Origin of the sequence: Vibrio sp. SCSIO 43153 (genome assembly GCF_023716625.1) — a bacterium.
Classification (GTDB): domain Bacteria; phylum Pseudomonadota; class Gammaproteobacteria; order Enterobacterales; family Vibrionaceae; genus Vibrio; species Vibrio rotiferianus.
Genome location: NZ_CP071856.1, coordinates 980414 through 1038084 on the forward strand (window position 1 = coordinate 980414; position 57671 = coordinate 1038084).

Sequence of the window (57671 nt, forward strand, 5' to 3'; positions counted from 1 at the left end):
TGCCGGTGTCGAGTCACAAGGTATAAACGTCGTTTCCTACCGTATCTTGGGAACCGACATCATTACAGGTCGATACCAAAACTCTGATCTTTTTCAGTCTATTGCACAATGTGATGCCATTATATTCGGTTCACCAACCTACATGGGCAGCGTAGCTGCGCAGTTTAAAGCATTTGCTGATGCTAGCAGTGAATACTGGGGTGAGCAGGGATGGTCGGGCAAAGTAGCCGCAGGGTTCACGTCTGGAGGAGCATTGAATGGCGACCAATCAACGACATTGCAGTATCTTCTTACATTGGCAAGCCAACATGGCATGATTTGGGTAGGATTAGACTCAGCTCATGGTTTTGCTGACAAAGGAATTAATCGCCTCGGAACACAGCTTGGTGTGGTATCTAAGGCAGAAGATGGGCAACTTCATGAAGTAGATGCTGCAACCGCGCGCTATCTAGGACACCGCGTGGCTCACCTGGTTAAACGACTAGCTCATCCAGAATAGCGAGTCTAGAGCAGCGTTGGCCGATCCAGTATCGCTACAGGTTCGGCAAAAAAACCATGACTCATGTAATTAAATATTTGGTAATAGCGGCCTGAACCTCTGCGACTTGTCGCTCGAACAGTTCGAGACATTGTTCGTTGTGGCACTTAGCAACTGGCACCCAGTGCAAACCAGTACCATCATTTAGAGCAAACTCAATCCTGAGCTCGTACTTAGCACCGAAGTAAACTCCGAAGCCAATACCCATTAACACTGATGCTAGCGCTATCCAATAATACCAATTGGGATAGTTCGTATCCCACGCTAACCAAAGTAATGAGGAAGCGATAGACATCCAACACAATGTCTTAAAAAGCTTTTCTCTTATGCTCAGACATTTAATTTCAATATCGTGGACTCGTGATAGAGGATAGACGTCATTCTTCACATAAAACTGATCCCGCTCTATACGAAAGTCATCCACTTTGTACATGCTCGCCAACCTCTCATAAATCACGCAAATTGATTCGGTCTTATGACGATACTAAAGCGCAAATAGCTGCGCACCTCCAATTCTATGTTTTATAAGAGAAATGAGAGCCTGATTTAATATTCATGGTAGAAAAAATCTACTGAACAACTGATTTTTAACACTTTTCTAATGGTCTTAGTTTGGTTTCATTACTTTAAAAAACAGTTCAATAAGCGTTGGTAAGTATCTAACACCAATACGGCTGCCTTTAGAGAGCATCAAACAAGCGATGAAAACTATGCGCGGCACCAACCAGACCTTTAATTCCCATTAAGAAGTCGGTTTGCTGTTGCATGCGAATAACAGAAAAGTCACAGGGGACACAAAATTCATGTCCCCAATAAGAATTAGAACTTGTAGCCAACTAGAAGACTAGAAGACTAGAAGACTAGAAGTTGTTGCATCGATACCTGCAAAATCTACAACTGAAATTTGAGCATCCAACGTAATTCCATTTTGGAACACGTAACCACCTTGCACAGCGAAACCTGTCGAAGAATCTGAGTCACTGACTGATGTGTATGCGTTGTACACGGTCGCTTCCGTATCAGTAGCAGCTAAACCACCCAAAATACGCCAACCGCTCATGCTTTCATAGCCAACCATAAGGTTTGCTTGCGAAGCCTCTACATGCGCGCCTAGATAACCGATTGATGCACTGTCTTCAACGATAGTTGGAACATAAGAACCAGCGTTCACAAGGCCATTGTTACCACAACAGATTGTTATTGAATAAAACTACCAAATCATCTGTTGTTTTTGAAAAACTCAATAAATGCTCGTGTCCGTTTCGGTAGATGTTCACGTTTAGGGTATAGCAGATATAGCGGAAGTATCGCGTTTGTGTACCAATCGGGGAGTAAATTGACAAGTTGCGCTCGCTCTTGGGGACTCAGTTTTTCCAGTGCAAACTCATCCAGCATCGCAACACCGCAACCAGCTACTGTCGCATCAAGCATCGACTGGACAAGATTAAAACACAACACGCTGGATAACGTGACCTTGATGTCTTGTTGAGTTTGCTGGTGATGAAAGTGCCATGTATCCAAATTCAATTCAGCATTGCGATAGGTAATGTGTTCTAAAAGATGCAAATCTTCTGGCGTGTTTGGCGATGGTTTTGTCGCCAAATACGCTTTGCTCGCGAATGGTTTACAGTGTAAAGAGCGCAGGTGATGTCCGACATACCTTTCAGGGGGAGAATCGGTAAAAAAGAACGCAAGATCAAATCCAGACTCAATCAAATCGAGCGGTGTTTCAGTGAAAATCACCTCAAACGTTACGTCGGGGAATCGCTGACGAAATGCGATTAATGAAGGGTTTAGTAACTCGGCACCAAATGAGGCAGAAGCAGCAATACGTAAATGCCCAGCAACCTTATCGCTTTCCATCACTTGTTCATTAATCTGTTCCACGTTTTCCATTAAGCCTTTGACTTGGTGATAGAAACGCTGCCCATCGTAAGTAAGGTTAAATTGTCGCGTGGTACGTTGGATAAGCTGAACAGAGAGTATTGCCTCCAACTGTCTGAGTTGACGACTAACATGTGCATTGGAACAGCGCAGCTTTTTAGCAGCACCAGCAATACTTTTCTCTTCACACAATGCAATGTAAGTCGGCACGTAACTGAGCCAGTTTATTTCCATATGGTAATTATGAATCTCTAAAATCAATCTACTGGAAATAATAGAAAGGCTCTACACTTCGCACAACTTAAATTTTTGCATGGAGAATACAGATGAACGCTTTTGAAACTTGGTTAACTGGCCAAGTCATAAAAGATCACGTAACGAATCCAAATATCGAAGTTGGGGATTACAGCTACTATTCGGGGTTTTATCACGGGAAAACCTTCGAAGATCAGGCTGTTCGTTATTTGATGGGCGACAGCGTGACGCAACAAGAGTGGCAAAACGGCGCATATGGAGAAGTCGATAAACTGATCATTGGCAAATTTTGTTCAATTGCCTCTGGCGCGACTTTTATGATGGCGGGTAATCAGGGGCATCGTATTGATTGGATTTCCACGTTTCCCTTTTCCCCAGAAGAGTTTGGCGATGGGGCACAAAGCGGCTTTGAGCGTGCCGGCGATACCGTTATTGGCAACGATGTCTGGATTGGCACAGAGGCAATGATAATGCCAGGAGTAACTGTCGGTGATGGTGCGGTCATTGGTGCACGAGCTGTCATCACAAAAGATGTGGCACCTTATTCGATTGTGGTTGCAAACAACCATGTCGTCCGAAAAAGGTTTGATGAGGGTGCAATGGGATCACTACTCGAAATAAAATGGTGGGACTGGCCTTTAGAGAACATCAAACAAGCGATGAAAATTATGTGCAGCGGTGATATAGAAAAGCTCGCTAACTACTACGCTGAGCATATACAGTCACGTTAGAGAAGTCGGCAGCTAAACCCAAGTAGCTTTCAGATGCAGTATTCAGAGTGTAGCCACTGGCTCAAGTTCAAGTAAAACAACACTGTGCTGTAGCGAGCTCTTACCAAGTTATTTGAAACCGTAATCGGAGTAATGACACGCTTCCAAAGGGTTCCCTTTGCAAATAATAAGGGCCTTGGTTTGCTTGCTTTTCTGCCGATTTTTTATTTAAGCCCGCGAGACGTTTAAATCGCACCTGGGTATACGATATAAAATAGCCCAGTTCTGAACTGGGCTAAGTGTTTTTTACTCTAATCCTAAAGCTGAATGAGCGACGACAATTTATACTGCGACGTCTTCCTCTTCTAGGTTGGCTGCAACTTTGATCTCATACTGATTGAAGCTAAAAACGCAGCCTCCATGTGTGCGCTTCGTGATCACTTGCTCATCACCAAACTGAACCGTTACGCGCGTAAAAACTCGCTCAGTGGCTTCTACAACATTTTCTTCTAGCAGAACTTCGAAATCAGTTTCTAACGTATTGAGTTTAGATTTGACGTCTTCAAGATGCTTATTATTGCGTTCTTTTAGATCATCAATTTGAGCTTGCTCCTCATCCGTTCGTTCCGCTTTTGGGCGCTTCTTAAATTCAAGTTCTTTACGAATAACTTCCATCGTACCTTCTTGAGCGAGTTTGTATTCCTCTTTTAACGCGCTGATTTTTTCTTTGTATGCCGTGTAGCGAGCAAAGGCTTCCACTTTTGTAGCCGTATCCCCTTCTACACCAAGCTGCAAACATTTTACCTTGTCGCCTACTTTTGCAACCCCACCACTTAAGGTTCCATTGCGCCCAGAAGCATCAAAGACGGTGAGATTATGGCCGCATTTAATATCATTATTCATGCTGTGTACGGCAAGCTCAATATCTTGGCCAGATTGAAGTTCACTAAACTGAGCGTAGTTAGCCTTGATCGACCCCTTGCTTTTGACATGGCAACTCTTGGGTTCACCATCGGGCACGGTATGACCAATAATGCCTTTACCTACTTCAATGTCACCTTGTGCTTGCACATCTGCCGACTCGATAAACCCACCGACGGTGACAGAGCCTGTCGCTTTTACGATCATACCAGACTCAATATCACCAGAAATAAACACATTTCCTTTAAACTTCACGTGCCCAGTATTAACGCCAACGCCATTAAGACACAATGCATTGTCTACCTCGATGGTTTTTTCTTTGATCATTGGCATGCCGGAGACCGTTGCCAGCAACAAGTTAGGATCATGTTTTGCTATTTCAGTGCCTTTACCTGGCTTGATTGGGCTATCCTTACCTGCCTGTGGGGGGATGATTTTCCCTTGAACAGTAAATCCTGGCGTCCCTTTCGTTGCAGGAGTCCGACGCATAACCTCATCACCCGCATCAACCGTAATGGTTTCACCCAGATTTTTTAAATCAATCTTATCGCTGTCTGAATTAGCTTGCTTGGGCTTGAGTACACGCTTAGAGATATCTTTAACTAACGGCGTAAATATGGCGTCTTTGCCTTTTATGGGCTGCTTACCAACCGCAACAGGTTGGACAAAAGTTTCCCCTGGCTTGAGTTGCGTGCTGACTACCATGACTTTCTTTAGCGCCAATTTATTGATGCCTTTAGATACCTTAGCATTTGCCAACGCTTGCACTATCTCGGGACCACGCAAGCCGCGACCTCCATGTGCGCCTACAACACACATGCTCGCTAGCATGTCATTGTTGCTAAGTTCAACCGAGACTTCAGCATTACGTAATTCAGCAATGATGATGCCATCATAAGCTTCAGCTTTTCTCTCCCTAGCACAATTAATAAAGCGCACAACTTCGGCTTCATCGACAAACAACTTGCTTGCATCCATCTCAGCAAGTTGCTCAGGCAATTCCTTTTGATTTAGCTCACCACCCAGATCTACATCCCCGGGAATGTGAGCAATAATCTTCTTTTGGTCTTCAGACCATTTAAGACAGAGCTTCCACATATCAGCCACACCAGCTAAACATTTACTGCTTCAGTCTATCTAAAATCGTTTTTGGAACAAAACTCTCAACATCAAGAATCGGGCTCACATCACTAAAGGAGTGAACACTGATTTGTAAGCGTGTATTAAGGCCAGCAAACTATTATGAACTGCGTTTTACACTGTAAATCTCTTTACGATTTTTCCAATACCTTTGCATCGTTGCTCTTTTACATTATCTCTTATTGAGCTTAACAGTGTTCCCGTTGCGAAAACTTTTGGTTTTAAGTTTACTTAAACTGGCTGTAATAAGTTGATAGGAGGTTCTTTCGGTTATAGCTCAAATGCTGACTTTCATTGCCGAGTCTAACCAAAGAGTGGAGAAAATCAGTCTGCATAGCAGTTCAGTTCATCAAGGTTTATCGTAGCGGTGACATTCCAATCTGGTGCTTGGACCTCATAGCCGGAAGATACATGTAATGATCAATTGTGGAAAGTTTTAATCTATTTTGAGTTGGGGTATGAAGATGACTTGTTTTTAAGTTCAGAGCTGAGCGTAATGCACTTCGCCTATGTATTTAAAAGATGATAGCCATAGGCGCCTAAGCTTCTAATTCGGCATCGAACGAGTCTACAGCCCACTCCCCTTCCCTTTGAACATTACTTGCAAAGCGACTTACGAGCGAAGTCTAATAGCATAGACTTGCGTACCGTTTTGACCGTTCGATTAGTCCTTTCGGTCGTTTACACTGTAAATTTGGCTCTGTATAAACGGCGAATTTTTGGGGCCATCGCGATAGTAGGAACCCTAAGTAGTTTGTTTGGATTTACAGTGTAAAATCAACGTGGCTAGTCGTCAGCGGTGGAGTACTCAAATACCGTTTACAGTGTAAATTTTGCCAGCAAAACTTGTAGCTCAGAACGAAGTGTCGACTCTACTTGTTTTCGTCCCAATAGCCCGTATTGTCTTGCACACTGACTCCAGTCTTGATTTAACAGCAGCTTACTGATCATCAAATCAGACGCTTCACCGAGGCCATTTTGCCAAAGCCATTGTTGAAGCCATACAGAGACAGATTCAAAACTATTTCCTCCGCAAGCATAATGCTCGATCAGAGATAGCTTTGTTTGATTCAATGGAGATACTTCCATTGGCAGAAAAAACAAACTACGGATTAAAGAAGGTTCTAATCGAGGATAAATTGAAGAAGCGCTCAACGAAATAAGTTCTTCGAATAGAGCCTTGGCCTCCTCAATCCAGCCTTGATAAGGTTGGGGACTGCACTGACGAATCATCAAAAGTGAATAGCAACCACTTGCAGCATCACGCATAGTTCCGAGGCGAATGGCGTCAAAACCAGAACGTTGCCAGAACCGAATCAACTCAGACGTCGCTCCAAAGCTGGTGGAAAGATAAGAGATATGAGATGGAGCATCCTCTTCCAGTTTTGCCAGCATCTGCTGGCCAATACCTTGTCCTTGAAACTCGGGATGAACAGCAATTCTCATCACACGAAGGGTAGAAAGCGCCCCAACTTCTGGATACCCGAGTTGATTAATAATGCTAACTGGAGCCAAATGCCCTTTGGGACGGCGTCTACCAAGTTGAATCTCTTTAACTATGTTCTCATCAAGATTGCCCTCTTCCACTGTCATCATCACACCGACCACATCACTGTCATGTAGAGCAACGTAAATTTGGCTACATTCATCTTGCAATAGATGCAGTAAATCGCTAGGAGAAGTTTGATAGTGCGCATTAACCAATAGCGCGAAGCATGTATTCAACACGGAAGGATTAGAAATCAATTCTGACTTACGGAGATTGACCAATGTAATCTCGCCAATCTCAGCCACATTAATCGGTTCAAGCTCAGCGTTCAAAAGAAACGCCTCATATAACCATGTCTCTAGTTTGTCATTGGCGCTCCAACGGATAGGCTGTTGAAGATGGTGACTCTTCATTCCCGGTCTTTGTTCTTTCAACCATTCAACAAACTTAAGCGTAAACCCTCGACCACACCCTTCATAGCCATGTATCGTGCTCGAAAAGACCAAACGATGATAATGTTCCGTGATTTGCTTGAGCATTGGCACAGGGATCGCTGCGGCTTCATCGACCAGCAGTAAATCACAATCTGGTAAAGAAGAAAGTAACTCGTCGGGGGCAATAAATTGGATGTACCCTTGCCCTGCTTCCAAGCGGTCTTTCTTAACTCGTTGTGCGGTTGAAAGCAATCGCAAAGCATGCTGATAAACAGATTCAACTGCTTTAATGTTTGGCGCAGTAACCAAAATACGCATTGGCTTTCGTTCAAGTAATTCCGCGCAAGCAATACCTAAAGCGCTGGTTTTACCTCGACCACGGTCAGCAGTCAGCACCAATGGACGCTTGCGATGTCCAGTTACAACTTTCTCAACCAAAGCTACCGCTTCTATTTGTTGCTCGAACTGGTTTTCCTTCGCACCAGATTGCACACTCGATAACTTCGGCAACGGAAGGCTCTGGTCTATCACAGTTAGTTTTTGCCAATGCATTTGCATCCACAAATCAGCTTCGCTTGGATGCTCTGGTTTATTGGCGATAACAAGCAGCAATCCACCGCCAACCAAAGCACCAAGAGCAGCGGTAAAACTGTTGGCATCAACTCCGCTTCTCGCATCAAACAATAAAACATCGCACTCACGACCAAGCAGCATATTGCCTTGTTTGCCAGAGACACAAAAAGCCCCTTCAAGAGAGCAATCACCGACACAGAACCAGGTCTGATTCGATTGATGTTTGTAAAAGTCAGCAATTAGCGCATCTTGCCATTCGGGTTCACCATAGATAACCACGCCACGACGTTGAAACGTATCATGAGATTGAGTTTGAAGTTGAGAAAGGAATTCAGATTGAGCGAGCATTAGGTATATCCGAGCATTAAACTGACGCCATGTTATCACATCTCGATGCATGGAGACTTTGCCCAATTACAGACATAAAAAAACCGCCCGAAGGCGGTTTCAAAGAAGAAGAGATTTACTTCATTTTGCTCTCAACGAAAGCTAGAATCTCGTCCATCAAGCTGTCGTCAACTTTCTTCAAGTTAAGAGCAAGGTTGTTACCTTTGCGGCTGTAGCTTGCACGACCTTTAACAAGGTCGACTTTTTCAGCTTTCTTAGTCGGCTTCGCAGGTGCTAATTCTACAATCCAACTTTCAATGCTTTCTGTCACGTCTTTAGTTAAGCGAGCCACGCCTTGAGCCGTGCTTCGCTGCCACAAGTAGCCTTCGGACGTGCGGCACTTTTCCAATAGATTTTGCTGCTGTTCACCCGTCAATGACGAAAATTGCTTATGCAGTTTCACGATAGTTGGTCGACCTAAGTCACCTACATTTGGGTAAGCTTGCAATAGTTCTAGAGGCAGAGCAGCCGCTTTTAATGCACCGCTCACTAAGGCTTCACTACACTGGAACATTTTAGCTAGCGCTTTCTGGTCTTCTGCTTCACCGCTTTCGAGCTTCGCCTGCATCTCTTTACCTTTTTCGTAGAGAGACAGAGGTTTGTGCGCGTTCGCTACATCAGAAAGGAACTTAGCATGATCGGTGTTGATACCATCAGCAACGTAAACCAAGAAGTCTTGTTCAGCCAAGATACAAGACATACGTCGACGGCTACCATCAAGAACTTCAATCTTTCCTTCTTGAGTACGACGACCAACCGCGGGATACTGCTGGCCACGCTCTTTCAATGTGACCAAAACATCCGACAACGCATGTTCGTTTAAGAAGGACTGCTCACGTGCGTTATCTGCAAATACCGTGGTATCTGCTGCAACTTTATCTGCTGGGATACGAACCAATTCAAACTGAACTGTGTTCTCACCCGCAACAGCAAGTTCGATCGTTTGTGCTTTATCTTTTGCCGCCGTTTGCGCCTCTTGAGGTGTCGCAACACGACGCTTATTGGTTTTACCAAATAATTTCGCGTTTAATTCAGACGTTTTCAATGCCATTTATTCATTACCCCTGATTTAATGACGGCCAGTTAGAGTGCAGTACGCGCTCTAGTTCTAATGCACTCTTATGAACCGCATCTTGTGCCGTTGCGAGTGTTTTCTTACCACCTTCGAAGTCGCCTACGGTCAAGTCAAACACAGTGCTGTAGGTGTCAGCACAGGTTTCGAATGCTCGACTACGAGGAATGGTTGCCATCATAACTTGGTCACCCAAAAGATAGTTCATTTCAGTTAGAACAGAAACTTGCTTCTTATTGTCGTCTTCAAACATGGTTGGCATCAGGCGGACAAACTCGAGACCATTCCAATCTTCAGGGAACATCTCGTAAACCGTAGGTAGGTGTTGGAAGAAGTTTACTGTTGAAGCCCAATCAAGACGCTTAGCTGCACAAGGAATCAATAGCGCGTTTGAAGCAAACATTGCATTCCAAACCAGCGGGTCAACGTGTGGACCTGTATCAATCATAATCACGTCGAAATCATTCGCGATTTTATCAATCAATTGCTCTTTCAAAAGACGAACGATGTCTAGTGATGGGTCTTCAGACAGAGTCTGCCACGCTTCAGCGTTGAACATTGCATCTTCTGGGAACGCAGAAATTGACTTCAAGTTCGGGTATTGCGTCGGCAACAGCACGTTCTTATGTAGGAATTCACGATCGATTTCAACACCGTCAGGCACGTTGCCAAGCATGATATCAACCGCTGAGTAGATGTTGTCGTGCTCAGCCACACTGATTTGTGGGTTCAAGAACAGACGCAGAGAGCCTTGAGGGTCAAGGTCAATCAAACAAATACGGTAGCGTTTATCTAGGTTTAGTGCCAGACATGCCGCTAAGTGAACCGCTGTCATCGATTTACCCGTACCACCCTTTTGGTTTTGTACGTTGATGATCCAGGGTTTATTCTCAGAATTCTTTTTGCGTTCGTGGAATTTTGGCACTTCTGCCGCATCCATTAGCATGTGTGCTTCTTCAAGCGTAATTGAATAATGGTTGGCATTATTCTTTGTAAATTGATGACCTTCCGCTTCCATCTTACCGATAGCATCATCCAGCTTACGGCGAGTCAAACCTGAGCGGGTTTCCATCATTGCCTTAGACATTGGTGGGAAGTAGTTGTCACTACGCTCTTCCAAAACAATCTCAATACGGTCAGCTTGAACTTGTTGTGTAAGTTCTGCTAGCTCTTGGAGATTTTCAATTGTTGTTTCTCTTTTCATGCCAAATTCCGTTGGAAGGATATCTGCATTTTATTGTACAGCACTGCAATCCAAAAACAACAAAAAGGTGCACAGGCATTTTGAACAATCATCACACATAAAACACTAACAAACGACTGTTTTATGATTTCATCATAAAAATATAACAAGAATTAATCGAATATTAGCGAATAAAGCGATTGATACTTGTATGGTTTTAAAGTGTTACGACGTCACTTATTTACAATGTAAATATAACGTTTTACCGGAACGATTATAAAAAGGTACTAAATTACGGATAGTGCGAGATGAATCTAGTATTTGATGATGATTCAGCGTTTTTATATAAAAACACAAAAAGAACCGCCTTGATCATGCGTCCAGTACGTTTAAGTATGTAAAGGGCAATATTAAACGGAAGTATGATCAAGGGCTCTTCATGATCATACTTCCAGTAAGAACAGAAAATCCGAAAGCATGATCAAGGAACTTATGTGTCCTTGCGCGCGACATATCAATTTTTCATTGCGATCAAATTACCGGAAAAATGATCAAGTGCGTTTTAACCTCGGAAGCATGACTTTTCACGGTCAATTTACGGCAGAATGCAGATAGACTGGGGGATGGCAACAAAATAAAGACGTAAAACGCGGAACGATGAAATCAAGCATCATACAAAATATAGCAAAGACCATCATGATCATGCTTTCGACGAACCCTTACCAAACCTTTTCAGGTGACAACATTCAAATGAAAAAGCCAAGTTTTCACCAATTGAACATTTCATGGTCAATATTGAGAACAGAACGATGAAATGCCTCTCTCTTGATCATCGATCCGGAGACAAAATGAGTCCACACAAGCGATCGTTGCTATAGAGTTCTCTTGGACTGACTCGATCTTCTGTGGATAAGTTGTAGAAAGATGATGATCATCGTTTCACGACCTTTTTGATCATCTTTTCAGAAATTTAATGATCATGCTTACGGCGCTTTGTGATCATGCTTTCTGGCTTTTGTTGATCATCGTTTCGGAATAATCATGATCATTGTTCCGAATCGCCGCTTTTAAATATCCATTTAAAACATGAACTTACGCCGTCAAAAATCTCCAGATCATTAGATCATATAATCAATTAAGATCAGATTAATCAAAAAGATCAGTTATTTAAAAAACAAAGATTTTTTCTTTATTTATGATCTGTTTTTCTTTATTCTTCGGAACCATAGCAAAACTACGGCTAGTGTGATCTGGATCTAAAATGATGGCTGATGAAAAAATTCTGATTAAAGCGCCAAGAAGCCATAAGGATGGGCACCTTTTTGAGGTACACGAATCTTCTGCAGATTGGGTAGAACAATACCAACACTTCAAAGGGGTGACTAAGAGCATCTTAGAGTTGCTTAATCTGATCTCCTTACGAGGGTTCAGCAGCAAAGACGGTTTGGTCTCCACAACAGAAATTGTGGCTGCAACCGACGGTCAACTAACCAGAGCCGCATTACAACAACGCTTACGTGCTGCTGTAGGTATTGGTTTGTTTACTCAAACACCAGTGCGCTTTGAAGAAGGCCTTGCTGGTAAAACCATGTTGCACAAGTTCGTTAACCCTAACCAGCTAATCTCAGCCTTAGGAGCCACCAGCTTAGTCACAGAAAAAGTTCGTCAGAGCGAAAAGCAAAAGCGTTCTAAGGCCTTGGCACAAACCCAAGTGAACAAGCGCTTGTTGAATGAACATGGTCTGAATACCCCACCGATGATGAAGGACGAAGCGGATCAATTTGTCGTTTCACCAACTAACTGGGCAGGGATCATCGACCAAGCTTTAGCGCCACCGCGCACTCGTAAGAGCTACCAGAAATCGATGGTGTCGATCTCTGGCACCAAAGCTGTGATTGAAACACGATCGTCGAAAAACATCATGACAGTGGACGACCTGATGACGCTGTTTGCTCTGTTTACACTGACCGTGCAATACCATGATCATCACAAAGATCAGTACCACATGGATGCGGCGCATGTGCCGAATAAAACCCCGTTGTACATCACTGATATCCTATCTTTACGTGGCAAGAAAGACAGCGGCCCCGCTCGGGATTCAATCCGCGACAGTATTGATCGTATTGAATTTACAGATTTTCAATTGCATGAACTGACTGGTCGCTGGCTAAGTGAGAACATGCCAGAAGGCTTTAAGAGTGATCGTTTTCGCTTCATTGCCCGAACCATTACCGCATCAGAAGAAGCGCCTGTTGAAGGTGCCGACGGCGAAATTCGAATTAAGCCAAACTTGTACATCCTAGTCTGGGAACCTTCGTTCTACGAAGAACTGCTGACGCGTGATTATTTCTTCTTGTTCCCGCCAGAAATTCTGAAACAGCACACCTTGGTGTTCCAGCTGTATTCGTTCTTCCGTAGCCGCATGGTGCGCAAACACACCGATTGCATGTTGCTAAGTGAGTTGAACCAAAAACTGGCACGCAACATCGAATGGCGTCGTTTCTCAATGGATCTGATCCGTGAGTTGAAGCGCCTGTCTGACGGCAAAGGGACGGAAGATCTTTTCGTCGTAAATCTTTGGGGATACCACTTAACGATCGAAACGATGATCCAAAGTGGAAAAGTCACGGATTACCAAATCGATATAAAATGCGATGTGGAAGAGGTGTTACGCTACTCTCGCGCCCGGACCACCAACGCAGGAAAGCGCAACATGGCGCCTACGCTGCCAAACCCACTTCGTAATGAGATGGTTACGAGGCAGCAGCTAGACGAGCTCTCAGGCATCATAGACGGCGAATTTGAGCCTATTCAACGTAAAGCGCCTTCTCCACGTGGCAATTTGGGCCGTCGAGTGAAACAGAAAAAGCACCTGGTCGAGATCAACGCGGACGAGATAACCATTACTCTATCCAAATATACCTCTCCAGAGGCCCTAGAACGCAGTATAACGGCTTTATCGGCGATGACAGGGCATTCCTATGCCTCAATCAAAGAAGAGTGTTCTGAGTTCATTGACAAGCTTGATTATCTGCGAGTAGGGGAGGCACCTCTGCCATACGAGACATTGAGTAAGACCGTTGAGCTGTATAATGGTCAAAATGATATCAAGCATCTTACTATTGAACGCTTGATAGCCGGTTTGGCGGTTCGTCGAAAAGTATGTAGGCAGGTGTTTGAAGGCCATGTGGATGATATGGTAATTAGAGCGCTTGATGAAATGGCAATCTAATTACCTGCATTAAAGTGTTATTTGAGCAATAAGTATGACTGATTGATTCTAAATGTAACAATGATTTTCGCTGATAGAATCCAGACTTAACTCTTACAAGGGGCTGACATTGCAGTGCAATTCAGTGACTAATATCTATCTCGAATAGACAACCTTTTGTCCTTTCTGATGATTAATAGATTGGCTCATATTGTTACATTCATTCTGAATAGACTTCGCGAGTTTCCTTTTGGGGACTCGCTTTTTTTTTGCCTCAGCTTTGTTAAAGTGCATGAATATGCAAGTGATTTTTTATTGTTCGCAATATTGCTTAATCTTGATGTTTCACTGCAATAATTGACTAAATGTCTGGAATGTATTTGGCTAAAATAGATTTTTACCGTGAATATTGATGCAAACTTAAGCTTTATTATTCATGTGGTACTTGGTTTCTTGCAAAATGATGACTTTTCTATGACAAAATTGTCATTATGCTGCGTTAAATTTTGTGATGTGAGTCACGCGCTAACGTGCTCACGTTAACATGTTATTTTGGACCTTTTTGGACCATATTGTCATATTCAATAAGAATTGACTTAGCGAGTCTCTTGCGCAAGAGACTCGCTTTTTTTCATTTAAACTTCAGCTCAATTTACCTCTTAGTTAGCCATCTTTCTTTTCATTTCATTCCAACCAAGATAGCTCATCACCTTAATATGTGCACTGATTAGCGTGTCCGAGTTTACCTTCCAGAGGGCTTGCTCTTGTTCATTTTGCTGATTGCAAAACTCTAGCGACAGTACGGTGACATGCTGTAGCCGCTTTAAGCACCAATCTTTAATCACAACATCAGTCATTGCATCACAAGCCGTATGCTCTAACTTTGCACTAATGTACTGCAACGTTTGAAATGCTTTATATGGGTCCTGATGCCTGGCATGTTGAAACACTCTAAGTCCACCATCTAACCAACAGGCGATGGCTTTACTCTGTTCATCAGTTAGCTCTGGGCCAAACACAGCAACAGGCGCTTGGTATAAGATCGCTTCTAAGTTTTCTACTTGATCATGCTTCCGATTTTCATACCAATCTGAAATCTGATCTTGCCAGGTCATCAAATCCATTAGGCTGCCTCAGTCCATTGTTTTACAAAGTGATTTGGTCCGATTTGATCATAGTCTTCGACCACAACGCTGCTGCGACTGCGGATCTCATCGGCATCTATGGAATAGTTTGGTTCACTTTCCACTAGGTTGCCAAATGGCAGATCAGGATCCGGTACCGCAGAGATCAATAACTTAGTGTATGGGTGCTGTGGATTCTTTAAGATCGCTTGGGTATCTCCCCATTCGACGATCTGCCCTTTGTACATCACAGCCGTTTCTTCAGCGATGTAATGCGCGGTTGCAAGGTCGTGAGTGATGTATAGGAACCCGATCCCCAGTTCTTGCTTCATACGTTGCATCAGATTGAGTACGCCTAAACGAATCGATACATCCAGCATCGACGTCGGTTCATCAGCGAGGATAAGTTGTGAGCCTACCGCTAGAGCGCGCGCCAGATTAACGCGTTGACGCTGGCCACCGCTGAGTTCGTGAGGGAACTTGTTCAGCGTTTCCTCTGGCAACTCTACCAAATCCAACAGCTCTAGCAGTTTGGCTGGGATTTCTTTGTCACTTTTCACTTGCTTATGAATCTTCAGTGGGCGAGTTAAGTGATGGCGAATAGTATGGGTTGGGTTTAAAGAGCCAAACGGGTCTTGGAACACCATTTGAACCTTACTGCGGTAATCCTGAATCTCACCACGAGCAGTAATGTCGTTGATGTTTTTGCCATTGAAAAGGATCTCACCATCGCTGGCTGGATAGACCTTGGTAATTAATCGCGCGCAGGTGCTCTTGCCGCAACCTGATTCGCCCACCAGCGCGAGGGTTTTGCCTGCATAAAGATCAAAGCTAACGCCCTGAAGCGCACGGAAGGTTTCTTCTTTGGCGAAGCCACCACCGACTTTGAATTCCTTGATCACGTTTTTCATTTGGATGATCGGTTTACTCATGCTGGTGCTCCTTCCGTATGTGGCTGTTTATGTACATCGTGAATATTCGGGAACGAAGCCCAAAGCTTTTGGGTATATTCGTGTTGAGGATGATTGCGGATTTCGTATGAGCTATTCACTTCAACAATCTTGCCGTGGCGCATAATGGCAATGCGGTCGCACAATTGGCTCATGAGCGCTAAATCGTGGGTAATAAAGAGCACTGAGAAACCAAACTCGTCACGTAACTGATAGATTTGCTGCAAAATCTCGCGTTGTACCACTACATCGAGGGCGGTGGTAGGCTCATCCATGATGATCAGCCTTGGGTTGAGGGATAAGGCTATTGCGATCACCAATCGCTGACGCATACCACCAGAGAACTGATGTGGATACTCGCCCAAGCGGTTTCGGGGGATATTGACGAGATCGAGAAGCTTCTCTGCACGGTCTTTGGCTTGCTCGTTGGTTAATCCTTTGTGGTGGCGTAATACGTCGGCAAATTGTTCCTGAACCGTGAGTACCGGATTCAGCGAGTTCATGGCACTTTGGAACACCATCGCAATCTCGCTCCAGCGTAGCGTATTTAGATCATTATCAGGTAGGCGAAGGATGTCTTTGCCTTCAAATAGAATTTGCCCACCAGAGATAAACGCGGGCGGCTTGTGCAGACGGTTGATAGAGAAAGCAATGGTACTTTTACCACAGCCTGATTCACCTGCCAGACCAAATATTTCGCCTTTACCAATATCAAAGCTCACCGATTTCACAGCATTGAAGTCGCCGTTGTCGGTGATGTAATCCACACATAACTCTCTGATCTGAATGACAGGATCAGAGTGATATGCCTGATTCAGGTTTAGTTCACTCATCATTACACCTTACCAATACAAAAAGATAATCATTATCATTATCAGGTGTGTAAGATTTACGAAAGGCAAAACCGTCCAATCAGTGAAGTGACTCGAAAGTTGAGTGTAATAAAAAGAATTTTTTCCGTTATGGAAGTGTGAATTTACGAGGGAAAAATGAGAGCTGGATCAGCTCACTTTTCGTAGGGGGAATTCTTCAAATTTAATCGCTAAAAACGCGCTTTGCAAAAACTAAATGATGAATCTATTAACGAGTTAGTGAAAGGTCGAAAGGGGTCACATTTCCCCACAGTTTTTCTTACCTCAGCGGTAGGGGTTTGCTATAGATTAGCCATCGAAAACATGGTGTGTTCGGAGGAAATATGTCCATTAATTCTATCGACCATGAAGAGATGAGCAACATTGCTCACAAGTGGGAGCTCCCAGAAGAAGAATCCGTTGTGAGACCTGAGAAAACTGTGAAGTCTGCCGAAGCAAGACGTCGTATTGAAGCACTTCGTGAAATCCGTGAAAGCGGCTTAAGCGTCGAAGAAGCAAGGGAACTTGGCTTAATTCACTGATTCTCCACTGCGGAATAAAACCTTAGGGTAGTCATAAGGCTGCCCTTTTCATTTTCTGATTTACACCAAATTGTTTGACTTTCTTATCCTGCGTTACTAAACATTATATCAATAGCGATATGCTTTTTGTTGACTATTGAATAGCAACGTCAGGAGTACGATTATGGTTGATCAGATCCTTTTTTATGAACCCGATGAATCTCACGGTTTCCTCTCCAATTTTTGCCAAGTCCCGATCAGAGTCTCTACTCAATTTTGGCCTACCAGCGAACATTATTATCAAGCTCAAAAGTTTAGCGATCCCGAACTAAAAAATAAGATTCTCATTGCTAAAAGCCCCGATGAAGCCTTTGCTTTAAGCCGCAAACATCAGCACTTAGTGCGCGAAGATTGGGATGAAGACAAGCTCTCTGTGATGGCGTTTATCGTACGTGAGAAGTTTCTGCAAAACCCTCAGCTTGCTAAAAAGTTGATGCAGACAGGGAATGCATGTCTAACAGAACATTCGCACAAGGATGCCTTCTGGGGCGACGGTGGTGATGGTTCCGGTCAGAATCATTTAGGTGAGATCTTAATGAACGTACGTGCAGAACTTAAACACCGAGAACCTTATAACTTGGTTCGCTTTGTCGATAGAGCCAAACTGCCCACTCAATGGGGGACATTTGTCATGCATGGCTTTATCGAGAACGCGACGGGAAAAGAGCATCTTGCGTTGGTGTATGGTGAGCCTTCTAAAAGAGAAGCGCCACTGATTCGCTTGCACTCAGAGTGTTTAACCGGTGATGCGCTGTTCAGTACGCGTTGTGATTGTGGATTCCAGCTTAATCGTGCGTTGCAAAACATCGTCGAAGAAGGCAGCGGTGTGTTGCTCTATCTTCGTCAAGAGGGCAGGGGGATTGGTTTAATCAACAAGATTCGTGCGTATCATCTTCAAGATGAAGGAGCTGACACCGTTGAAGCCAATGAGCGTCTTGGCTTTGCTGCCGATATGCGTGATTACGCGTTTTGTAAGGGTATGCTGGAACATCTTGGAATCGATGAAGTGCGTTTGATGACTAACAATCCACGTAAGCTTGCAGCGCTTAAGAAGGTGGACATTAACGTGGTTGAGCGAGTGCCACTACAAGAAGGTAATAACCCCAATAACCAGCACTACTTACAAACCAAAGCCAACAAGCTCGGCCACATGTTCGACCCTAAGTTTGTGGAACAAGATTAGTTGCTGAAACTAGATAAAAATCAAACAGCCAGCTTTTTGAAGCTGGCTGCTTTTTTTTATGACTGATTAAGTGTGAACGACTAGATGTATTTTTTGATGATATCGTCGATTTGTCCCGAACTTTTTAGTTCTGCTAGGCGCTTATTGATGAAGCTCTGCACTTTTGGATTCATCTCCGGAGAGAAAGCCAAATAGATGGAGTAATCTGGAATGACAGAGCTGAAAGATTGGATCTGGAAGTCTCCCATTGGCAGTTCTAAACGTTTGATGTTGTACACCACACGCGATTCCATTTCGACAAACGCGGTATCACCAGGGGTTCGTTGCAGAACGCGATATGCGGCGTCGTAGTCTTTGACGCGCATTTCATTGACGGTACCGTTTTCAAAGAAAGGGCTCAAGTTTGGGTAATCAAAGCCAAGCAGCAGCACAATTGAACGACCTTGCATGTTCTGCATATCGCTGAATTTAAAGGGGACTTTGCTGCTAGAAACCAGTACGTGTTTTACAGTGTAAATAGGTTGTTCAGAGAGGTTTTCCGATTGCACCTTGCCCCAATTCGGGCTGCCATAAGTGACCCAATTCTCCTCTCCGCCCGCTTCAAGTACTGAAATCATGCGCTTAAATGGGTAAGTGTGGTATTTCACCTCATAATCGGATTCGGCAAAGATTGCACTTACGATGTCAGTCACAATTCCGGAATGTTGTTCACCTTGTTGTTCTATTTGGAATGGTCGAGCTTGCTCAGAGATAACGTAGTAGTTCACTTCGCTCGCCATGGTGTGTGCGCTTAAGGCCATAAAACTAAAGCCTAATGTACGTAAGAGTCCTTTCATTCTAACCTCGATTATTGTCGTGACCTGACTATATTTATAGTAGCGCAAGTTTAAGGGATCGATTTCATATGGATACAATAGAGCGAGTTCAACCCAGATTTAGCATCGGGAATCAATTGATGTTGGCGATTTTTGCGTTGAGTTTAATCTTTACCGTGATCAGCTCTTCCATCAGTTTGTATCGTGATTTCAGCGATGATCTTGTTCGCTTGGATAAAGAACTAGAACAGGTGAAAACCAGCTACCTTTCCAGTTTTTCTGCCAGCCTGTGGGTTGAAGACCGAGAACTGTTACGTGCACAGGCTGAGGGAGCCATGCGTTTGCCGTCGGTTGATTACTTAAGAATCGCAACGCCGGATGAAGTGATCTTCGAACTAGGCAGCGCATTGACGGAAGATCGGATCGAGCGTCAATGGCCATTGCAATATGACACAGGGGTAAAAACGTATGATCTTGCTCAAGTGACAGTGCAATCGGATCTCAGCCCTATCTACCAAGGGTTATGGCAAACCTTCTTTTTTCTCGTGATCGCGGAAGCGATCAAGATCTTTTTACTCATCCTAGGTGTATTATGGGTTACGTTTCGCTTGATGGTGAAACCATTGCAGTTGCTTTCTGGTGCGGTGAGTGATTTCAGCGGTGGCCATGTACCAAGTAAGGTGCAGCTTCCTAAGCGTTGGTTTTTCGACGAAGTAGGTTTGTTAGAACGCAAATACAACCGTAGTGTTGAGCGTGTTAGTGAGCACCAAGTAGAAATCGAAGCTGCGCGCGACAAAGCCGAAATCGCAAACCGTAAGAAGAGCGAATTCCTTGCCACTATGAGTCATGAGATTCGTACACCAATGAATGGAATTATCGGTGTTGCCTCTTTACTCAGCGATACCAAGCTTGACGAACAACAAAAAGACTTGGTCTCCATTATCAACAATTCGTCAAACTCGCTGATGGTAATCATCGACGACATACTCGACTTTTCCAAAATTGAAGCGGGCAAGGTTGAACTGGAAAGCACGGCCTACAGTCTATTCGATTTGTTGCAGGAGGTTGGACGCCTTCATACTGTCAAAGCCCAACAGAAGGGGCTACAACTGGTTTGCGATATTGATCCTAAGTTACCGCTAGAAGTCGAAGGGGATGTTGGCAGACTTAAACAAGTGTTGAGCAACCTGCTCAGTAACGCGGTAAAGTTCACTGAGCGCGGGCACGTTAAGTTGATGGTGTCACAAGTGAGCCGAGAAGAGGGGGTTGCGAGCGTGAGTTTTCGAGTGGTGGACTCTGGTATAGGCATCGCCAAAGAAAACCAACAAGCGGTATTTGAGAAGTTCCAACAAGCCGATGGCAGTACAACGCGTAAATACGGAGGCACAGGTCTTGGTTTAGCGATTTGTAGCAGTTTAGTTGAAGTCATGGGGGGGAATATTCGCCTGACCAGTGAACCCGGTCTAGGAAGCTGTTTTGAATTCACCATTCCACTCAATATCGTCAGTGACAAGCTGATCGCCTCCAATACGATTAATGTCCTTGAGTTTCCAAATGGTGACACCAATACCTCTGAAAATACAGAGCTAAAGCCTGACAGTGGAAAACCATGGGTACTGGTGGTTGAAGATACTGAGGTCAATCAGAAAGTAGTGCGTATTATGTTGGAGAAGCTCGGTATGCAAGTTCGAGTTGCTGAACACGGTGAGGAAGCACTTAAACTGTGCCAAGAGCATCAATTCGATCTGATTCTGATGGACTGCCAAATGCCAGTGATGGATGGTTTTGTTGCTACAGAGAATATTCGCAAGATGGGTGTTTGGGGTAAGCAAGTACCGATTGTTGCTTTGAGTGCGAACGTTATCAAAGAAGATCAGCGACGATGTTTTGCTATTGGGATGAATGAATTTGTTGCTAAACCGGTGACAAAAGAACGCTTGAAGCAAATTTTTGAGCAATACCTGCCGGAATCATTGCAAACGCGATCCAACCCCAAACATGCAACTTGAAATTGATCAAGTAAAGTGTGTTTCACTTCTTAAATGCTAAATCTGTGTGTTATAGTGCGCGGCTAGTATTTAAGTACCTTGAGGCTGTACATGTCGTTTAATCTATCCCTATTGCCGCCTGACGAGAAAAACAAAATCGAACTTGATAAGCAAGCGTCGTTTTTAGTTTGGAAGCTTAAAGAGGCGAAATCTGGTCCTGAGGCAATAGAAGAACAGCTGTCTAAGATTAACGATGCTGATGAGAAAGTGTTTTTTCAACAGGCAGTCGATAAGTACAAACGAGTGATGGGTGTCGCGTAGAGCGGAACGTGGCTATGGTGCAAATCACAGCGGCGAATGAGGTATTCTCCCCATTTCTTTGCAGGGTGAAAAGGTAAAATTCTTCACTCTTTGCTAAAATCCTTCGCATTAAATTTGAATTTAGAGAGACATCCCGATGGGAAGAAGTTTTGAAGTGCGCAAAGCCTCTATGGCGAAAACTGCAGGCGCAAAAATTAAAGTTTATTCCAAATACGGTAAAGAAATTTACATGTGCGCGAAAAACGGTGGTGGTGATCCAGACATGAACTTGTCTCTGAAGCACCTGATCGCAAAAGCGAAAAAAGACCAAGTTCCTGCACACGTTATCGATAAAGCGATCGACAAAGCGAACGGCGGCGGTGGTGAAGACTACACACCAGCACGTTACGAAGGTTTTGGCCCTGGCGGCACAAGCGTGATCGTAGACTGTCTAACAGACAACGGTAACCGTACATTCCAAGACGTTCGCCAATGCTTTGTTAAGGTGGGTGCGAAAATTGGTGTTGAAGGTTCTGTTTCTCACATGTTCGATCACCAAGCGGTATTCCAATTCAAAGGCGAAGATGATGAAATCATCCTAGAAACGCTAATGATGGAAGACGTGGACGTTACTGACGTTGAGCTAGAAGATGGTGTTATCACTGTGTTCGCACCTCACACTGAGTTCTTCAAAACAAAAACTGCGCTTAACGGTGCATTCCCAGATCTAACGATCGACGTTGAAGAAATCACATTCGTTCCTCAGACTCACACGCCAGTTGCGGGTGAAGATGCAGAGAAATTCCAGAAGTTCCTAGATCTTCTAGACGACTGTGACGACGTTCAACAGGTATACCACAACGGCGAACTATAATTCGGTTTTCCAGTTGTAAAAAAGGCTTCCCGAGGGAAGCCTTTTTTGATCGTATAGTTTGCCTGTTTTATTGTGACTAGCGTTTAGGTGTTTCGATACTTGGAATAACACAGTGACATGATCACGCCAAAACAGATACCTTGGGTTAGCATCGCCGTACCACCGTAGCTAAAGAACGGCAATGGGCTCCCCATAACCGGCAATAAGCCACTTACCATGCCTGTGTTGATGAAGGCGTAAAGGAAGAAGCTCATCGCCAATGCACCGCTCACTAAACGACTGAAAAAGTGCTCAGATTGGCACGCCAGCAGCATTACACGTGCGGTAATGAACAAGTACAATCCCAACAACACCACACAGCCAATAAAGCCCCATTCTTCTGCATAGGTCGAAAAGATAAAGTCGGTATGGCTTTCTGGAATAAAGCCTAGCGTGCCTTGAGTCGCATTCATCCACCCTTTGCCCTTCATGCCGCCAGACCCAATCGCAATCAATGATTGAATGATTTGGTAGCCTGAACCCAGAGGGTCCGACTCAGGATCTAGGAACTGGGTGACACGGCTTTTTTGATAAGACTCCATGACAAAGAACCAGAGTATTGGAGCTAGTGTAAGGACGCTCACTAAAAATCCACCAATTATCTTCCAGCTCATGCCTGCAAAGAACAGTACAAACAACGCGTAAATCACGGTGAAGATAGCGCCGTCCAAGTCAGGTTGTAAGGCAATTAAGCCCGCAGGAACAAAGGTGATCAGCAAACAGAAAGCAATTTTTCGAATGTCTGGTCGCCCACCTTCTAGATGCAGCATCCACGCAATCATAATGGGAATGGAGAGCTTGATCAGCTCAGAGGGTTGAAAGCGGAAGAGGCCGATATCGAGCCAACGCTGCGAGCCATTGGTGCTATCGCCAAACAGGGCAACGGCAGCCAAGAGCGAAACCGCAACCAGATACAAATAAGGCGCTGAACGTTGATAACTGGACGCAGGAATCGACGACATGACCAAAATACACACCAGCGTCAAACCGCATCGAGCGAGGTGCTTAAATAGCATAGCTTCATTAAATCCACTGGCACTCCAGAGAGTGAGTGAACTCAATAGCATGATCGGAATGATCGCCATCAAAAGTGGCAAATCAATCCTAGGGAAGAAACGCTTGTTCATCTTCTACAACCTAAAAACGCCCCAACGCGGGGCGAAAACAACCAGAACTCTGCGAGCTCAAACTATTCCGATGCTAAGAATCCAATTTGGAAATAACAGACACCACGCAAAGGTGTGCAAGAGAGGAGTGTGCGACGCCGCCTGTTATGGGTAAGCTGACTTGGAAAGTCGTGGGAAGGATAAATACACCAGGCTGAGGCTTTGCGCCACACTTTTTATAAGGTTGAAATGGAAATTGGTACAGACAGCGCAATGAAATGAGCAGATTCGCCTTAAGTATTGAGCATTTAAGGCGATGGCATGATTAGGCTTGGGCTTAATTATATGGTCCGCCCCACTCTCAAGCCCTTAAGCTTAGAGTAGGCTCTCAGAATGAGGTGAACCATATGTCTTCTATTCATATTTTAGGTATCGACCTAGGCAAGCACTGTTTCCACGCTATCGCTCATAACCGTTCAGGTGCAGAAGTATTACGTCGTAAGTTTAGTCGAAACCAACTCCAACGTTTCCTTTGTAAAATCGAACCAACAACCATTGCTTTCGAAGCTTGTGGCGGTGCTCATTGGCTTGCTCGCAAGAGTGGTGAATACGGTCATTAAGTTCGACTTATTCCTCCCCAGTACGTTAAGCCTTATGTCAAAGGCAACAAAAATGATTTCATAGATGCATCAGCAATCGCAGAAGCCGCTGGTCGACCAACAATGAGGTTTATCGCGGTAAAAAGTGAAGAAGCCCAAGTTATCGCAGCGATTCATCGTGTCAGAGATGGTTATATCAAGGAGAGAACGGCCGCCATGTCTCGAATTGGGGCTATCTTGCTTGAGTTCGGCCTAAGTTTTCCAAAGGGGCATGCAAAGATGAAGGCTCTCTTCCAATGGCTAGCAGAGCAAAAAGCGTCTTTACCAGAAAGCTTACTCGTTGAATTAGTGTCTATCCACGAGCATTACAAATACCTTAATGAACGAGTCAAAGTTCAAGACAGTAAGCTTCAAGCCGTTGTTAACAATAACGAAAGTGCACAATTGCTGAAAACTATCCCTGGCGTTGGCGACCTCACATCGACGTTGTGTGTTGCCGATGTAAGTTCCCCAAGTAACTTCACCAATGGTCGGGAAATGGCTGCATGGTTAGGGCTTGTGCCGAGACAGTTCTCTACGGGAGGAAAGACCAAGCTACTTGGCATGAGTAAACGAGGCAATAAACATCTCAGAACTCTGTTTATCCATGGAGCAAGAGCAGTTCTCTCAAGGCTAGAAACGACAGGGAAAGTGTTTGGAGAGTGGCTCATCAAGCTCCGGGCGACGAAGCCATTTAATGTTGTGGTCGTAGCACTTGCCAACAAGCTAGCAAGAATAGCTTGGGCGGTGTTATACCACCGCCAAGCTTTTAAGGCTGTATAGCTATAACCAAGTTTGCAACGCCAATGAACGTGATGACAAAAACGGTCAATCGACCAGATTAAGAACCTGACACAAAAAATAGCGTTAAACGCTTTGGGCTTTTTAAGGATAATCTGGCGCAGATATCATCGTGGAGCTGGGAAGCTAGTGCTCCCAACAAGGACTCCGAATACATTAGCGCAAACCAACTCCGTTATGACTTAATTGTAGTTGCAATAACGGGGCGGACCATACATTTTTTGGTTTGTGCGTGAAATGGTACAACGCCCACAGCACAAACAAAGTCACGGTGAGCTCCCAAGCTCGGAGGAAGGTGCTCTCCAAGCCCAGTTCATTGCTGGTCATGTAGAGTTGAATCGGCAACATGGTCGCCAATAACGCATCGGCATGGACATCTTTGGCTGGGCCTTTCGCTTTTGCCATTGATGCGGTAATCATAAAGGCAAGCAGACCCAATACGATGGTGTAGTAACCGAACGTGGACTGATGCCCAGCCATCAACAAGGTGAACACTACAGCTAATGCACAGCCGCCCACCTGAGTTTGAAAACGGCGGTCAACCACGTCGATAAAGCTTTTGTGTGTGGTTTGTGTTGCGGCGGCAATCACAGGCACCAAACAAAACGTTGCTGAGATGATGTCGACAATCATCAAGAACGCCACACCAAGACCAATCAACGCGAGTGAAATCGCTCGGTTCTCAAACGTAACAGGCTCTTCTTCAAATACTGGAGGCTTGCCGCCACGTTCAACAGGGAATAGAGCTACCATGGTTTTCGCGACGACCATGGTAATCAGCATCGACAGCAAGATTTCATGGATGCGCATTGGCATGTCCATGGTGGTATGCTGAGCAAACACCACAATCAGAATCCAGTTGAAGGTTGGCATTAGCATCTGACCTTTCTTCGGCGGCGTGGTAGCTCTGCGGCGCATAAAGTCGAAGAAGAACAAGCTAATGGTCCACACCACAAACGGATGCTGCGAAAACACTTCAGTTACCACTAATGCTGCACTTGCTGCTAATAACGTAGGTAGCAAGGTGCGAAGCAGACCAAGCCAAGAATAGTCTTTGTTCTTGGTCATGATGATGGTTGGGTACAGCGCCAGATAAACTGGAGAATCAAGGTTCAGCAGTTTGCCCAGCACCATACAAATTGTCACAGTAAGGGCGACACGCAGTGCTTCATTACGCTCAGAGCGATTTTGAAACAGGCTTTCGAAGGTCCGCATGGTTCACCTCTTAGTAGATGTAGCGGAACATCGCCACCAAGTGAATCCAAGCCGAGCCAATGACATCCATGATTGGATTGCCGCTTTCAACGATCACACTTGCTCGTGAACCAGAAATCATCGACGGATCCAGCTCGTTGACCGTAATGCGGGTACGTACTTTCTGTTGCTCACGGATCCAACGAGTATCATTGGTCACGCTAGAAAGCTGCCCATTAGCATTGTTGGTATCGTAAATCGCACGCTCTTGGCTGCTGACTTCACCACTAAATACTTTGCCCGGTAGCGCATCGAAGGACACCAACACTTCGCGACCATTAGTTAGCTTATCAATGCCTTTTTCGTTGAAGTCTGCACTGATCCACGCATGAGCTTCGTCCACCAGCATCAATGACGCTGTGCCTTGTGTGATGTAGCTGCCTGATTGCAGTTGCAAGTTAGTTACCACGCCTTCAGTTTGCGCCACGATTTGGGTATGGCTTAAATCCAGCTCTGCGCTGGCAAGCTTAGCTTCTGCCAACTCGATAGCTGCCGTACGGTCTTGAGTAGAAAGCTCTGCTTCAATACGTTTCACTTCTGCGTTCGCTGCTTCAACCGCGCTGCTGGCGACTTGTGTATTGGTGATCGCGTCATCAAGTTCTTGCTCTGTTGCCAGCCCTTTGTTGCGCAGTTTTTGGTTACGCGTCAGTTTTTGCTTCGCGTTGTGGTATTCGAACTCGCGTTGGCTTTGGGTTTGTTTCGCTGCTGCCAATTGTTGCCATTTCGCGGAATCTGATTCACGTGCTTGGCGCAGTTCGGCTTTGGCTTGTGCCACTTTCAATTGGTAGCTGCTGGCATCGATAGCAAACAGTGGCTGACCTTTTTCAACCAATTCACCGTTATTCACCATCACATCCGTAATCACACCAGATACCTCCGGCGCAATGGTTGCGACATTACGATGCAGTGTCGCTTGGGTGGTGAAAGGGGAAAGATTGTCTGAGGTGACTAAAAAAGCGGAGAACAAAGCAGCCGCTGAAAAAACAGTGTATATCGCGTATTTATAAATATTTTCTTTCACGTCTGTACCTAGTATTCATTCGTTATTACGCGCCGCGTTCACGGCATATTCGGGTCTCTTTTCTACGTGGGCTAGGTTATACTCATCTAAAATTGGAAAAAATAACCAATGGAAGAAGTATGAATTCCATATTTGGAAACGTTGATGATCTGTACCTGTTTTGCTCAGTGGTTGAGCAAGGCTCTTTGCTCGCGGCAGCGAAAAAGCTCGAACTGCCGGTCTCTACCATGTCTCGTCGTTTATCGGCGCTGGAAGCGCGTCTAGGATTGAGATTGCTAGAGAAGAAAGGACGTGAGTTGGTGGCAACCGAGACAGGCTTACAGGCGTTTGATCAGCTCAGCAGTGCGATGGCGCAGATTGAATCTGGCATTTTGCAGCTCAACCAACAAAGTCAACAAGTCGAAGGGCGAATTCGATTGGTGATGCCAAGCCGCTTTTACAATGACTTGGTTGATAAGGTGGTTGAGGATTACATCAAAACCTACCCAAAAGTGACCATTGATCTTCTGCTTAGCCAAGTGAATTCGATTCCAGAAACCGATCGTGATCTAGTGGTGACGTTCGATTTGGATGGTTTGGACGACATGATCGCGCGCCCGTTGTTTAAAGTAGAGCACGCTTTCTTTGTTAGCCCAGAGTACTTAGCGCAAGCAGGTGGCAGCATTGAAAGCTTAGAGGATTTAGCCAAGCAAGACTGGGTAGCCAGCACACACACCACACAAGTGCCTATCTATCAGAAAGACAAGCTGGTGGACATGCTCAACTGCAAGCCGCGCTTAGTGGTCAATGACATAACAGCGGTGATCAAAGCGGTGGAAAACGGTTTGGGAATGGCGTCAATCCCATTACGCCACGTTAAGCCTGAATTGAATCTCGTGCGCGTCGCACCATCCTATAGCCGCGGGGATCGCGAAGCCTATTTGGTTTATCGTCAGCGTAACTATCAGCCTAAAGCGCTGACCTTAATGGTCGAAGCGATTTTGCAGGCTTCAGAGGAGCGAAACCATTCATCCTCTCTCAATACCATTCACTCCGCATAACTGCCATTGGTCGCATGCAAAAGCAGCGTGCGATCTTCTCCCTTAATCTGAAACCATCAAATCACGTTCAACTAAGGACAGTACATGATGGTTTCTCAATCTCGCTCAATTAAAGCTCTTAAACTGGCAAGTACGTTTATCGCCGCATTTGCACTTAGCATCAATTTGGCTCTGGCTAATCCAAGCGAGCGCACACTCAGTCAATTCAACCAAGCGGCGCAGGGTGACTCTGGCTTAGTTGATACCGTTTACGGCGAATTATCCAAACAACTCGAAGAGCAGGGCGCAACGCCGGTGACCTTGGTTTACTTAGGCAGTGCGGAGACGTTGCAAGGTCGTGAGGCGTTTATGCCTTGGAACAAGATGAAGTTCACCGAGCGCGGTCTTGCCACAATCCAAAAAGGCTTGGACTTAATGGCGAATCAGCCATTACCACTGCAAGAACAACAACGCTTACAAGGCTTGCCGGAATACCAATTAGCCACCGCTATGGCAGCCACTACGTTTACCTCTTTACCTGACATGTTCAATCACTTTGAGCGTGGCTACGAGCTGTACCTTTCATTGCTCGATGAGCCGAGTTTTAGCCAACAACCTTTCGCGGCAACGTCGTGGATTTATCGCTACGCCATTGAAGCGGCACTGCGTGCTGAAGATGTTCAACAAGCCAAAACATGGTTAGCGCAAATGGAGCAGTTGGGTGGCAGCAATTTAGAAACGCAAACCGCGAAAGCGCTGCTAGCGAAATATTAGGGAGGCGTCATGATCGTTTTTAATCAACTTAGTCGCGATTACGCCCTTGGCAGCCAAACCGTACGTGCATTGCGAGACGTGTCTGGTGAAGTGTTTGCCGGCGAAATGGTGGCTCTGTGTGGGCCGTCTGGCTCAGGCAAAAGCACCTTACTTAACGTGCTTGGCATGCTGGATACTCAATACCAAGGTCAGGTGACATTTGCAGGCTGCCCATACCCAACCGGACAAATGCAAGCTGCGAAAATGCGCCGTGAAAAGCTGGGTTTTGTGTTCCAAAAATTCAATCTTGTGCCTGTGATGACGGCGTTGGAGAACGTTGCGTATCCGTTACACCTTAACGGCTTTTCAAAAGCGGAACAAACCGAGCTCGCCACACAAATGCTAGAACACGTTGGCTTAGGCGAGTTTATTCATCATATGCCCGATAACTTGTCGGGCGGTCAGCAGCAGCGTGTGGCAATTGCTCGTGCGTTAGTACACAAACCGGCATTGGTGATTGCTGATGAGCCAACCGCAAGCCTTGATAGCCAAACTGCCAACAAGGTCATCGACATTATGAAAGGGCTCGGACACGAGCTTGGTACCACTTTTATTGTCGCCACTCACGACCCTCGCATGGCATCCCGCTGCGATCGAACCATTGAATTGGTGGATGGCAAAATTATCCAAACGCACGCAAGTGTGGAGGAGGTTTCATGGGCAAGCTAATTCCAGTTTCCGTTCGCCTTGCTTGGTTGAACCTGCAACGTAATCGCCGTCGCAGTTTGTTGTCGATGCTGATCATTGCCATTGCCGTGTTTGCGTTAACCAGTGCGGGCGGTTTTGGTCTATACACCTACGACAGTTTGAAAGAATCGACAGCACGTGACACGGGGCATCTGACGTTAACCACGCCGGGTTATTTCGCTAAAGAAGAAGAGATGCCACTGAGTAACGGTTTAACTCACGCCGACGACATCACCAAGCAACTGATTGGGTTGAATGAAGTGCGAGGCGTGCAGCCCCGAGTTGAGTTCAGCGGTTTGATTTCCAACGGCAACAAATCCTCGATCTTTATCGGCATTGGTGTTAACGAACGCGAATTCGATATGAAAGGACCGTTTTTAGATGTGCGTGAAGGACAGACGCTGTCCAACATTCATGCATCGCGTTATGACCCTGCAGAGCCAGAAGTGATGCTTGGCGTTGATTTAGCGAACAATCTAAGCGTGCACGTTGGCGATTGGATTACCTTACTGGCGACTACAACCGATGGTGCGTTGAACGCGTATGACTTCAAAGTGCGTGGCATCTACTCAACAGGCGTGCCTGAGCTTGATAAACGCCAGCTGTACGTGCACATCAACAGCGCGCAATCGCTGCTCGGTTCAGACAAAGTCAGCGCGCTATCTGTCTTCCTATTCGATACCAGTTTAACGAGCCAAGTCGAGCAACAAGTTGCTTCGGTTCTGAGTAAGCAAAAGCAGAACTTTGGTGATCAAGATATTGAAATTACGCCTTGGCAAGAACGTGCGTTCTTCTATCTCAAAGTGAAAGATTTGTACGACCGTATCTTCGGCATTATGGGCGCAGTAATGGCGCTGGTGGTCTTTGTCGCCCTGTTCAACACCATGACCATGTCGGTAACAGAACGCACTCGTGAAATTGGCACCTTGTCAGCACTTGGTAGCTACCCTCGCGAAATCATTGCTGGGTTCTTGCGCGAAGCAGGGTTACTAGCGGTGATTGGCAGCTTAATCGGCGCTTTGTTTACTGCATTAGTTACCATTTTCCTGATGGTCGTGGATGTGCAAATGCCGCCACCACCAGGACGCACAGAAGGTTACCCATTGACGATTTACTTCTCTTGGGAGCTGGTGGCTGTCGCAGGATTTGCAGTATTGATGATTTGTTTGATTGCGGCGTTTTTCTCGGCGCGCAAAGGAGTGAACAAGCCAATTACGGAGGCACTGATTTATGTTTAATTTCAAATCACTATTACCAATTGCACTGCTGACGGTAAGCGGCATCGCAAGCATGAATGCCAGTGCGAATGAAACTGCGCTAGATGCACTGCAAGTTGCGCAATTGATTGAAAAAGCGGACAGTTACCGCTTGCACGATGATTCCTCCAAAGTGGTGTCACTGGTGCGCTTATATCAAGACCAAGAGTTAGATAAAACTCGCCTCTATCACGTGTACACGCGCCCAAATCGTGAATCACTGGTGGTGTTCAAATCTGCGGTTGAAGCCGGGCAAAAGATGCTGATGATGGGCGACAACTACTGGCTGCAAATGCCAAAGAGTCGCCGTCCGATTCGTATTACGCCGATGCAAAAGCTGCTTGGTGAAGCGTCTATCGGCGACATCTCAACCCTGACGTGGAGCCAAGATTATCAAGGTGAATGGAAAGCGACAGAAACTGTTTCGGTGAATGGAGAAAGTGTTGCGGCTTATCACCTTGCCTTAACCGCGAAAACCAAAGGGGCGAGTTATCAGAAGATCGACTTGTGGTTGTCTGAGCAAGATGCGTTTCCAATCAAAGCTGATCTTTATTTGCGCTCTGGCAAACTCGCCAAGCAAGCGCAATACGGACGTGCAACCGACAACGGCGAAGACTACGTCAGTGAGATGACCTTGCTTGATAGCATTCAGCCGAGCAAAAAAACCGTTATCGAGTACCAAGAAATCGTGCCTTGGCAACTGGACAATAAGTTCTACAACCCAAGCTATTTGCCTAAAGCCAACACGACTCAGCTTTAGTTTCAACTCCGTAAACAGAGCGATTAAAACGAGCAAGGAAGTCACATGAAACCGCACCAGCTTAACCTTAACAAAAGCACCAGTCTGTTGATTGCTGCGTCATTGTGTGTGGGCGCTGCAGCCCCAGTTTTTGCCAATGATGAACTGAGTTTTGAGTGGGATTGGGCTGTCAGTTACGAAACTACCAAGCAGCGTGATAGCGCATTTATGCAGGCGCAGGGCAGTTCTCGTGATTCACTTAATGCACTGTTGGATGTGCAGGTGAATTATCAGAACTTCAGTGGTTTGTTCGCTCTGTATAGCCAAGGTTTGTACCTCAATCAACAAGGAAAGAGTGATTGGTGGAGTGAAGCTGATAACCAATTGCTGATTAGAGAGCTGGCTTGGCTAGGGGAGTGGCAAGTCGGTGATACCACTCTTGATGTGAGTTTGGGTAAGTTACGCGTGGATTGGGGCGTGGGTTATGGCTACCGACCTTTGGATCTGTTTAAGCCTTATCGACAAAACCCGGTTGGCTTAGTCGCAGAAGAGGGGGCGGGTGTGTTTTCACTCTCACACTACGATATGGCAGGCGAGTGGACGGTGATTGCAACGGATTCAAGCTGGGGGCAACAAGACCAGAGTGCTCTTGATCAAGCCGCAGAGCAGCAAGGTGTTGGTATTCGTCGATACGCGCTGGTGGGGGACACCGAGTATCAACTTATTGGTTATTACGATGATGTGCGCCGAGGTTTGCTTGGCGCCAGTGCCATTGCGGTGTGGGATGAATCCATCGCCATGCACGGTTCCATGCTGTGGCAAAAGCAAAGTGTCGGCTATCAGTTTCAGCAGGCTGATCTTTACCAACCCGTTTCGGTTGAGGAGCAGGGAAGCGCATTCCAAGCCTTAATTGGATTGAACTGGGCAAACCAAGCCGGACACAATGTGATTACTGAATATTGGTACGACAGCCGAGCATGGTCGAAAAGCGAATGGCAAAAAGCAATAGAACGTGGTGAATTACTCTCTCAACCCCTTAATTCCCAAACGTCTCTACTTGCGACAAGCTACGCCCAAGGGTTTCAGCATGCCAATATCGTTCAGCATAACGTAATGCTGCACTGGAGTTGGGATGTAGAAGCATGGGCTGCATGGAACGGCAAAGCAAATATGGGCTGGCTAAGTGATGTAACCCCCACGTTGGATGTGATGTTGTCGCCGCAAGATGGTGGTGTGATTGTCACGCAGTGGCTCAACTACCAATGGATTGATACTGGCGATCAAAGTGTAGAAGTGGAAGTTGCCGCACGCTTTTTAACCGGAGACGACCAATCTGCTTACGCACAAATCAATGATAAGCATATGATTGTATTTAACATCAAAGGGAAATTCTAAATGTGTTCAGCAAAATCAGTGGTGAAAAGTGGATGGCCGCGTAGCTTATTAGTGACCACGGCATTTTGTCTCTTTATCGCAGCAATGACGCTCTCGGTTTGGGGCGGTCCATTCTACATTCATGTGGTGGTTAGCTTTGGATTTGGCTATTCGGCTATTTTCTTCTCATGGTTGATTGACCGTTTGTTTCCAACCATTCCACGTATGATAGAAGTGGTGTGTTCGCTTGTTGCTTGTTTATTGTTTGGGGTGATTAATGCGCAATTTTGGCTCGGAGAGTATTTTGGTATCTCCGATATGATCCCTGTTGGTTTAATGGGATTACTGTTTAGCGGTATGTGTTATTTCTATTTTTACTCGCGTGAGAAAGAGGCGGTTGCTCAGCGAGAGTTGGAAGCCATCAAACGCGAGAAAGCAGAGCAAGATCGTGCGCTGTTGCTGAGTCAGCTTAAGCAGATGCAAAGCCAGATTGAACCGCATTTTTTATTCAATACCTTGGCAAATATCAGTGCGCTCATGTCGCAAGATGTCGATAAAGCCAAGCTGATGCTAGAACAGTTAACCGCGCTGCTGCGTGCAACGCTTAAAAGCTCACGTGAAGAACACACCACCATAGACAATGAAACGGCGTTACTTGAGGCTTACTTGGGCATTCAGCAAACCCGTTTGGGTGATCGACTCAGTTACAAGATTGAGGTGGAAGAGGGGTTAGGCAGAACCGAATTACCGCCGATGATGCTACAACCCTTAATAGAGAACGCTATCATCCATGGTATTGAGCCAAAGCGTGAAGGTGGCGAAGTGAGTTTGCTCATTAAGCGCGAACAGCAGAACTTGAAGATTGAAATCAGAGACACAGGTGTTGGCTTGAATCACGTTAGTGGGCACATGGGTTCAGGCGTGGGTTTAAGTAATCTCAAGCAGCGAGTTGAAGCTTTGTTCGCAGGGCAAGGAGAGGTTTCTATCAGTGAGTCTGCTCAGGGTGGCGTTTGTGTTCGCCTGAGTTGGCCAATGGAATCGTAATCAAGGAAGAAAGGAATGAATACAGGGTTTACTGCCATTATTGCTGATGATGAACCACTATTGAGGCGTCATCTTGATAAAAGCCTAGCTGAAGTGTGGCCAGAGCTAGAGGTAATTGCCAAAGTCGCAGATGGTGAACAAGCGTTGCAAGCCATTGAACACAGCCAACCTGACATTGCGTTTCTCGATATTCGTATGCCAGTGTTGGATGGCATGACATTAGCGCAAAAACTCAATCAACTCGCCAACCCACCTTTGATTGTATTTGTCACTGCGTACGATGATTACGCCATCAAAGCCTTTGAACAAAATGCCGCCGATTATTTGCTCAAGCCTATCTCGGATGATCGCCTCCTGACGACGTGTGAAAGAGTGAAAGCACGCCTTGCTAAGCGAGAGCAAGAAAGCAGTAATGCGCAGATGAGCAGCCTATTAGAGCAGTTGCAGCAATTATCCGCGCCACAAACGCCGCAATATCTTCAGTGGATCAAAGCGACGCAAGGGGAAGATATTCATCTGATCGCCACGTCTGATGTGTTGTATTTCAAAGCGGAAGAAAAATACGTTTCTGTGTATGCCCAACAAGGACAAGGCAAAGTGCAAGAGTATTTGATTCGTACATCGTTGAAAGAGTTGATAGGGCAGCTTAATCCAGAACAGTTCTGGCAAGTGCACCGTTCAAGCGTGGTGCAAGTATGCAAAATTAACAAAGTAAACAAAGACTTTGCTGGCAGAATGTTTGTGCATGTTGGGGAAAACAAGCTCCCCGTGAGCCGTGCATCTCAAAGTTTGTTCAAAGGGATGTAATCGCTAGAACTGCTCACTCTTTACACTGTAAACTCACAGCTCTTAACCCACATTATCAAGGAAGATAAATGAGCTATCGCGTAACCCTGCTAAATGCGACGGGAGAGTTGTCTCCACTCGCTGAGTATTTGCATCAGAAACTTGATGATCTGAGCTCACAACTTTCTAGTTACTTTGATCTCAGTAACATCGACCTGACCGTTAGCCCGTTTGATCGCAATGATGTACCGCAGACGGGGATTGGTGGCTATTGCTTAAGCGCCTATCGTGTAGAGATTCTGCTTGATACTCAACGTGCAGATATTAAAAACGTTATTGAGAAAGAACTGGCTGCGGTGCTAGCGCATGAGTTGCATCACCTGTTCCGTATGCGATCGGGAGAGAATGGCGTTGCGCTTGGTGATGTGCTGATTATGGAAGGGTTAGCTTGTCATTTCGAACGTAAGGTGAATGGAGGCATCACTCCGAGCTTGTTTGAGCAAATCAAAGATCAAGATTGGCGTCCTTTTTATGCTGAGATGAAAGACAAGCTGACCAGCTTAGATTACAACTTCGACGCTTACTTTCTTGGCAGTGATGAAAGCCGCTGGCCGAAATACATGGGGTATTGGGTTGGGTACAACCTTGTCGCTGAATATCTGGTGGACTTTCAAGGCTCTGAGCTTGATTTAGTCGGAGCAAAAGCCGAGCTTTTCTATCAATAACTCCGGCACAAGCCAGTCATAAAAACAAAAAGCGCCTAAGTCACCAGACATTAGGCGCTTTTTTCGTTTTATAGTGATGACCTCTCCGAAGAGGCGAACGTGCTTATTCGCTGATCGTCACTTTCTCAATAATGATTGGATCGCATGGTACATCATCGTGACCAAGCTTAGAGGTCGTTTTCACTTTCGCGATGCGATTTACGACATCCATACCCGCAGTCACTTTACCAAACACCGCGTAACCCCAGCCTAGGTTGGTGGTTGCGGTGTGGTCTAGGAAATCATTGTCTTCCAAGTTAATGAAGAACTGTGTCGTTGCAGAGTGCGGTGCATCGGTACGCGCCATTGCTATAGTGCCAACAAGGTTCTTTAGACCACGGTTTGCTTCGTTCGCGATCGGGGCGCGTGTTGGCTTTTCTGCCATGTCGTCGGTGTGACCGCCACCTTGGATCATAAAGCCATCGATAACGCGGTGGAAAATGGTGCCGTCGTAGAAGCCATCTTCACAGTATTTTTTGAAGTTCTTTGAGCTAACTGGTGCTCGTTCTAGGTTCAATTCAATTTCGATGTCACCGAAATTGGTGGTCATGATAATCATCTTGTTTTGCCCTTATAGGTGCTAAGTTGGCGGCATTATAGCTAAGTAGTATTATGATAGCAGAAATAAAAACAGCGACTTTTTGGCGTCGCTGTTTGCATGTTGAGTGTTTGAGGAAAGCTCTAGACTGTAAAGCGACCGACCAAGTCGTACAGTTCGTTGGCTTTGTGGTTAAGGTTGCCACTGCCTGCACGGTTTTGGTTGGCAAGGTGCGCCGATTGGCTGCTTTGTTGAGAGATCACTTCAATACGTTGTGAAATCTCTTGGCCAACTTGGCTCTGCTCTTCAGTTGCCGTAGCTATCAGCGTGTTCATGTCCATGATATTAGCGATGGACGCTTGGATTTCTTGTAATGCAGAGGAGGCAGCACGAGCTTCTTCAACGGTTGCTTCACCACGTGCTTGGCTGGACTCCATTGCTTTCACTGCAGCATCTGACCCTGACTTCAACTGTTCAATCATCTGATGAATCTCACCAGTGCTGTCTTGAGTGCGGCTCGCTAACTGACGAACTTCATCAGCTACGACGGCGAAACCGCGTCCTTGCTCACCCGCACGCGCTGCTTCGATTGCAGCATTCAACGCCAGTAGATTGGTTTGTTCGGCAATGACTTGGATAACTTCTAGAGAGGACGATATGTTTTGTACATCGCTCTCTAAACGAGAAATCACTGAGCCTGCTTCAGATACTTCTACAGCCAATGCTTCAACAGAGTTCGCTGCGGAGTCTACGATGTGCTTCGCTTGTTGTGCATTCTCATCGGCATCTTTTGCTGATTGCGCAGCTTGGTTAGCGTTGCTGGAAATCTCGTGCGCCGTTGCTGTCATCTCGGTCATTGCCGCAGCGACTTGCTCGGTTTCTTCTCGCTGACCAGAGGCAAGTTCGTCAACTTGAGAAGCTCGCTGAGACATATTGTTGGTTTCAGAAACGACTTCTTCACCAACATGGCTCACACTCTTAATAATACCCTGTAGGCTTTCTACAAACTTATTGAAGTTGTTACCGAGCTGTTTGAACTCTGGCACATTTGATTCTTCCATACGCGCAGTCAAGTCTGCATCGCCTTGTGCGAAAGAGTGAATTGAAGCATCAAACTGCTCAATAGGCTTCATGATACTGCGGTTAACAAACACAGCGAAGACCGCAACGATGGCGGCAATCGAGACACAGAACAGAGCGATAGCAGTCAGTGTTGTGTTGAGAGCTTGGTGCGCGGCTTCTTCCATGTTTGCCACAATGGCATCGATATCGTCAGTGTAGAAGCCCGTACCCAGCATTAGATCCCATTCAGGAATAAAGACGGAGTAGCTTAGTTTTGGTAGGGCTTCGCTCTGACCGAGTTTCGGGAAGTAATAAGTGGTGAACTCGCCAGTTTTGGAGTTTTTGAGCAAGTCCTGAATCAGGTAGTTGCCTTTCTTATCCTGCAAGTTATAGAAGTTTTCCCCGATGCCTTTAGTGTTTTTACCCACCACGACACGCACGCCTTTTGAATCGTAACCGAAGATGTAGCCGGATTGACCAAACTCTAACTGTTTCAAAGTAGGCAGTGCTTCTTCAAGTGAGGCGTTTTGAGCGAGTAGCGGTTCGACAGCGGAACGCGCCATTTGGACGTAGTTTTTGAGCTCGGCTTTTTTCATCTCCATCATCTGACTTCGCGTCTGCTCAATTTCGTGTTTGTTGTAGGCGGTGGTTTGTAAATAGGTAAACCACATCATACCTATGGCTATGGTTAGAACAGGTATGATGGAAAGAATATAGAGTCGCTTTCTTATGGTTAGATTCATGTAGACTTCCTTACTTCTCGGCTCTGCGATACAGCGTTATGGGCTTGTCCCCACAACTGTTATGTTCATATTTTGTTCTTGTTATGGTTAAAGACTACCCGAACTAAACTGAGAGAAGTATTGGAAATTGCAAATCTAAGACTAAGGTATTATCTAAACTGGTAACCGATCACATTTAACGTGAACACGAACCGTTATTGCAGCGAGATCTGCCAGTTAATAGGTATGAGACGCGATACCTATTGCTAGCAAATTTGAGGTAAAGCCAGTCCGCAACAGGTTTGATAATGCGCCAACGCAGTGGAGCGTATAACCAACCACGACCAACCAACTGCCATGCTCGATGAGTTACATCCAACCCAAGCAGAAGTTCGTCCTTCTCGTTGAGGGCGTGCAAAATGGTGTTGGCTTGCTCAGGGTCGATTTGCGGATAATCGGCAAATGCGTCGCTGTAGATGTCGACGGTTTTGATCTGCTGCTTGGTATCGCGCTGTTTTAGTGCGTTCATCTCTTTGGCGCACAAGGGACAAGTGCCATCGTAAAATACGGTCAGTTTGGTCATGATTGAGCTCATTGTTGGCTATTCTTATCCCTTTTACGCGATTATTTTTCTTTTAGTTCATTGTCTTGCAAGTAATGCAGCCAATTATCGCGGATGTTGCCGTAATTGAATTGGCAGAACTCTTTGCGATCGCGTAAGTAATCTTTTTCTACTTCATCGAGTAAGGCTTTGTATTGCTCAGGATCGCTGCCGTAAACCAGACACAGGGTAGAGAAGTAACGCTGCAGATCGAAACTGTGCTCATCAATGTACTCGCCAAAATCGTAGTAGTCCGGTCTGTCGTCGGATTCGAATGCGAACATGTCCGCAGCACTGATCGCCACATTGGCACCGTCATCAACGTAATCAATCAGCAAGATGGTGGCGAAGTTATCGACCGCATCTTCCTCTTTACCCAATACAGGAATGTTTTGATCGGCAATGTAAGCGTGTCCACCTTCGTGCAATAGCGTGTGCAGCAAAGTATCGAGCGCGCCCGTTTTCGGTGCTTTACCGTAACGCTCTTGGTATTTGTTGTTGGTGAAGTAGTTAAATGATTCTAGATAGAAGGTGTAGGGAATATGAATGGTGTGTGTTTCTGGATCATAAAGCGGACCGTCTTCGCCACCGTAGGTCAGCGTTAATGTGTTATTAAACGGGAAGTAATCATCAGAAAGCTGGACAAAGATGTCGTTCACTTCACTGTTTTCAATTACTTGCGCAGCAAAGCGATCGTCGGCCGTTTCCGTTGGGAGGTATTCGATTTTAATGTTTTCGCTCGCAGACGCTGTGGCAGCAAACAGCAGCAGAGAGGCAAAGGCAGAGTGACTTTTCATTTTCGGAATCTTGTTATTTGTTTGGTTTGCTTGAAAATTATACATGCTTTTTATAGTGTGCGCGCTGGAGGGCACATTCATGAATAATCCATTACTACTGCAACCCCGCATCCAATAGGCGTCGTTGACTGAGAACGCAGCAACAACGCCACGAGAAATCGTTCCGTGGCATACATTTACTTTATTGAGGTAACTGCCATGAAAAAACACTGGTCCAAATTTCAGTACCTGCACCAAGTGGTGCAAAACCAAAATATCCACATCAAAGGCACCCACAGTTACTACAGCGATTGTTGGGATAACGGCTTTGAAGATTCGGTCGTGCGCTATCTGCATGGCGATGAAGTCAGTAAAGCGTGGCAGCCAAGGTGGGAAATCGATCAGCTTTACATTGGTGACTACGTTTGTATCGCGGCTGAAGCGGTCATTTTGATGGGCGGCAACCATAATCACAGGACGGACTGGTTCTGTCTGTATCCGTTCCTTGATGACGTTGAGCAATCTTACCAAGGCAAAGGCGATACCGTGATTGGTGACGCAGTTTGGATTGGCATGCGTGCGATGATAATGCCCGGTGTCACCATTGGGGAAGGCGCAGTAATCGCTGCCAACAGCGTTGTGACCAAAGATGTCTCGCCTTACACCGTGGTCGCAGGATCTCCGGCAAAGCCTGTTAAGCTTCGCTTCGAGCAAGACACCATTGATAAGTTGCTTGATCTGCAAATCTATTCGTGGAACGAGGCTAAGTTCGAGGCTCTTCGTGCTTTCATCTGTAGCAATAATATTGAACAGTTGATCGTTGCGGAAGCAAACTATGAAGGTGGCGAATAACACTGAAATGAGGAAAATTTTCAGCGATATGTTATAATCCCGCTCCGTTGTAACGAGAACGCTTGTTGCAAGCTTGAGAATTTCCCTGGATTCGGCTCGTTCAAAATTCCATGAGTCAGAGTTTTTAAACTACGATGGGATACAAGCAAACCCAAATGTTAGGGCGCCATTTCGGCGCTCTATTCGTTATGACGGGAAGGAACTTTGCTCGATAGTGATGATCACTTTCTGTTTATGTAAGGGAGCCCGATAGCGGTTCAGAAAGTGTCACTCGGACAATACTCACAACATGATATCCGTCTCGTACAGGCAGTCATTTTTGCTTGTCTATGAAGAGGATAAGAAGGAGCTTAACAGGCTCCTTTTACATTTTAGGGCTTGCGAATAGCGCGTAAATCAGAACATCGCTTAACGACCGTCCCTTAAACTAGCCTAAGGCGCATTTAACACAACCTTTTGAGTATTTTCGGAAAAATTTGGCGAGAAAATTTGCTATTGAACAGAGCTTAAACTAACACTCAATCATTACGGAGGATGAAGAGAACAATAATAAGAGGCGATATGAATCATTTAATATCTGTAGGTGCACTGGAATCCTTTTTGGTTGCGATTAGTGTGCTTTTTTTGGGGCATTTTATTAATGCTAAACTACCGATCTTAAAGAAATTCAACATACCTGAGCCGATTGTAGGTGGCTTGATTGTGGCCTGCATCATTACTGCTCTTCATTTTAACGGCATCGATTTGGAATTCGACTTGCCGTTGCAAAATACATTCATGCTGATGTTCTTCTCTACCGTTGGTTTGGCAGCAAATTACACTCAGTTAATGAAAGGGGGCGCGAAGGTTTTTATCTTCTTAGCAGTCGCGTCGTTCTACATCATCATTCAAAACGGTGTCGGTGTTTCACTGGCAGCGGCATTGGGTTTAGATCCGCTGATGGGGCTTATCGCTGGTTCGATTACTCTATCAGGTGGTCACGGCACGGGGGCGGCGTGGTCACAAACTTTCCAAGACGTTTACGGTTTAAATAACGTATTGGAAATCGCGATGGCGTCAGCAACATTCGGTTTGATCATCGGTGGTATCATCGGTAGTCCGGTTGCGCAGCGTCTGGTCGAAAAGAACAACATCGAATCTGAGTATGGTCGTGGTGGTCGAGATGCCAAAACCCACGAGAAGTTCCCAGAGTTGGTGACGTACAACGAGTACGAAGAAGACAAAGTAACCGCGAAAAAAGTAGTTGAGAAACTGTTCTTCCTATTGATCTGTGTAACAGGCGCTAAGTACGTAGAACAATGGGTGAGCACTTACGACATTCAATGGCTGATGATTCCAGACTTCGTTTACGCGTTGTTCATCGGTGTGATCATCACTAACTTCTTGGAAGTGACCAAGATTCGTAAGTTGGATGCCGAAACGGTCGACATGTTAGGTACGGTGTCGCTGTCTCTGTTCCTCGCTATGGCTCTGATGAGTCTGAAACTGTGGAACATCTTCGACCTAGCGATCCCATTCTTGGTGATTCTGGGCGTGCAGTCAGTGATTCTGGCTATCTTCACCTACTACGTAACGTTCAAGGTGATGGGCAGCAACTACGATGCTGCGGTTATCGCAGGTGGTCACTGTGGTTTCGGTTTGGGTGCTACTCCAACGGCGGTAATGAACATGGGTTCTATCGTAAACCGCTTTGGTCCATCACCACAGGCGTTCATGGTTGTGCCGATTGTTGGTGCCTTCTTCATCGACATCGTTAACTTGATCATTCTACAAGGCTACATTTCGTTCCTTGGCTAGATAGATTAAGACGCCAAATAAAACAAAAGGTCACAGTGTTGCTGTGACCTTTTTTGTATCTGGCGTTTGCAACGACGAGCTTCGTCTGTCTATACGCAAGCTTTCATTTTCAAGCGGTTCTTGTTGTCGCGATTAGCAAGAACTTGCTGGTGGTCATCAATTGCCCCCAATGTTTTCGCCATGCGATCGTAAAGCACAACGTTCACCGTCGCGGCTAGGTTCATACAACCATGAGTTGGTACGTACACCACGTGATGCGCCTTATCGACCATCTCTTGCGGCAGTGAGCCGTCCTCCGGCCCAAACACATAAATCGCGTTCTCTGGATGAGTGAAGTGCGGCAGTGCTGTTGCGCCGACCACTAACTCAACACAAACGATTTCCACATCGTCGGCAACATTAGCAGTGAGGTCTTCCATCTCCACTAATTGAATGCGCTCTTGTGAGTTCTGGGTGTCGGTCTGGAATTTGACTGCGCGGCTGTAGCGTGTGCCGTTGTAACGAACTTGCGCAGCGTCGTAGCAGCCTGCGGCTCGCAATACAGCGCCAACGTTGGTTGGACTCTTTGGATTGTACAGTCCAATAATGGCTGTTGGCATGGTGGTCATGGTTGATGTTCTGCTTTTCAAAAATTCTTAATAACAGCGCTAGGCGCATTAAGCGGGAGATTATGAACTTAACCACGCCGAAGCGCTATTGTTATAGGCTGATTATTTTTGCGTTGAAGCAAAGAGAATGAAGATTGATGGTGCTGAAAATGAAAAAGCGAGGACAGTACCTCGCTTTTGATGTGTGGTTTTGCTTGTGCTTGTTAGTTCACGGTGCGGCTGAACTTGATGCTAGCTGTCCAAGCAAGCACACCGATGAAAGCGTAAATCCCAACGTTCATCCAACCTGCATCTGGAATCGCGCTGAACGGGTTTGGCGCAAGAATCGCGTGCAGTGGTAGGTAGAAAATCGCTGAGAAGAAATCATCCAGATCATAGAAGTTGAACATTGCAATCGGCATCCAGCGCAGTGCGTAAATACCAATCAAGATGACCAACAAGGGGGAGTTCACTTTCTGTGAGATTGCCATTGCGGTTAGTGCGAGCGGCAATAGCAACACGCCAGCCACTACCATTCGAAGCAAGAATTCAACCCAGTTCAGCAGTACGAAGCCCAGTGATGCTTGTCGATACAATAACGCCAACTGGTGGTCCGTTGAGACATTCAACATCCACAGCATAAAGTCCGCAGCGAAAACCAATACCGAACACACTAACGGAATCACCAATAAACCAAACGTCAGCTTCACCAGATGGGTTTTCACGTCACTGACAGGCATACTGCGCCAAAACATGATACTGCCCTCTGAGCGCTCTTTACGCAGCGTTCTTGGGAAGTATTGAGTGCCAAGCAGGAAAGACAATAAACCAATGCCACCTGTGATCAGCATGTTGACGTCATCGCCTAGTTCTTTGTGGATGTCACTGACATCACCGCCAAAGCTCATTTGGAAGAACATATTGTGTTGCAGTGTCGAGCTACTCATCAAGCTGACAAACAGCAGCACACCACAGGCAAACATAAATAACGGCACGCGTGTAACCAATGGGTTCTCTAGCCATTCTTTACGCAACATCGCGACAATCGATTTCATTACGCTGCCTCCTTCTGCAATGCCAAGAACAGATCCGCAAGCTTGACGCCATACACATCACCCAGCCCAGCAACTTGCTCTGCGTATTGGGAAGACAGCAACCATTTAGTCGTGCCTAAGCCCTTTTGCGATGACAGTGGTTTCAGCGCTTCGATTTGTGCGCGATGCTCATCACTGGCATCAAGAATGAAGTAATCTTCGCTGATGCTGTCCATTGAGGTTTGCAGGACAGGTCGGCCGTGTTTAAGAATTAGCACGTCCGTCAGTAGATGTTCGATTTCCGATACTTCATGACTCGCAATGATCAGCACACGCTCGCCATCGTGGAACCATTCCAGCAAATGACGGTAGAAGGTATCGCGATAAACCAAATCCAAGCCAAGGGTTGGCTCGTCCAGAATTAGAATTTGTGTATTGGTCGCGATGACGACGGCCAAGTGCAATTGCACCTTCATGCCTTTCGATAGGGATTTGATGCGAGCACGCGGCTTGATGTCGGTTTGACGAAGCAGGCTATCAGCTTTGCTGCGATTGAAACCTGGGTGTACACCCTCGGTGTAATCGAGCAGCTGAGCAACCGTCATCCAGTTTGGCAGAACGTTCACATCCGAGATGTAAGACAAGCTCTGCATGATTTTGTCGCGTTGCATGATTGGCTCAAAGCCGTTGATGCGAATGGTGCCCTGATATTCGTGTGCACCGAGTAGGGCGTTAATGAGAGTCGATTTACCCGCACCGTTATGACCTAGCAAGCCAAGTATTTGACCCGCTTGTAGATCAAAGCTCACGTCATGCAGCGCTTCACCCTGCTGACGATATTGCTTGGAGACGTGTTTTACACTGACTAATGCGCTCATTGGTCACCTTCAATATGTGTTTGGATTTGTTGGATAAATTCATCAAGTGACATATCCAGACGTTGTAATGTGTCGGCGATCCGCGGAATTTGTTGTTCAAGGAAACGGGCTTTTTCATCAGCAAGAAGCTGTTTTTTTGCACCTTGGGCGACAAACATGCCTTGCCCACGTTTCTTCTCAATCAATCCTTCATCAACCAATAACTGATAGCCCTTCATGACCGTCAGGTGGTTAATCTTCATATCCGCAGAGACACTGCGTACCGAAGGCAAAGCTTCGCCCTCTTGCCAGATGCCTTGCAATATTTGCTGGGTGATCTGGTCAGCCAACTGACGGAAAATCGGTTGGCGATCATGCCAATGCGTCATGATTGGTTTCCTTGGCTGAGTTGGTGTTATATATATGTATAACACCTAGACGTTGGGATAGAAAGCGCCAATCTTCTTGCGCTGTTTTCTTAATCACTTTTGCCGATGAAATTTCGACAAAGTTTGCATCAGATTTTCACGCAAAATTTGCGCGCAATCGCATACGTTTTTGCCTTCAAAAACTGGTAAAAAATCGTTCACTTCTCATAAGTTGAGAAGAGCTAAAAAAACGAGAAAATTGCGCCACAAAACTTGGTGAAAAAGAGCGTTTTTTCATTGAGTGAGAATTGGGTGAATATCAGAGTTGTTGCTTTCTTATTTGATGAGAATTTAGTGGGTTTGGACCCTAGAAAACCACACGTTCAGTAGGCACTCTGACCTGCCTAAATACCGCTCAACCTGCGAGTTGTTACTCAAAGGATGAGAAAAAGGAGGCAAAGAGGTTTTATGAATCAGGTCATTTCTGTCGGTCCACAAGAGTCGTTTCTCGTCGCTATTTGTGTGTTGTTCTTGGGACAATTCGTTAACGCTAAATTACCGATCTTAAAGAAATTCAATATTCCCGAGCCAATCGTGGGTGGTTTGATTGTCGCATGTGCGATCACCGCGATGCACTTCAATGGCGTGGACTTAGTTTTCGATTTACCGCTGCAAAACACTTTCATGTTGATGTTCTTCGCCACCGTTGGCTTGGCTGCGAACTACACCCAGTTGATTAAAGGCGGCGCTAAGGTGTTTATCTTCTTAGCTGTGGCATCGGTGTACATTCTTATCCAAAACGCGGTCGGTGTCTCTCTGGCAACCGCTCTTGGCTTAGACCCGCTTATGGGCTTGATTGCCGGTTCGATTACGTTGTCGGGCGGTCATGGTACGGGCGCAGCATGGTCGCAAACTTTCCAAGACATGTATGGCTTACACAACGTACTAGAAGTGGCAATGGCGTCCGCTACCTTTGGATTGGTGATTGGTGGCATCATCGGTAGCCCAGTAGCGCAGCGATTGATTGATAAACGTAACCTTGAATCTGAATACGGACGCACCAACCAGACTCACGAACGTTTCCCTGAATTGGTGACCTATAACGAGCACGAAGAAGACCGCGTAACCGCGAAGAAAGTGGTCGAGAGTTTATCGATCATTCTATTGTGTGTTACTGGTGCCGATTACTTAGAAGGCTGGGTGAGCAGCTTTGGTATCAAATGGCTGATGATTCCAGACTTCGTTTACGCGCTGTTTATCGGTGTGGTGATCACCAACATCATGGAAGTGACCAAAGTACGCAAAGTGGATGTTGAAACGGTCGATATTCTCGGTACGGTTTCGTTGTCTCTGTTCCTTGCGATGGCACTAATGAGCTTAAAACTATGGAACATCTTCGACTTAGCAATCCCGTTCCTCATCATCCTAGCGGTGCAATCGGTGATTCTGGCAGTCTTCGCGTACTACGTAACGTTCCGTGTGATGGGCAGCAACTACGATGCCGCAGTTATCGCAAGTGGTCACTGTGGCTTTGGTCTGGGCGCAACCCCAACGGCAGTAATGAACATGGGCTCTATCGTTAACCGCTTCGGTCCATCACCACAAGCCTTCATGGTCGTGCCTATCGTTGGCGCGTTCTTTATCGACATCGTCAACCTAGTGATTCTACAGGGCTGTATTTCTTTTATTAAGTAACCAACCTCGCTCCACAAAACAAAAGCCAGTCCCGAGAGACTGGCTTTTTTGATTTGGCAAGTGAATACCTCTATTCTTACTTCAAGCAATGAAATCAATGCGTTAATATGCATATGTTGTTCATAGAACGATAAGATTAACGGGTAGCAATGTCAGAGTTAGGGTTCTTTATTCGCGATATTTAGGAGTTAGCGCGTTATGTCAGAGAAAATTTCCACATCGGCGTTAGCAAAAATGCGCCAGATAGAAGCCAAGCTGTTGTTTTCTGATCTGAAACGCGCGGGTTACATCGTGCGTAAAGACGACCACTGGATTTTGACCGAAGAGGGCACTAAGTACGGTGGTGAGTATGTCGATCACCCTAAATTTGGGCCGTTCATCGTTTGGCCAACCAATTTGCACATAGAGCTTGCGACGTCCTCTGGCAAAACCTACAGCGCTACCCAACTGGGCGAGAAGCTCAAACTCAATGCCAAACGCATGAACCAGTTGTTAAGCGAGTTAGGTTGGATTAGCAAATCTGACGAAGGTTGGAGCCTGACCGAAGCGGGCATACGTGCTGGGGGTCACTTGCGTGTCGATAAGGAATCGAATCATACCTTTGTGGTGTGGCATGACATAGTGTTGCGTAACAAGCGCCTTAAGCAGTCAGTGATTGAGTTTTTGGGGCAAGATGCCGAGTCTCATTCCACGGACAAGTCCCTTTCCAACTTTCGTCAAAAGTTTGAAGCCAAACACCGCACTTTAGACGGGCATTACGTTCGCTCCAAAGGGGAGCTGTTAATCGATAATTGGTTATATTTAGCGGGCGTAGTGCATGCGTACGAACGCCAACTACCAATTGCCCAAGACGTGACCAGTGATTTCTATCTGCCTAGTGGCAAAGTTTATTTGCAATTTTGGGGTAGTGACACCGGCGAGATGTCAGAAGCGGAGCAAGAGAAGATTCGTGCAGTGTACAAACAGCACAATTTCAACTTAATTGAAGTTGAAGCGAGTGAGGTAGATAGGTTAGATGAAGTGCTACCGAAACGCCTGCGCCAGTTTGGTATTCAAGCCTATTAGCCGCACAGTTATCTAGAAACGAAAAACCCGTGAGCAGTCACGGGTTTTGTCTATTCAGCGTTTATCTTTGGTCGTCATCCGAAGGATTAGAAACCTTTGATGTTTTCCGCTTCTAGTTCAGAGAAGTACTTAACCGTCTTCACTTTAAGTTCTTGTTGTGAAGGCTCATCACAAACGATCACTGCTTTAGGGTGAAGCTGAAGTGCAGAAACCGTCCATAGGTGGTTTACGCTGCCTTCTACAGCTGCTTCTAGAGCAAGTGCCTTGTTGTGACCTGTTACTAGGATCATTATTTCTTCAGCGTCTAGTAGCGTACCAACACCGATAGTCAGTGCGTACTTAGGCACTTGGTTGATGTCGCCATCGAAGAAACGAGAGTTCGCGATACGAGTGTCTTCTGTCAGTGTCTTGATGCGAGTGCGTGAAGACAGAGAAGATGCTGGCTCGTTGAATGCGATGTGACCGTCGTTACCCACGCCGCCCATGAATAGGTTGATCTTGCCGTAAGACTTAATTTTGTCTTCGTAGCGCTGACATTCCGCTTCATGATCTTCCGCGTTACCGTTAAGAAGGTTGATGTTCGCTTCTTGGATGTTTACGTGGTTGAAGAAGTTGTTGTACATGAATGAACGGTATGATTCTGGGTGATCCGCAGGGATACCAATGTATTCATCCATGTTGAATGTTACAACGTGTTCGAAGCTTACTTCACCAGCTTGGTAAAGTTCGATTAATGCTTTGTAAGTTGCTAGAGGAGTGCCACCAGTAGGTAGACCCAGAACGAATGGACGCTCAGCAGTTGGTTTGAAGTCGTTAATACGCTTAGCGATGTGTGCTGCTGCCCACTTGCCTACTTGTGCTGCCTGAGCTAACGGGATAAGTCTCATTTTGTGCCCCTAGTTATTGGAATTTAAGATGTCCTGAAACATTAATTCGCATTATAAAATAAGTAATGATGAACTGCTATTGTTTTAGGTCAAAAATTTGCTTTTTCTTTAATCAATGTTGCTTTTCTCAGCAGTTTTCACGTTTGCTTACGATAATAGCTCACTTACATAGAAGGCGTTTGTGTCGCTAGACTAGCTGTTTAGTGTTTAAAATTTATGACTGAAATTAAGTTTTTCATGTAACTGATACGTTGAATAGAGGGTTGTTCTGTAAGATAAAGTAACAAGAAAATGCGGAAGTTATGATCTTACGCAACCTATGGTGTGGCACGGTGTTTTTTCTTTAACCATACTTAAATCGAGTTTATTGCTGAGGAAAATCGCAATGAGAAATGAACTAGACGCCACCAAAGTGCTGCAAGCATATGAATGTGTCATGAACAAAGGCACGCCAACGGAATTCGGTAAAATATATGAAGGGGTTGAAGCATTCTCTGATTATGATGGCTACAACGTTTTTATGCGAGGGAATGGCGTGGAATTGAAAGTGGGATTCCATAACACCTATCACTTGGAGTATGACCAAGAACACCTAAAAGACAGCTTCCTGAAGAAGGTTGCAATGCTGGCCAAATAGTGGGAAGTGAGCTTATTGAGTTGAAAAAGCCCTTAAAGAAATTACTTAAGGGCTTTTCTTTGACTCATCCAAGCGTGAACGCTTGGAGAGGGGCTGGAATTAATCGTCTTCTGCTAAGCTCTCTTCTGCATAGTCATCTGACGCTTCTGGTTTGTTGCGGCCGTTTAGCGTGTGAAAGCGTTTGCGACCACGAGCCAGTTGGACGTACTTCAACCAAGTGCGTTCGATTTTTGTTTTCGCTTTGCCTGGGTTTTCTAGAACTTTCACGAAGTGTTTTTCTTCGGAGTTCTCAGGTGTCAACTCGCCTGACTCTAGGCCAAGCATAGTATCCCCATAAATTGTTAGGATTTCCTCTTCTGAGAGAGTAAAATCGCCAGACTTTGCAAAGCCGCGCGGAAATTTTACGTTGTCGTAAAAACGTTTTTTGCCATGACGAAATTCAGTGTCAGACATATCAACAGCCTCTGTAACCGTTATTGATGAATGTGATGAATTACGGCGAAATTAGGCGCAAAGCTAACAAAAGAAAAACAAAACTTTTTTGTCGTCAAAATTTTAATTAGTTGTTAATCTGGTTTTATATTGACCAGGAGATGGTTTATGGATGTAAAGGTCTTTCGAACATTTTTAGAGCTGGCAAAGGTTCGTCACTTCGGACGAGCTGCTGAGAACTTATACATTACTCAAGCCGCAGTAAGCGCACGCATCAAACAACTCGAAAGTTATTTCGATACGCAGTTGTTTATTCGTGATCGAAATAACATAAAGTTGACGTCTGCAGGCGAGCGTTTGATCGGCTATGCAGAGGTGATGGTCACCACTTTACAGCAAGCTAAGCTCGAATTATCCCTTGAAGATGGTAAAGCATTACAGCTCACTATGGGTGGTACGCCGAACATTTGGGATGCTTACCTGCAAAATTGCTTGAGTGTGGTAACAGACTCGTTCAGTGGTTATGGCTTTATGGCGGAAGTCATGGGTCGTGAAATGCTCAGCCGCAGTCTTTTAGAGCGTACTCTCGATATGGCGTTTGCCTTTGACCAAATCAAAGCGGATGAGCTCAACTGCAAAAAAGTAGCGGATGTGGTGCTTGTGTTAGTTTCTACCGAGCCTGATTCTCTTGATACCGTATTTGGTAAAAAATACGTGTATGTGGATTGGGGTACACGCTTCGCTTCTGAGCATGCGGAACGTCACCCAAAAATCCCTGCCCCTTACCTTCGCACTTCTACCGCTCGTATCGCATTAGACTTCGTTTTAGAGAAAGGTGGTAGCGCATACCTACCAGCATCTTTGGTTGAGCCATTTATCGCAAGCGGGCAGCTCTACAAGGTGTCTGGCGTAGAAGATTGGTACCGCCCTATCTATTTGAGTTATCGCAAAGCTAGCACGTCTGTAGAGGCGATTAAACAGGTTGAAGAACTGGTTAAAGACATCGACCCTCTCACCGCGTATAGCTTGCAGCAAATCGCAGACATTCCTGTCGACGAGTAGAGATGATTTGTCATCTTCTAAGTGAGATTAAGAAAAGCTCTTGGTATAAAACCGAGAGCTTTTTATTTGGCTCTTCCTGAACCTAGAGTTACGGCAGAATGCATCCAGTGCTGCGCTATTAAGTCAGGTAGATGAACGACAAAAAAAAGAGCACAATAAATTGTGCTCTTTTGCCATTACAAGGGAGATAGGAGTAATTACAGGTTCATTAAACTTTCGAGTGAATCTTCCACACAATTGTAGTGATAAGTCCTTATGCTGGTGCCATCAGTTGTATTAATTTGAATTTCTGAAATTTCATTATCCGAGTCACGCTCAATAATGCCTATAGAGTGTTCCACCGATCTGCTAGTAATAACCTTGTGATTTCTAAGTACAATCACGCACGTATGTAAGTCCATGCCAATTCCCTTTAGCCGACGTTGTTGTGTTGTTCTTACCTAACCTTAGTGCACAAATTGACTAATGCCACATTTTCTCATTATTGAGTTCCGAAAATGGCTAACCTCATTCTGCATTGCAATCTACAATGTATGTGTACTGATTGAGCCCTAATGTTGGTTCTAAATGAAGGATGAAAAGGGAACACTAATATGACCATCAATCCATACGCTTCTTTAACCAGGGAGCAGTGCCAGAGAGCGCGTATGGCACGAGACAGTCGTTTTGACGGACGCTTTTACATTGCAGTGAAAACCACCGGCATCTTTTGTCGCCCTATCTGTCCTGCCAACTTACCGAAAGAAGAAAATGTCGAGTATTTCACCGATAAAACTCAAGCTTTGAAGGCTGGGTATCGCCCTTGTTTGCGATGCCGACCCGATAGCGCCCCAGGCTCTTGGGCGTGGAAAGGTGTCGAGACAACATTTCAACGCGCGATCACAATGATCGATCGCGGAGAATTGCAGAACCAGTCCCTTGCTGCATTATCGAAGCGCCTAGGGATCTCAGATCGTTATTTGCGCATGCTGTTCGAGCAATATCTTGGAATGTCACCCAAGCAATACGCTCAATACCAACAACTGATGTTTGCCAAGCAGTTGCTACACTCGAGCTCCATGTCAGTCTCTGAAATTGGGTTTGCCGCGGGGTTTAATAGTACGCGACGTTTCAATGATGCGTTTCAAAAAATCTTGCAACTAACGCCATCTCAAATACGCCGAAAAGAGTTTGATGGCATGGAGACGAATCGAATTGTATTGCCTTATCGCGGTGCGTTGAATTGGCAACATATGCTTGATTTTTATCGCTTACGTGCAATTGAGGGAGTGGAGCAAGTTACTGAAGATGCATACCTGCGCAACGTTTCTCTGGATGGCTGTCAGGCGCGATTCAAGGTCACTCAGGGCGAAGGTTACCTTGAGATGGAGTTTGATATTGAAGACGTAACCAAGCTGCTGAGTCTCGTGGCTGGTGTGCGTCGTATGTTCGACCTCGACGCGGATATCTGTACGGTGGAGCAGCACCTTGAATACATTGCGCCGGGATTAGTCAAAACACAGGGTATTCGTATTCCAGGCGTGTGGAGTGCATGGGAAGCCGGAGTTCGTGCTGTGTTAGGGCAGCAAGTATCGGTCAAAGCGGCGATTGGGCAGCTTAATTTGTTGGTAGAAACGCTCAGCAACGACCAGCAAGTACGTCACTTCCCAACGCCAGAAGCAATTGCCTGTGCCGATGTCAGTTTTTTGCGCATGCCGCAAAGTCGTAAAGACACATTGGTGCGATTTGCTCAGTACATGCAGCAGAATCCAGAAGCTGATCCGCAGCAATGGCTGGAATTAAAAGGCATTGGTCCGTGGACGGTGAGCTATGCGCAATTGCGTGGCCAATCTCAGCCTAATTGTTTTTTAGATAAAGACTTGGTGGTGAAGAAAGCCATGCCAAACTATCCGTCATTGAATGCTCATACTGCGTCGCCTTGGGGCAGTTACGCGACTTTTCACTTATGGAATCAATCATGAAATCACTTTATACGGTAATGCCAAGTCCGTTAGGCGCTGTGACCATTCAAGCCAATGAGCAAGGTTTGCTGGGAATTTGGTTTGAAACCTGTACCACCAAACCAGACGATTTGGGAGAGCGTGATGATCAACATGCGGTGCTCAGCCAGACTGTTACTCAATTGGAAGAATACTTTGCTGGGCTGCGTAACGAATTTGACTTACCCCTTGCAGCGACAGGTACGGATTTCCAAACTCAAGTGTGGCATGCACTAACGACCATTCCTTATGGTGAAACATGGAGTTACCAAGATCTGGCGAATGCCATCGGTAATCCGAAAGCGGTACGCGCGGTGGGGCTGGCGAATGGTAAAAACCCAATCTCGATTGTGGTGCCTTGCCATCGTGTGATTGGCAAAAGTGGCAAGCTCACAGGCTATGCGGGCGGGGTAGAGCGCAAACAGCGATTATTGGCATTGGAGAAGGGCTCACCACTTTAAGTGAGGCCATTCTCAGAATCCGGCAAGGTTTACCTTATTTGCTTCGATTTTGTGTAGGGTTGTTGAGCTAATAAGCAATCCAGAGCAATGAAAAAGGATAATAAGGACATGTCTTTCAAAACGGATTTTGATGCATTCATAAACCAAAGTTGGCAGCAGCATGAAGCGCAGCCACAACAAACATACACTCAATTAGAACAAGCGCTTAGCGAGGTGGAAGACACTAACCATGCTGAGCGCATCTTATCCTTGATGCTGCACACTTCCATTGGTCATTTACACGATCCAAAGCAGTTTCTTACTAGTTTAGATAAACTCGAAAACGGCGTTGCAACTCAATGTTTGGCACGCCAGAGAGCTAAAGCGGTAGCGCAGTATTTTATTGACCGAAATACGGACCACATCGCTGATTTAGACGATGTCGACCAGCGCCGCGTGTTTGCTCAGATTGCCAACGAGCTATCGGCGATGAATGAGCTAGAGCAAGCGAGCACATGGTTAGTGAATGCAGCTGCTGGTCTAGAGTCAGACAAGGTTGTAGAGCCGTTAGCGCGCTCGATTGCCATTACGGGTAACAACCTTGCTTGCCAATATGAAGAGCTTGAGGCGCGCTCTGAAGCGCAAATAGAACACATGTTAGAAGCGGCGACACTGGCACTTGAGTATTGGAAGGTTGCTGGTGGTTGGATGCAAGAAGAGCGCGCAGAATATCGCTTAGCCATGAGCCTACTTAAAGCAGGACAACCACTCAAAGCCAAAGTACACGCTGATCGCTGTGAGGCAATCTGTCGCCAAAATGGTGAAGATGCTTTTGAGCTCTTCTACGCTCATGATTTGTTGATGTTAGTGCACTATCACTTAAGCCAAGCGAGCAAGCAAACACTGACGGTGGATGACCAGAAGTATTGTGAGAACTCGCCATTGGCGTAATCTTTTCGTTAGCGAACTAGAACAAACAAAAAGCCCCGAGTTAATGGCTCGGGGCTTTGTTTTTTCATCGTGACTTAGTGCTATTACGCAGCTTGTGGCTTGGGCTGATAACGCCCAGGCTTGTGGTTCATCGCTAAGATTAAGTTGGTCGCGATCGCGCCAAGTACAGAAAGGGCGATCAAGTAAACATCGACGATAAATAGCGACATCACAACGATAGTACAGTCGAGCGCCATTTGTACTTTACCTGCACGAATACCAAAGCGCTCCTGAAGGTAAAGCGCCAGGATGTTAAAGCCACCTAAACTCATCTTGTGACGGAAAATCACCAGCATCCCCATACCAATCAAACCACCGCCTAGTAGGGCTGCGTACACGGGCTCAATACGAGAAATTTCAATCACATGGTGCAGGTGGTCTACCGCAAAGGAAACGATCGAAACCGCAATAAAAGTGTTGATGGTAAAACGCCAACCCATGCGCATTACAGACAGAATGTAGAAAGGTAGGTTCAGTGCGAAGAACACCTGACCAAAACTGAAGTCGCTGATTTTGGTAAGAAAGATTGCCAACCCTGCCGTACCGCCAGTAAGTAGTCCAACCTTGTTGAAGAAGATAACCCCAAGTGACACCAACGCGCTACCGAGCGTCAGCGCTAAGAGGTTCTCTCTAAGGCTATGATCTTTATCCATAAAAACATTTTCCTAGGTTTTAAAAACGTTTTAGCTGCGAGCACGCAACCAAAACGGATGCGGTTAGCAAAACGCCAACCAAAGAGTGATAAAACGCTAAATAAAATGTCGCGAAAAGTGATTGATGTCGAGTTTTTGACCTAGATTACGCAGATGTTAACTGTTTAACAGACTTTACACATTAAACTGAGCGAACACGGAAGGAACAAGGAAAAGTCATGATTAAACAAGTGGGTAGCACCACAATTCAGCCTTTGCATAAGCTCTCTTGTCACTGTGGAAAAGTGCAAATCGAACTGTCGTTACCGAATGGAATCGAGAAGCCTCGGCGCTGTGATTGCTCCATGTGTCGACGTCGTGGTGCGATTGCGGCGTCGGTACCTTTGAATGGGATTCGCATCATTCAAGGTGAGGAAGCACTCAAGCTTTATCAATTTAATACCAATACGGCTAAGCATTTCTTTTGTGGTGAATGTGGCATTTATACTCACCATCAGCGCCGCTCTAACCCAAGCGAATACGGTTACAACGTTGGCTGTTTAGAAGGTGTAAACCCATATGAATTGGGAGAGATAGAAGTAATGGATGGCGTAAACCACCCATCAGACCGATAAGAATTCTTAGAATCGATTAAGGCAGTTTAAGTAAACAAACTGCCATTCATCCATAGGTGCGCGGCAATACTTGCAGCATAACCCAGAGCAATAACGGGTGCCCATTTGAGGTGCCCGAAGAAGGTGTATTGCCCTCTTGCTGCCCCCATGAGTGCTACGCCAGCAGCAGAACCAATCGACAGCAAGCTACCACCGACACCCGCAGTGAGAGTCACGAGTAGCCAGTTACCCATCGACATGCTTGGGTCCATGGTCAAGACAGCAAACATCACCGGAATGTTATCGACGATCGCGGAAAGGATACCCACCATAATATTTGCCCAAATTGGGTTCCACTCGGTATACATCACGTTAGAAACCAATCCTAGGTAGCCAAGTAAACTAAGCCCACCGACACACATTACCACGCCATAGAAGAACAACAGAGTGTCCCACTCGGCACGAGATATACGATTGAATACGTCAAATGGTACTACCGATCCTAGCCGTTTCAACGCGTAATCATCACCATTGGCAATCGCCATTGCAGCTTTTTTGGCAAGAGAATGTTTGAGCGTTTTACGCAGGAAGTAGCCGAAAAATTGTAGATAGGCGAGTCCCATCATCATGCCGACCACGGGAGGGAAGTGCAAAACAGCATGGAAGGAAACCGCTGTCGCAATGGTTAGGATAAACAAACCAACGATGCGCCTTGCACCTCGCTTAAGTTCAATGTGTTCGTGAACCGTATCTGGCTTCGTATTTGGTACAAACAACGACATGATGAAAGCAGGAATGACGTAGTTGATCAGTGAAGGTACAAACAGCGGCATAAATTCAGCGAAGCTGACGTGCCCTGCCTGCCAGACCATCAGAGTAGTAATGTCACCAAACGGGCTAAACGCCCCACCGGCGTTGGCAGCAATGACGATATTGATACATGCAAGATTGACAAAGCGGGGATTATCACCTGAAACCTTCATCACCACTGCACACATCAAAAGGGCGGTCGTTAAGTTGTCTGCGATAGGGGAAATCACAAACGCTAAGCTTCCCGTTAACCAAAATAGTTTTTTAAAGTTAAAGCCTTTTCCGACCATCCACGCTTGTAGTGCGTCAAACAGTCTGCGCTCTTCCATTGCGTTGATGTAAGTCATCGCCACCAGTAGGAACAATAAAAGTTCAGCGTATTCCAAAAGGTTGTGTTCCAGTGCGGCTTTGGCGATGTCTGCTTGGTTGTGCTGGGCAAAGGTGTAACCAATCAAGATCCAAATTAACCCTGCAGCGAGCAACACGGGTTTAGACTTTCGCATTTGCAGGTATTCTTCCAGCATCACCAGAATGTAGGCAATGGTGAAGAAAATGAGCGCGGCATAGCCGACGGTGGAATTGACGAGATTAAGATCACTGGTCGCAGCTGCAAATGTAGAGCTAGAAAACATCAAACAGCAAAACGCGACAATTGGATAGATTGGCATAGACATTTCTCCTTGTCCGACTGGAGAAATTTTAGCCACATATTAGAGGGTTAAGTGTGAGAAAGCTCGAATTAACGATAGGAGTTTTGAATTGATGTAGCTTGCGCCACTACTTTCTGAGTGACGCAATACTTGCCGCGCCAAATAGGATTGCAGCAGCATATAAACCATAGGTTAACCAATGGCTAATTTCTAAAAAAGGAACGAGTCCTTGACCTGCCCACATACAGCCTCCGTTTAATGAGCACGTTGTTGATGTCGAATGAATCTAAAGTAAATGAACAATGTTTTTTGTGAGTGATAGCAAATTACGCAGTATTAGAAATGATAATTTTGATGAGTGAGAGAGAGCTCTCATTTTTGATTGGCTTGCTTTACCCCTTAAGTGTTAGAGGTGTATCTATGCCCAAGCACCTTGAGGTTACTTGGGCATACGGACTCAGCGGAGTAATAGTTTTTGTAGTGGTGTTGCTTCAATAGCCTTTACAAGCAGCAGTGTCACCACAATCGTTGCTGGATAAATAAAGGCGTCTTTGGCTAGGTTTTCCAACCCTAATATACCTGCGACGTTCATCATCATGATGATCACCAATAAGTGGCTCACGTAGATGCCTAGAATGCTAGGTGACCACTTAAACACCCACGGCATATTGCCAAAGTTTGGATGTGCAAGAAGCCACATGAATACGCCTAAAGCCCAAATCACCGTGCCAAATAAGAAGTCGTGTGAGTTAAAGGCGATCTCGTAATCCATTAAGTAAT

The 57671-nt window shown here is 45.7% G+C and carries 55 protein-coding genes and 1 pseudogene (2 of these 56 running past the window's edge); 28 read left to right on the top strand and 28 right to left on the bottom strand.

The features are described 5' to 3' along the window. On the top strand, positions 1-499 hold the 3' portion of the coding sequence (locus J4N37_RS20530) for a flavodoxin family protein (protein ID WP_045385776.1). Its footprint begins 68 nt before the window's first position; only the last 499 of its 567 coding nucleotides appear in the window; its start codon lies off the left edge, out of view; the stop codon is at positions 497-499. Positions 500-560: 61 nt separating this feature from the next. Here the strand turns inward: J4N37_RS20530 and J4N37_RS20535 are convergent, their stop codons facing one another. The 3 genes from J4N37_RS20535 to J4N37_RS20545 form a co-directional block, all read right to left on the bottom strand. Further along, positions 561-833, bottom strand: coding sequence for a hypothetical protein (locus J4N37_RS20535; RefSeq protein WP_128826962.1), 273 nt, complete (start codon positions 831-833; stop codon positions 561-563). Between the two features lie 549 nt (positions 834-1382). Next, a complete protein-coding gene (locus tag J4N37_RS20540; RefSeq protein WP_252043271.1) occupies positions 1383-1709 on the bottom strand; it encodes a hypothetical protein in 327 nt (108 codons plus the stop codon). 47 nt (positions 1710-1756) lie between these two features. Then, the gene (locus J4N37_RS20545) at positions 1757-2656 is read right to left on the bottom strand and encodes a LysR family transcriptional regulator (RefSeq protein ID WP_252043272.1); all 900 of its coding nucleotides are present in this window, start codon (positions 2654-2656) and stop codon (positions 1757-1759) included. Between the two features lie 92 nt (positions 2657-2748). On the opposite strand from J4N37_RS20545, the gene J4N37_RS20550 reads away from it, so the two are divergent. Beyond that, a complete protein-coding gene (locus J4N37_RS20550; protein ID WP_252043273.1) occupies positions 2749-3408 on the top strand; it encodes a CatB-related O-acetyltransferase in 660 nt (219 codons plus the stop codon). 321 nt (positions 3409-3729) lie between these two features. Here the strand turns inward: J4N37_RS20550 and J4N37_RS20555 are convergent, their stop codons facing one another. From J4N37_RS20555 to J4N37_RS20570, 4 genes are all read right to left on the bottom strand, one after another. Beyond that, entirely contained in the window at positions 3730-5406 is a 1677-nt protein-coding gene (locus J4N37_RS20555; protein WP_252043275.1) for a flagellar assembly protein A, read from the bottom strand. Positions 5407-6267: 861 nt separating this feature from the next. Then, positions 6268-8292, bottom strand: a complete 2025-nt coding sequence (locus tag J4N37_RS20560) for a GNAT family N-acetyltransferase (RefSeq protein WP_252043276.1) — start codon at positions 8290-8292, stop codon at positions 6268-6270. Positions 8293-8407: 115 nt separating this feature from the next. Next, positions 8408-9382 (bottom strand): ParB/RepB/Spo0J family partition protein, encoded by a 975-nt coding sequence (locus J4N37_RS20565; protein WP_252043277.1) that lies wholly within the window; start codon positions 9380-9382, stop codon positions 8408-8410. Between the two features lie 7 nt (positions 9383-9389). After that, positions 9390-10607, bottom strand: a complete 1218-nt coding sequence (locus J4N37_RS20570) for an AAA family ATPase (protein ID WP_010453700.1) — start codon at positions 10605-10607, stop codon at positions 9390-9392. Between the two features lie 1240 nt (positions 10608-11847). Between J4N37_RS20570 and J4N37_RS20575 the strand changes: the two genes are divergently transcribed. Then, complete coding sequence (locus tag J4N37_RS20575; protein ID WP_252043278.1) at positions 11848-13818, top strand: replication initiator protein RctB domain-containing protein; 1971 nt, start codon at positions 11848-11850, stop codon at positions 13816-13818. Between the two features lie 638 nt (positions 13819-14456). Here the strand turns inward: J4N37_RS20575 and J4N37_RS20580 are convergent. The 3 genes from J4N37_RS20580 to J4N37_RS20590 are packed head-to-tail and all read right to left on the bottom strand — an operon-like array spanning position 14457 to position 16704. Next, positions 14457-14921, bottom strand: a complete 465-nt coding sequence (locus J4N37_RS20580) for a transcriptional regulator (RefSeq protein ID WP_252042152.1) — start codon at positions 14919-14921, stop codon at positions 14457-14459. Further along, a complete protein-coding gene (locus tag J4N37_RS20585) occupies positions 14921-15853 on the bottom strand; it encodes an ATP-binding cassette domain-containing protein (protein ID WP_252042153.1) in 933 nt (310 codons plus the stop codon). Before J4N37_RS20585 ends, J4N37_RS20580 begins: the two co-directional genes overlap by 1 nt. Beyond that, entirely contained in the window at positions 15850-16704 is an 855-nt protein-coding gene (locus J4N37_RS20590; protein WP_252043290.1) for an ABC transporter ATP-binding protein, read from the bottom strand. The genes J4N37_RS20585 and J4N37_RS20590 overlap by 4 nt, the downstream gene beginning before the upstream one ends. Positions 16705-17066: 362 nt before the next feature. On the opposite strand from J4N37_RS20590, the gene J4N37_RS20595 reads away from it, so the two are divergent. Both J4N37_RS20595 and ribA read left to right on the top strand, forming a co-directional pair. Next, on the top strand, positions 17067-17264 hold the full coding sequence (locus tag J4N37_RS20595) for a PA3496 family putative envelope integrity protein (RefSeq protein ID WP_045385766.1): 198 nt from the start codon (positions 17067-17069) through the stop codon (positions 17262-17264). Positions 17265-17427: 163 nt separating this feature from the next. Next, complete coding sequence (gene ribA / locus J4N37_RS20600) at positions 17428-18486, top strand: GTP cyclohydrolase II (RefSeq protein WP_082038694.1); 1059 nt, start codon at positions 17428-17430, stop codon at positions 18484-18486. An 80-nt stretch (positions 18487-18566) separates the two neighbouring features. Here the strand turns inward: ribA and J4N37_RS20605 are convergent, their stop codons facing one another. Beyond that, positions 18567-19322, bottom strand: a complete 756-nt coding sequence (locus tag J4N37_RS20605; RefSeq protein WP_045385765.1) for a substrate-binding periplasmic protein — start codon at positions 19320-19322, stop codon at positions 18567-18569. Positions 19323-19390: 68 nt separating this feature from the next. Here J4N37_RS20605 and J4N37_RS20610 point away from each other — a divergent pair, with 68 nt between their 5' ends. From J4N37_RS20610 to J4N37_RS20620, 3 genes are all read left to right on the top strand, one after another. Continuing rightward, positions 19391-21310 carry an ATP-binding protein gene (locus tag J4N37_RS20610; RefSeq protein WP_045385764.1) on the top strand — a complete coding sequence of 640 codons (1920 nt, stop codon included), beginning with the start codon at positions 19391-19393 and terminating at the stop codon, positions 21308-21310. A 90-nt stretch (positions 21311-21400) separates the two neighbouring features. Beyond that, positions 21401-21610, top strand: coding sequence for a DUF3283 family protein (locus J4N37_RS20615; protein ID WP_045385762.1), 210 nt, complete (start codon positions 21401-21403; stop codon positions 21608-21610). Positions 21611-21746: 136 nt separating this feature from the next. Further along, positions 21747-22463: a YebC/PmpR family DNA-binding transcriptional regulator gene (locus J4N37_RS20620; RefSeq protein ID WP_005428886.1), complete on the top strand. Its 717-nt coding sequence runs from the start codon at positions 21747-21749 to the stop codon at positions 22461-22463. 83 nt (positions 22464-22546) lie between these two features. On the opposite strand, the gene rodA is transcribed toward J4N37_RS20620, so the two are convergent. Continuing rightward, positions 22547-23629 (bottom strand): rod shape-determining protein RodA, encoded by a 1083-nt coding sequence (gene rodA, locus J4N37_RS20625; RefSeq protein WP_252042154.1) that lies wholly within the window; start codon positions 23627-23629, stop codon positions 22547-22549. A 386-nt stretch (positions 23630-24015) separates the two neighbouring features. Here rodA and J4N37_RS20630 point away from each other — a divergent pair. Further along, positions 24016-25029 (top strand): annotated as a pseudogene (locus tag J4N37_RS20630) (IS110 family RNA-guided transposase). Positions 25030-25203: 174 nt separating this feature from the next. Here the strand turns inward: J4N37_RS20630 and J4N37_RS20635 are convergent. Next, positions 25204-26262 (bottom strand): DUF2955 domain-containing protein, encoded by a 1059-nt coding sequence (locus J4N37_RS20635; protein ID WP_252042155.1) that lies wholly within the window; start codon positions 26260-26262, stop codon positions 25204-25206. Positions 26263-26272: 10 nt separating this feature from the next. Continuing rightward, positions 26273-27322, bottom strand: coding sequence for an HlyD family secretion protein (locus J4N37_RS20640; RefSeq protein ID WP_252042156.1), 1050 nt, complete (start codon positions 27320-27322; stop codon positions 26273-26275). 119 nt (positions 27323-27441) lie between these two features. On the opposite strand from J4N37_RS20640, the gene J4N37_RS20645 reads away from it, so the two are divergent. From J4N37_RS20645 to J4N37_RS20685, 9 genes are all read left to right on the top strand, one after another. Further along, on the top strand, positions 27442-28362 hold the full coding sequence (locus tag J4N37_RS20645; RefSeq protein WP_114092552.1) for a LysR family transcriptional regulator: 921 nt from the start codon (positions 27442-27444) through the stop codon (positions 28360-28362). Positions 28363-28446: 84 nt separating this feature from the next. Further along, positions 28447-29115, top strand: a complete 669-nt coding sequence (locus J4N37_RS20650) for a hypothetical protein (protein ID WP_252042158.1) — start codon at positions 28447-28449, stop codon at positions 29113-29115. Between the two features lie 9 nt (positions 29116-29124). Then, entirely contained in the window at positions 29125-29823 is a 699-nt protein-coding gene (locus tag J4N37_RS20655; protein ID WP_252042159.1) for an ABC transporter ATP-binding protein, read from the top strand. Continuing rightward, positions 29811-31079: an ABC transporter permease gene (locus J4N37_RS20660; protein ID WP_252042160.1), complete on the top strand. Its 1269-nt coding sequence runs from the start codon at positions 29811-29813 to the stop codon at positions 31077-31079. The genes J4N37_RS20655 and J4N37_RS20660 overlap by 13 nt, the downstream gene beginning before the upstream one ends. Then, the gene (locus J4N37_RS20665; RefSeq protein WP_045385754.1) at positions 31072-31857 is read left to right on the top strand and encodes an outer membrane lipoprotein-sorting protein; all 786 of its coding nucleotides are present in this window, start codon (positions 31072-31074) and stop codon (positions 31855-31857) included. The genes J4N37_RS20660 and J4N37_RS20665 overlap by 8 nt, the downstream gene beginning before the upstream one ends. Before the next feature lie 45 nt (positions 31858-31902). Next, a complete protein-coding gene (locus tag J4N37_RS20670) occupies positions 31903-33231 on the top strand; it encodes a hypothetical protein (protein WP_252042161.1) in 1329 nt (442 codons plus the stop codon). Beyond that, positions 33232-34254, top strand: a complete 1023-nt coding sequence (locus tag J4N37_RS20675; RefSeq protein ID WP_045385751.1) for a sensor histidine kinase — start codon at positions 33232-33234, stop codon at positions 34252-34254. A gap of 15 nt (positions 34255-34269) precedes the next feature. Continuing rightward, positions 34270-35061, top strand: coding sequence for a LytR/AlgR family response regulator transcription factor (locus J4N37_RS20680; RefSeq protein ID WP_252042162.1), 792 nt, complete (start codon positions 34270-34272; stop codon positions 35059-35061). A gap of 68 nt (positions 35062-35129) precedes the next feature. Then, positions 35130-35765 carry a DUF2268 domain-containing putative Zn-dependent protease gene (locus tag J4N37_RS20685; RefSeq protein WP_038883347.1) on the top strand — a complete coding sequence of 212 codons (636 nt, stop codon included), beginning with the start codon at positions 35130-35132 and terminating at the stop codon, positions 35763-35765. Positions 35766-35868: 103 nt separating this feature from the next. Here the strand turns inward: J4N37_RS20685 and J4N37_RS20690 are convergent, their stop codons facing one another. The 4 genes from J4N37_RS20690 to J4N37_RS20705 form a co-directional block, all read right to left on the bottom strand. Beyond that, positions 35869-36363 carry a peptidylprolyl isomerase gene (locus J4N37_RS20690; RefSeq protein WP_252042163.1) on the bottom strand — a complete coding sequence of 165 codons (495 nt, stop codon included), beginning with the start codon at positions 36361-36363 and terminating at the stop codon, positions 35869-35871. A gap of 122 nt (positions 36364-36485) precedes the next feature. Beyond that, positions 36486-38147, bottom strand: coding sequence for a methyl-accepting chemotaxis protein (locus J4N37_RS20695; RefSeq protein ID WP_252042165.1), 1662 nt, complete (start codon positions 38145-38147; stop codon positions 36486-36488). Positions 38148-38322: 175 nt separating this feature from the next. Next, the gene (locus J4N37_RS20700; protein WP_252042166.1) at positions 38323-38709 is read right to left on the bottom strand and encodes a thiol-disulfide oxidoreductase DCC family protein; all 387 of its coding nucleotides are present in this window, start codon (positions 38707-38709) and stop codon (positions 38323-38325) included. Between the two features lie 41 nt (positions 38710-38750). Then, entirely contained in the window at positions 38751-39524 is a 774-nt protein-coding gene (locus J4N37_RS20705) for a DUF4344 domain-containing metallopeptidase (RefSeq protein ID WP_252042167.1), read from the bottom strand. Between the two features lie 198 nt (positions 39525-39722). Here J4N37_RS20705 and J4N37_RS20710 point away from each other — a divergent pair, with 198 nt between their 5' ends. Next, entirely contained in the window at positions 39723-40355 is a 633-nt protein-coding gene (locus J4N37_RS20710; protein WP_171359110.1) for a CatB-related O-acetyltransferase, read from the top strand. 561 nt (positions 40356-40916) lie between these two features. Then, positions 40917-42152: a sodium/glutamate symporter gene (gene gltS, locus J4N37_RS20715; RefSeq protein WP_010453649.1), complete on the top strand. Its 1236-nt coding sequence runs from the start codon at positions 40917-40919 to the stop codon at positions 42150-42152. Positions 42153-42241: 89 nt separating this feature from the next. Here the strand turns inward: gltS (J4N37_RS20715) and J4N37_RS20720 are convergent, their stop codons facing one another. The 4 genes from J4N37_RS20720 to J4N37_RS20735 all read right to left on the bottom strand — a co-directional run bounded on the left by J4N37_RS20720 (position 42242) and on the right by J4N37_RS20735 (position 45019). Further along, positions 42242-42760, bottom strand: a complete 519-nt coding sequence (locus tag J4N37_RS20720) for an RNA methyltransferase (RefSeq protein ID WP_252043291.1) — start codon at positions 42758-42760, stop codon at positions 42242-42244. Between the two features lie 203 nt (positions 42761-42963). Further along, positions 42964-43794, bottom strand: a complete 831-nt coding sequence (locus J4N37_RS20725; RefSeq protein ID WP_252042168.1) for a hypothetical protein — start codon at positions 43792-43794, stop codon at positions 42964-42966. Beyond that, on the bottom strand, positions 43794-44651 hold the full coding sequence (locus J4N37_RS20730; protein ID WP_045385740.1) for an ABC transporter ATP-binding protein: 858 nt from the start codon (positions 44649-44651) through the stop codon (positions 43794-43796). Before J4N37_RS20730 ends, J4N37_RS20725 begins: the two co-directional genes overlap by 1 nt. Beyond that, positions 44648-45019, bottom strand: coding sequence for a GntR family transcriptional regulator (locus J4N37_RS20735; RefSeq protein ID WP_252042169.1), 372 nt, complete (start codon positions 45017-45019; stop codon positions 44648-44650). Before J4N37_RS20735 ends, J4N37_RS20730 begins: the two co-directional genes overlap by 4 nt. Before the next feature lie 447 nt (positions 45020-45466). On the opposite strand from J4N37_RS20735, the gene gltS (J4N37_RS20740) reads away from it, so the two are divergent. Both gltS (J4N37_RS20740) and J4N37_RS20745 read left to right on the top strand, forming a co-directional pair. Continuing rightward, complete coding sequence (gene gltS / locus J4N37_RS20740; protein ID WP_005428834.1) at positions 45467-46693, top strand: sodium/glutamate symporter; 1227 nt, start codon at positions 45467-45469, stop codon at positions 46691-46693. Positions 46694-46891: 198 nt separating this feature from the next. Then, positions 46892-47758, top strand: coding sequence for a glycerol kinase (locus J4N37_RS20745; RefSeq protein ID WP_045385738.1), 867 nt, complete (start codon positions 46892-46894; stop codon positions 47756-47758). An 86-nt stretch (positions 47759-47844) separates the two neighbouring features. Here the strand turns inward: J4N37_RS20745 and nagB are convergent, their stop codons facing one another. After that, the gene (gene nagB / locus J4N37_RS20750; RefSeq protein ID WP_252042170.1) at positions 47845-48645 is read right to left on the bottom strand and encodes a glucosamine-6-phosphate deaminase; all 801 of its coding nucleotides are present in this window, start codon (positions 48643-48645) and stop codon (positions 47845-47847) included. Positions 48646-49030: 385 nt separating this feature from the next. On the opposite strand from nagB, the gene J4N37_RS20755 reads away from it, so the two are divergent. Further along, on the top strand, positions 49031-49282 hold the full coding sequence (locus J4N37_RS20755) for a DUF3081 domain-containing protein (RefSeq protein ID WP_010453585.1): 252 nt from the start codon (positions 49031-49033) through the stop codon (positions 49280-49282). Between the two features lie 99 nt (positions 49283-49381). Here the strand turns inward: J4N37_RS20755 and J4N37_RS20760 are convergent, their stop codons facing one another. Then, positions 49382-49735 carry a MaoP family protein gene (locus J4N37_RS20760; protein WP_010453583.1) on the bottom strand — a complete coding sequence of 118 codons (354 nt, stop codon included), beginning with the start codon at positions 49733-49735 and terminating at the stop codon, positions 49382-49384. 147 nt (positions 49736-49882) lie between these two features. On the opposite strand from J4N37_RS20760, the gene J4N37_RS20765 reads away from it, so the two are divergent. Next, positions 49883-50776, top strand: coding sequence for a LysR family transcriptional regulator (locus tag J4N37_RS20765; RefSeq protein WP_010453580.1), 894 nt, complete (start codon positions 49883-49885; stop codon positions 50774-50776). 197 nt (positions 50777-50973) lie between these two features. Here J4N37_RS20765 and J4N37_RS20770 read toward each other — a convergent pair whose 3' ends face one another. Continuing rightward, positions 50974-51177 carry a hypothetical protein gene (locus tag J4N37_RS20770; protein WP_081469201.1) on the bottom strand — a complete coding sequence of 68 codons (204 nt, stop codon included), beginning with the start codon at positions 51175-51177 and terminating at the stop codon, positions 50974-50976. Positions 51178-51369: 192 nt separating this feature from the next. On the opposite strand from J4N37_RS20770, the gene J4N37_RS20775 reads away from it, so the two are divergent. The 3 genes from J4N37_RS20775 to J4N37_RS20785 all read left to right on the top strand — a co-directional run bounded on the left by J4N37_RS20775 (position 51370) and on the right by J4N37_RS20785 (position 54146). Further along, positions 51370-52737: a DNA-3-methyladenine glycosylase 2 family protein gene (locus J4N37_RS20775; RefSeq protein WP_252042171.1), complete on the top strand. Its 1368-nt coding sequence runs from the start codon at positions 51370-51372 to the stop codon at positions 52735-52737. Next, positions 52734-53216 carry a methylated-DNA--[protein]-cysteine S-methyltransferase gene (locus J4N37_RS20780; RefSeq protein WP_252042173.1) on the top strand — a complete coding sequence of 161 codons (483 nt, stop codon included), beginning with the start codon at positions 52734-52736 and terminating at the stop codon, positions 53214-53216. The genes J4N37_RS20775 and J4N37_RS20780 overlap by 4 nt, the downstream gene beginning before the upstream one ends. A 108-nt stretch (positions 53217-53324) precedes the next feature. Next, complete coding sequence (locus J4N37_RS20785; protein ID WP_252042174.1) at positions 53325-54146, top strand: hypothetical protein; 822 nt, start codon at positions 53325-53327, stop codon at positions 54144-54146. An 83-nt stretch (positions 54147-54229) separates the two neighbouring features. On the opposite strand, the gene J4N37_RS20790 is transcribed toward J4N37_RS20785, so the two are convergent. Next, positions 54230-54838: a DUF6198 family protein gene (locus J4N37_RS20790; RefSeq protein ID WP_252042175.1), complete on the bottom strand. Its 609-nt coding sequence runs from the start codon at positions 54836-54838 to the stop codon at positions 54230-54232. A gap of 218 nt (positions 54839-55056) precedes the next feature. Between J4N37_RS20790 and J4N37_RS20795 the strand changes: the two genes are divergently transcribed. Further along, on the top strand, positions 55057-55452 hold the full coding sequence (locus J4N37_RS20795) for a GFA family protein (RefSeq protein WP_010453571.1): 396 nt from the start codon (positions 55057-55059) through the stop codon (positions 55450-55452). A 26-nt stretch (positions 55453-55478) separates the two neighbouring features. On the opposite strand, the gene nhaD is transcribed toward J4N37_RS20795, so the two are convergent. Both nhaD and J4N37_RS20805 read right to left on the bottom strand, forming a co-directional pair. Next, complete coding sequence (nhaD, locus tag J4N37_RS20800) at positions 55479-56909, bottom strand: sodium:proton antiporter NhaD (RefSeq protein WP_138953993.1); 1431 nt, start codon at positions 56907-56909, stop codon at positions 55479-55481. Between the two features lie 439 nt (positions 56910-57348). Next, a protein-coding gene (locus J4N37_RS20805; protein WP_252042176.1) for an acyltransferase crosses the window boundary here: on the bottom strand, positions 57349-57671 show its end. It continues 703 nt past the right edge of the window; 323 of the gene's 1026 nt are visible here — the last part of the coding sequence; the start codon falls outside the window, past its right edge; its stop codon occupies positions 57349-57351.

What these genes read in the sequence shown, in the direction of transcription:
- gltS (WP_010453649.1), top strand. Translation starts at nt 40,917, where the DNA reads ATGAATCATTTAATATCTGTAGGTGCACTGGAATCCTTTTTGGTTGCG.
- J4N37_RS20710 (WP_171359110.1), top strand. Translation starts at nt 39,723, where the DNA reads ATGAAAAAACACTGGTCCAAATTTCAGTACCTGCACCAAGTGGTGCAA.
- J4N37_RS20770 (WP_081469201.1), bottom strand. Translation starts at nt 51,177, where the DNA reads ATGGACTTACATACGTGCGTGATTGTACTTAGAAATCACAAGGTTATT.
- J4N37_RS20675 (WP_045385751.1), top strand. Translation starts at nt 33,232, where the DNA reads ATGTGTTCAGCAAAATCAGTGGTGAAAAGTGGATGGCCGCGTAGCTTA.
- J4N37_RS20655 (WP_252042159.1), top strand. Translation starts at nt 29,125, where the DNA reads ATGATCGTTTTTAATCAACTTAGTCGCGATTACGCCCTTGGCAGCCAA.
- J4N37_RS20605 (WP_045385765.1), bottom strand. Translation starts at nt 19,322, where the DNA reads ATGAAAGGACTCTTACGTACATTAGGCTTTAGTTTTATGGCCTTAAGC.
- J4N37_RS20580 (WP_252042152.1), bottom strand. Translation starts at nt 14,921, where the DNA reads ATGGATTTGATGACCTGGCAAGATCAGATTTCAGATTGGTATGAAAAT.
- ribA (WP_082038694.1), top strand. Translation starts at nt 17,428, where the DNA reads ATGGTTGATCAGATCCTTTTTTATGAACCCGATGAATCTCACGGTTTC.
- J4N37_RS20785 (WP_252042174.1), top strand. Translation starts at nt 53,325, where the DNA reads ATGTCTTTCAAAACGGATTTTGATGCATTCATAAACCAAAGTTGGCAG.
- J4N37_RS20565 (WP_252043277.1), bottom strand. Translation starts at nt 9,382, where the DNA reads ATGGCATTGAAAACGTCTGAATTAAACGCGAAATTATTTGGTAAAACC.
- J4N37_RS20545 (WP_252043272.1), bottom strand. Translation starts at nt 2,656, where the DNA reads ATGGAAATAAACTGGCTCAGTTACGTGCCGACTTACATTGCATTGTGT.
- J4N37_RS20780 (WP_252042173.1), top strand. Translation starts at nt 52,734, where the DNA reads ATGAAATCACTTTATACGGTAATGCCAAGTCCGTTAGGCGCTGTGACC.
- J4N37_RS20735 (WP_252042169.1), bottom strand. Translation starts at nt 45,019, where the DNA reads ATGACGCATTGGCATGATCGCCAACCGATTTTCCGTCAGTTGGCTGAC.
- J4N37_RS20590 (WP_252043290.1), bottom strand. Translation starts at nt 16,704, where the DNA reads ATGAGTGAACTAAACCTGAATCAGGCATATCACTCTGATCCTGTCATT.
- J4N37_RS20700 (WP_252042166.1), bottom strand. Translation starts at nt 38,709, where the DNA reads ATGACCAAACTGACCGTATTTTACGATGGCACTTGTCCCTTGTGCGCC.
- J4N37_RS20760 (WP_010453583.1), bottom strand. Translation starts at nt 49,735, where the DNA reads ATGTCTGACACTGAATTTCGTCATGGCAAAAAACGTTTTTACGACAAC.
- J4N37_RS20570 (WP_010453700.1), bottom strand. Translation starts at nt 10,607, where the DNA reads ATGAAAAGAGAAACAACAATTGAAAATCTCCAAGAGCTAGCAGAACTT.
- J4N37_RS20685 (WP_038883347.1), top strand. Translation starts at nt 35,130, where the DNA reads ATGAGCTATCGCGTAACCCTGCTAAATGCGACGGGAGAGTTGTCTCCA.
- J4N37_RS20795 (WP_010453571.1), top strand. Translation starts at nt 55,057, where the DNA reads ATGATTAAACAAGTGGGTAGCACCACAATTCAGCCTTTGCATAAGCTC.
- J4N37_RS20560 (WP_252043276.1), bottom strand. Translation starts at nt 8,292, where the DNA reads ATGCTCGCTCAATCTGAATTCCTTTCTCAACTTCAAACTCAATCTCAT.
- J4N37_RS20745 (WP_045385738.1), top strand. Translation starts at nt 46,892, where the DNA reads ATGTCAGAGAAAATTTCCACATCGGCGTTAGCAAAAATGCGCCAGATA.
- J4N37_RS20660 (WP_252042160.1), top strand. Translation starts at nt 29,811, where the DNA reads ATGGGCAAGCTAATTCCAGTTTCCGTTCGCCTTGCTTGGTTGAACCTG.
- nagB (WP_252042170.1), bottom strand. Translation starts at nt 48,645, where the DNA reads ATGAGACTTATCCCGTTAGCTCAGGCAGCACAAGTAGGCAAGTGGGCA.
- J4N37_RS20635 (WP_252042155.1), bottom strand. Translation starts at nt 26,262, where the DNA reads ATGCGGACCTTCGAAAGCCTGTTTCAAAATCGCTCTGAGCGTAATGAA.
- J4N37_RS20755 (WP_010453585.1), top strand. Translation starts at nt 49,031, where the DNA reads ATGAGAAATGAACTAGACGCCACCAAAGTGCTGCAAGCATATGAATGT.
- J4N37_RS20550 (WP_252043273.1), top strand. Translation starts at nt 2,749, where the DNA reads ATGAACGCTTTTGAAACTTGGTTAACTGGCCAAGTCATAAAAGATCAC.
- J4N37_RS20765 (WP_010453580.1), top strand. Translation starts at nt 49,883, where the DNA reads ATGGATGTAAAGGTCTTTCGAACATTTTTAGAGCTGGCAAAGGTTCGT.
- J4N37_RS20620 (WP_005428886.1), top strand. Translation starts at nt 21,747, where the DNA reads ATGGGAAGAAGTTTTGAAGTGCGCAAAGCCTCTATGGCGAAAACTGCA.
- J4N37_RS20720 (WP_252043291.1), bottom strand. Translation starts at nt 42,760, where the DNA reads ATGACCACCATGCCAACAGCCATTATTGGACTGTACAATCCAAAGAGT.
- J4N37_RS20575 (WP_252043278.1), top strand. Translation starts at nt 11,848, where the DNA reads ATGATGGCTGATGAAAAAATTCTGATTAAAGCGCCAAGAAGCCATAAG.
- J4N37_RS20535 (WP_128826962.1), bottom strand. Translation starts at nt 833, where the DNA reads ATGTCTATCGCTTCCTCATTACTTTGGTTAGCGTGGGATACGAACTAT.
- J4N37_RS20650 (WP_252042158.1), top strand. Translation starts at nt 28,447, where the DNA reads ATGATGGTTTCTCAATCTCGCTCAATTAAAGCTCTTAAACTGGCAAGT.
- rodA (WP_252042154.1), bottom strand. Translation starts at nt 23,629, where the DNA reads ATGAACAAGCGTTTCTTCCCTAGGATTGATTTGCCACTTTTGATGGCG.
- nhaD (WP_138953993.1), bottom strand. Translation starts at nt 56,909, where the DNA reads ATGCCAATCTATCCAATTGTCGCGTTTTGCTGTTTGATGTTTTCTAGC.
- J4N37_RS20610 (WP_045385764.1), top strand. Translation starts at nt 19,391, where the DNA reads ATGGATACAATAGAGCGAGTTCAACCCAGATTTAGCATCGGGAATCAA.
- J4N37_RS20680 (WP_252042162.1), top strand. Translation starts at nt 34,270, where the DNA reads ATGAATACAGGGTTTACTGCCATTATTGCTGATGATGAACCACTATTG.
- J4N37_RS20645 (WP_114092552.1), top strand. Translation starts at nt 27,442, where the DNA reads ATGAATTCCATATTTGGAAACGTTGATGATCTGTACCTGTTTTGCTCA.
- J4N37_RS20695 (WP_252042165.1), bottom strand. Translation starts at nt 38,147, where the DNA reads ATGAATCTAACCATAAGAAAGCGACTCTATATTCTTTCCATCATACCT.
- J4N37_RS20595 (WP_045385766.1), top strand. Translation starts at nt 17,067, where the DNA reads ATGTCCATTAATTCTATCGACCATGAAGAGATGAGCAACATTGCTCAC.
- J4N37_RS20790 (WP_252042175.1), bottom strand. Translation starts at nt 54,838, where the DNA reads ATGGATAAAGATCATAGCCTTAGAGAGAACCTCTTAGCGCTGACGCTC.
- J4N37_RS20705 (WP_252042167.1), bottom strand. Translation starts at nt 39,524, where the DNA reads ATGAAAAGTCACTCTGCCTTTGCCTCTCTGCTGCTGTTTGCTGCCACA.
- J4N37_RS20725 (WP_252042168.1), bottom strand. Translation starts at nt 43,794, where the DNA reads ATGAAATCGATTGTCGCGATGTTGCGTAAAGAATGGCTAGAGAACCCA.
- gltS (WP_005428834.1), top strand. Translation starts at nt 45,467, where the DNA reads ATGAATCAGGTCATTTCTGTCGGTCCACAAGAGTCGTTTCTCGTCGCT.
- J4N37_RS20775 (WP_252042171.1), top strand. Translation starts at nt 51,370, where the DNA reads ATGACCATCAATCCATACGCTTCTTTAACCAGGGAGCAGTGCCAGAGA.
- J4N37_RS20670 (WP_252042161.1), top strand. Translation starts at nt 31,903, where the DNA reads ATGAAACCGCACCAGCTTAACCTTAACAAAAGCACCAGTCTGTTGATT.
- J4N37_RS20585 (WP_252042153.1), bottom strand. Translation starts at nt 15,853, where the DNA reads ATGAGTAAACCGATCATCCAAATGAAAAACGTGATCAAGGAATTCAAA.
- J4N37_RS20690 (WP_252042163.1), bottom strand. Translation starts at nt 36,363, where the DNA reads ATGATTATCATGACCACCAATTTCGGTGACATCGAAATTGAATTGAAC.
- J4N37_RS20665 (WP_045385754.1), top strand. Translation starts at nt 31,072, where the DNA reads ATGTTTAATTTCAAATCACTATTACCAATTGCACTGCTGACGGTAAGC.
- J4N37_RS20555 (WP_252043275.1), bottom strand. Translation starts at nt 5,406, where the DNA reads ATGTGGAAGCTCTGTCTTAAATGGTCTGAAGACCAAAAGAAGATTATT.
- J4N37_RS20615 (WP_045385762.1), top strand. Translation starts at nt 21,401, where the DNA reads ATGTCGTTTAATCTATCCCTATTGCCGCCTGACGAGAAAAACAAAATC.
- J4N37_RS20730 (WP_045385740.1), bottom strand. Translation starts at nt 44,651, where the DNA reads ATGAGCGCATTAGTCAGTGTAAAACACGTCTCCAAGCAATATCGTCAG.